Origin of the sequence: Burkholderia sp. 22313, assembly GCF_052045245.1 — a bacterium.
GTDB lineage: Bacteria > Pseudomonadota > Gammaproteobacteria > Burkholderiales > Burkholderiaceae > Burkholderia.
In genome coordinates, this window is record NZ_JBQEON010000035.1 from 1 (window position 1) to 55,293 (window position 55,293).

At 63.4% G+C, this 55,293-nt stretch carries 59 protein-coding genes and 3 pseudogenes; 37 read left to right on the top strand and 25 right to left on the bottom strand.

What is annotated here, in order from left to right; translation table 11 throughout:
- Together lipA and ACTJKF_RS24865 are read left to right on the top strand one after the other, a co-directional pair.
- Positions 1-782 (top strand): lipoyl synthase (lipA, locus tag ACTJKF_RS24860; protein ID WP_440626983.1); only part of this gene is annotated, 782 nt, incomplete at its 5' end.
- A 250-nt stretch (positions 783-1,032) separates the two neighbouring features.
- Positions 1,033-2,490: an APC family permease gene (locus tag ACTJKF_RS24865; protein WP_440626985.1), complete on the top strand. Its 1,458-nt coding sequence runs from the start codon at positions 1,033-1,035 to the stop codon at positions 2,488-2,490.
- Between the two features lie 72 nt (positions 2,491-2,562).
- On the opposite strand, the gene ACTJKF_RS24870 is transcribed toward ACTJKF_RS24865, so the two are convergent.
- The gene (locus tag ACTJKF_RS24870) at positions 2,563-3,456 is read right to left on the bottom strand and encodes a LysR family transcriptional regulator (protein ID WP_440626987.1); all 894 of its coding nucleotides are present in this window, start codon (positions 3,454-3,456) and stop codon (positions 2,563-2,565) included.
- Between the two features lie 546 nt (positions 3,457-4,002).
- On the opposite strand from ACTJKF_RS24870, the gene ACTJKF_RS24875 reads away from it, so the two are divergent.
- The 17 genes from ACTJKF_RS24875 to ACTJKF_RS24955 all read left to right on the top strand — a co-directional run bounded on the left by ACTJKF_RS24875 (position 4,003) and on the right by ACTJKF_RS24955 (position 20,695).
- The gene (locus ACTJKF_RS24875) at positions 4,003-4,980 is read left to right on the top strand and encodes a thiamine pyrophosphate-dependent dehydrogenase E1 component subunit alpha (protein ID WP_440626989.1); all 978 of its coding nucleotides are present in this window, start codon (positions 4,003-4,005) and stop codon (positions 4,978-4,980) included.
- Between the two features lie 12 nt (positions 4,981-4,992).
- The gene (locus ACTJKF_RS24880) at positions 4,993-6,000 is read left to right on the top strand and encodes an alpha-ketoacid dehydrogenase subunit beta (protein WP_124472669.1); all 1,008 of its coding nucleotides are present in this window, start codon (positions 4,993-4,995) and stop codon (positions 5,998-6,000) included.
- 6 nt (positions 6,001-6,006) lie between these two features.
- Positions 6,007-7,128 carry an acetoin dehydrogenase dihydrolipoyllysine-residue acetyltransferase subunit gene (locus ACTJKF_RS24885; RefSeq protein WP_440626991.1) on the top strand — a complete coding sequence of 374 codons (1,122 nt, stop codon included), beginning with the start codon at positions 6,007-6,009 and terminating at the stop codon, positions 7,126-7,128.
- Between the two features lie 77 nt (positions 7,129-7,205).
- The gene (locus tag ACTJKF_RS24890; protein ID WP_440626993.1) at positions 7,206-7,961 is read left to right on the top strand and encodes an SDR family NAD(P)-dependent oxidoreductase; all 756 of its coding nucleotides are present in this window, start codon (positions 7,206-7,208) and stop codon (positions 7,959-7,961) included.
- A gap of 27 nt (positions 7,962-7,988) precedes the next feature.
- Positions 7,989-8,402 carry a GlcG/HbpS family heme-binding protein gene (locus ACTJKF_RS24895; RefSeq protein ID WP_440626995.1) on the top strand — a complete coding sequence of 138 codons (414 nt, stop codon included), beginning with the start codon at positions 7,989-7,991 and terminating at the stop codon, positions 8,400-8,402.
- 25 nt (positions 8,403-8,427) lie between these two features.
- Positions 8,428-9,222, top strand: a complete 795-nt coding sequence (locus ACTJKF_RS24900; RefSeq protein ID WP_440626997.1) for a putative hydro-lyase — start codon at positions 8,428-8,430, stop codon at positions 9,220-9,222.
- Positions 9,223-9,238: 16 nt separating this feature from the next.
- Complete coding sequence (locus tag ACTJKF_RS24905; RefSeq protein ID WP_440626999.1) at positions 9,239-9,556, top strand: hypothetical protein; 318 nt, start codon at positions 9,239-9,241, stop codon at positions 9,554-9,556.
- Positions 9,557-9,629: 73 nt separating this feature from the next.
- Positions 9,630-10,079 carry an OsmC family protein gene (locus ACTJKF_RS24910; protein WP_440627001.1) on the top strand — a complete coding sequence of 150 codons (450 nt, stop codon included), beginning with the start codon at positions 9,630-9,632 and terminating at the stop codon, positions 10,077-10,079.
- A gap of 54 nt (positions 10,080-10,133) precedes the next feature.
- Positions 10,134-10,430 (top strand): putative quinol monooxygenase, encoded by a 297-nt coding sequence (locus ACTJKF_RS24915; protein ID WP_440627003.1) that lies wholly within the window; start codon positions 10,134-10,136, stop codon positions 10,428-10,430.
- A gap of 65 nt (positions 10,431-10,495) precedes the next feature.
- A complete protein-coding gene (locus tag ACTJKF_RS24920; protein ID WP_440627004.1) occupies positions 10,496-11,281 on the top strand; it encodes a LamB/YcsF family protein in 786 nt (261 codons plus the stop codon).
- Positions 11,274-12,872 (top strand): 5-oxoprolinase/urea amidolyase family protein, encoded by a 1,599-nt coding sequence (locus ACTJKF_RS24925; RefSeq protein WP_440627006.1) that lies wholly within the window; start codon positions 11,274-11,276, stop codon positions 12,870-12,872. Before ACTJKF_RS24920 ends, ACTJKF_RS24925 begins: the two co-directional genes overlap by 8 nt.
- The gene (locus ACTJKF_RS24930) at positions 12,869-14,581 is read left to right on the top strand and encodes an acetyl/propionyl/methylcrotonyl-CoA carboxylase subunit alpha (RefSeq protein WP_440627008.1); all 1,713 of its coding nucleotides are present in this window, start codon (positions 12,869-12,871) and stop codon (positions 14,579-14,581) included. The genes ACTJKF_RS24925 and ACTJKF_RS24930 overlap by 4 nt, the downstream gene beginning before the upstream one ends.
- Before the next feature lie 164 nt (positions 14,582-14,745).
- Complete coding sequence (locus ACTJKF_RS24935) at positions 14,746-15,912, top strand: Gfo/Idh/MocA family protein (RefSeq protein ID WP_440627010.1); 1,167 nt, start codon at positions 14,746-14,748, stop codon at positions 15,910-15,912.
- A gap of 235 nt (positions 15,913-16,147) precedes the next feature.
- Positions 16,148-17,110 (top strand): Gfo/Idh/MocA family protein, encoded by a 963-nt coding sequence (locus ACTJKF_RS24940; RefSeq protein ID WP_440627012.1) that lies wholly within the window; start codon positions 16,148-16,150, stop codon positions 17,108-17,110.
- A 45-nt stretch (positions 17,111-17,155) separates the two neighbouring features.
- Entirely contained in the window at positions 17,156-18,229 is a 1,074-nt protein-coding gene (locus tag ACTJKF_RS24945) for a Gfo/Idh/MocA family protein (protein ID WP_440627013.1), read from the top strand.
- 593 nt (positions 18,230-18,822) lie between these two features.
- Complete coding sequence (locus tag ACTJKF_RS24950) at positions 18,823-19,755, top strand: LysR family transcriptional regulator (protein WP_440627015.1); 933 nt, start codon at positions 18,823-18,825, stop codon at positions 19,753-19,755.
- Between the two features lie 235 nt (positions 19,756-19,990).
- Positions 19,991-20,695: a response regulator transcription factor gene (locus ACTJKF_RS24955; RefSeq protein WP_440627017.1), complete on the top strand. Its 705-nt coding sequence runs from the start codon at positions 19,991-19,993 to the stop codon at positions 20,693-20,695.
- Between the two features lie 45 nt (positions 20,696-20,740).
- On the opposite strand, the gene ACTJKF_RS24960 is transcribed toward ACTJKF_RS24955, so the two are convergent.
- Entirely contained in the window at positions 20,741-20,893 is a 153-nt protein-coding gene (locus ACTJKF_RS24960; RefSeq protein WP_440627019.1) for a hypothetical protein, read from the bottom strand.
- A 312-nt stretch (positions 20,894-21,205) separates the two neighbouring features.
- On the opposite strand from ACTJKF_RS24960, the gene ACTJKF_RS24965 reads away from it, so the two are divergent.
- From ACTJKF_RS24965 to ACTJKF_RS24985, 5 genes and pseudogenes are all read left to right on the top strand, one after another.
- Positions 21,206-21,979 carry an SDR family NAD(P)-dependent oxidoreductase gene (locus ACTJKF_RS24965; RefSeq protein WP_440627021.1) on the top strand — a complete coding sequence of 258 codons (774 nt, stop codon included), beginning with the start codon at positions 21,206-21,208 and terminating at the stop codon, positions 21,977-21,979.
- An 84-nt stretch (positions 21,980-22,063) separates the two neighbouring features.
- Positions 22,064-22,948 (top strand): alpha/beta fold hydrolase, encoded by an 885-nt coding sequence (locus ACTJKF_RS24970; RefSeq protein WP_440627023.1) that lies wholly within the window; start codon positions 22,064-22,066, stop codon positions 22,946-22,948.
- A 265-nt stretch (positions 22,949-23,213) separates the two neighbouring features.
- Positions 23,214-24,338, top strand: a complete 1,125-nt coding sequence (locus ACTJKF_RS24975; protein ID WP_440627025.1) for a porin — start codon at positions 23,214-23,216, stop codon at positions 24,336-24,338.
- A 102-nt stretch (positions 24,339-24,440) separates the two neighbouring features.
- On the top strand, positions 24,441-25,769 hold the full coding sequence (locus tag ACTJKF_RS24980) for a purine-cytosine permease family protein (RefSeq protein ID WP_440627026.1): 1,329 nt from the start codon (positions 24,441-24,443) through the stop codon (positions 25,767-25,769).
- A gap of 84 nt (positions 25,770-25,853) precedes the next feature.
- Positions 25,854-26,078: pseudogene (locus ACTJKF_RS24985) on the top strand (transposase); the annotation flags it as partial.
- A gap of 705 nt (positions 26,079-26,783) precedes the next feature.
- Here the strand turns inward: ACTJKF_RS24985 and ACTJKF_RS24990 are convergent.
- Positions 26,784-27,731: an aldo/keto reductase gene (locus tag ACTJKF_RS24990; protein WP_440627028.1), complete on the bottom strand. Its 948-nt coding sequence runs from the start codon at positions 27,729-27,731 to the stop codon at positions 26,784-26,786.
- 138 nt (positions 27,732-27,869) lie between these two features.
- Here ACTJKF_RS24990 and ACTJKF_RS24995 point away from each other — a divergent pair, with 138 nt between their 5' ends.
- The gene (locus ACTJKF_RS24995) at positions 27,870-28,076 is read left to right on the top strand and encodes a hypothetical protein (RefSeq protein WP_440627030.1); all 207 of its coding nucleotides are present in this window, start codon (positions 27,870-27,872) and stop codon (positions 28,074-28,076) included.
- A 9-nt stretch (positions 28,077-28,085) separates the two neighbouring features.
- Here the strand turns inward: ACTJKF_RS24995 and ACTJKF_RS25000 are convergent, their stop codons facing one another.
- Positions 28,086-28,706: a LysE/ArgO family amino acid transporter gene (locus ACTJKF_RS25000; RefSeq protein WP_440627031.1), complete on the bottom strand. Its 621-nt coding sequence runs from the start codon at positions 28,704-28,706 to the stop codon at positions 28,086-28,088.
- A gap of 105 nt (positions 28,707-28,811) precedes the next feature.
- Between ACTJKF_RS25000 and ACTJKF_RS25005 the strand changes: the two genes are divergently transcribed.
- Positions 28,812-29,705, top strand: coding sequence for a LysR family transcriptional regulator ArgP (locus tag ACTJKF_RS25005; protein WP_440627033.1), 894 nt, complete (start codon positions 28,812-28,814; stop codon positions 29,703-29,705).
- Between the two features lie 52 nt (positions 29,706-29,757).
- Here the strand turns inward: ACTJKF_RS25005 and fnr are convergent, their stop codons facing one another.
- The 3 genes from fnr to ACTJKF_RS25020 form a co-directional block, all read right to left on the bottom strand.
- Complete coding sequence (fnr, locus tag ACTJKF_RS25010; protein ID WP_440627035.1) at positions 29,758-30,504, bottom strand: fumarate/nitrate reduction transcriptional regulator Fnr; 747 nt, start codon at positions 30,502-30,504, stop codon at positions 29,758-29,760.
- A 166-nt stretch (positions 30,505-30,670) separates the two neighbouring features.
- Positions 30,671-31,144, bottom strand: coding sequence for a universal stress protein (locus ACTJKF_RS25015; RefSeq protein WP_440627037.1), 474 nt, complete (start codon positions 31,142-31,144; stop codon positions 30,671-30,673).
- 435 nt (positions 31,145-31,579) lie between these two features.
- Positions 31,580-31,990: a DUF3005 domain-containing protein gene (locus ACTJKF_RS25020; protein ID WP_440627038.1), complete on the bottom strand. Its 411-nt coding sequence runs from the start codon at positions 31,988-31,990 to the stop codon at positions 31,580-31,582.
- Positions 31,991-32,269: 279 nt separating this feature from the next.
- Between ACTJKF_RS25020 and ACTJKF_RS25025 the strand changes: the two genes are divergently transcribed.
- Entirely contained in the window at positions 32,270-32,503 is a 234-nt protein-coding gene (locus ACTJKF_RS25025) for a hypothetical protein (protein WP_440627039.1), read from the top strand.
- Between the two features lie 143 nt (positions 32,504-32,646).
- Positions 32,647-33,567 (top strand): serine O-acetyltransferase EpsC, encoded by a 921-nt coding sequence (gene epsC, locus ACTJKF_RS25030; RefSeq protein WP_440627041.1) that lies wholly within the window; start codon positions 32,647-32,649, stop codon positions 33,565-33,567.
- Between the two features lie 33 nt (positions 33,568-33,600).
- On the opposite strand, the gene ACTJKF_RS25035 is transcribed toward epsC, so the two are convergent.
- The 3 genes from ACTJKF_RS25035 to ACTJKF_RS25045 form a co-directional block, all read right to left on the bottom strand.
- Positions 33,601-34,404 carry an SDR family oxidoreductase gene (locus tag ACTJKF_RS25035; RefSeq protein ID WP_440627043.1) on the bottom strand — a complete coding sequence of 268 codons (804 nt, stop codon included), beginning with the start codon at positions 34,402-34,404 and terminating at the stop codon, positions 33,601-33,603.
- A complete protein-coding gene (folE, locus tag ACTJKF_RS25040) occupies positions 34,404-35,039 on the bottom strand; it encodes a GTP cyclohydrolase I FolE (RefSeq protein ID WP_440627045.1) in 636 nt (211 codons plus the stop codon). Before folE ends, ACTJKF_RS25035 begins: the two co-directional genes overlap by 1 nt.
- 112 nt (positions 35,040-35,151) lie before the next feature.
- The gene (locus ACTJKF_RS25045) at positions 35,152-36,078 is read right to left on the bottom strand and encodes a LysR family transcriptional regulator (RefSeq protein ID WP_440627046.1); all 927 of its coding nucleotides are present in this window, start codon (positions 36,076-36,078) and stop codon (positions 35,152-35,154) included.
- A gap of 116 nt (positions 36,079-36,194) precedes the next feature.
- Between ACTJKF_RS25045 and pobA the strand changes: the two genes are divergently transcribed.
- The 7 genes from pobA (at position 36,195) to ACTJKF_RS25080 (ending at position 43,150) form a co-directional block, all read left to right on the top strand.
- Positions 36,195-37,427 carry a 4-hydroxybenzoate 3-monooxygenase gene (gene pobA, locus ACTJKF_RS25050; RefSeq protein ID WP_440627048.1) on the top strand — a complete coding sequence of 411 codons (1,233 nt, stop codon included), beginning with the start codon at positions 36,195-36,197 and terminating at the stop codon, positions 37,425-37,427.
- Between the two features lie 145 nt (positions 37,428-37,572).
- Positions 37,573-38,289: a 3-oxoacid CoA-transferase subunit A gene (locus tag ACTJKF_RS25055; RefSeq protein WP_440627050.1), complete on the top strand. Its 717-nt coding sequence runs from the start codon at positions 37,573-37,575 to the stop codon at positions 38,287-38,289.
- Positions 38,290-38,307: 18 nt separating this feature from the next.
- Positions 38,308-38,964, top strand: coding sequence for a CoA transferase subunit B (locus ACTJKF_RS25060; protein ID WP_440627052.1), 657 nt, complete (start codon positions 38,308-38,310; stop codon positions 38,962-38,964).
- A 74-nt stretch (positions 38,965-39,038) separates the two neighbouring features.
- The gene (locus ACTJKF_RS25065) at positions 39,039-40,397 is read left to right on the top strand and encodes a 3-carboxy-cis,cis-muconate cycloisomerase (RefSeq protein ID WP_440627054.1); all 1,359 of its coding nucleotides are present in this window, start codon (positions 39,039-39,041) and stop codon (positions 40,395-40,397) included.
- 16 nt (positions 40,398-40,413) lie between these two features.
- The gene (gene pcaD / locus ACTJKF_RS25070; protein WP_440627056.1) at positions 40,414-41,199 is read left to right on the top strand and encodes a 3-oxoadipate enol-lactonase; all 786 of its coding nucleotides are present in this window, start codon (positions 40,414-40,416) and stop codon (positions 41,197-41,199) included.
- A 10-nt stretch (positions 41,200-41,209) separates the two neighbouring features.
- Positions 41,210-41,596, top strand: coding sequence for a 4-carboxymuconolactone decarboxylase (gene pcaC, locus ACTJKF_RS25075; RefSeq protein WP_440627058.1), 387 nt, complete (start codon positions 41,210-41,212; stop codon positions 41,594-41,596).
- Positions 41,597-41,791: 195 nt separating this feature from the next.
- A complete protein-coding gene (locus ACTJKF_RS25080) occupies positions 41,792-43,150 on the top strand; it encodes an MFS transporter (protein WP_440627059.1) in 1,359 nt (452 codons plus the stop codon).
- A gap of 140 nt (positions 43,151-43,290) precedes the next feature.
- Here the strand turns inward: ACTJKF_RS25080 and ACTJKF_RS25085 are convergent, their stop codons facing one another.
- Together ACTJKF_RS25085 and ACTJKF_RS25090 are read right to left on the bottom strand one after the other, a co-directional pair.
- Positions 43,291-43,539, bottom strand: coding sequence for a hypothetical protein (locus ACTJKF_RS25085; RefSeq protein WP_440627061.1), 249 nt, complete (start codon positions 43,537-43,539; stop codon positions 43,291-43,293).
- 108 nt (positions 43,540-43,647) lie between these two features.
- A complete protein-coding gene (locus tag ACTJKF_RS25090) occupies positions 43,648-44,265 on the bottom strand; it encodes a LysE family translocator (protein WP_440627063.1) in 618 nt (205 codons plus the stop codon).
- Between the two features lie 670 nt (positions 44,266-44,935).
- Between ACTJKF_RS25090 and ACTJKF_RS25095 the strand changes: the two are divergent.
- Positions 44,936-45,058: pseudogene (locus tag ACTJKF_RS25095) on the top strand (integrase core domain-containing protein); the annotation flags it as partial.
- A 33-nt stretch (positions 45,059-45,091) separates the two neighbouring features.
- Here the strand turns inward: ACTJKF_RS25095 and ACTJKF_RS25100 are convergent.
- The 8 genes from ACTJKF_RS25100 to ACTJKF_RS25135 all read right to left on the bottom strand — a co-directional run bounded on the left by ACTJKF_RS25100 (position 45,092) and on the right by ACTJKF_RS25135 (position 52,322).
- A complete protein-coding gene (locus ACTJKF_RS25100) occupies positions 45,092-46,093 on the bottom strand; it encodes an NADP-dependent oxidoreductase (protein WP_440627092.1) in 1,002 nt (333 codons plus the stop codon).
- 145 nt (positions 46,094-46,238) lie between these two features.
- Positions 46,239-47,102, bottom strand: a complete 864-nt coding sequence (locus tag ACTJKF_RS25105; RefSeq protein ID WP_440627065.1) for an alpha/beta fold hydrolase — start codon at positions 47,100-47,102, stop codon at positions 46,239-46,241.
- Between the two features lie 69 nt (positions 47,103-47,171).
- Complete coding sequence (locus ACTJKF_RS25110) at positions 47,172-47,753, bottom strand: TetR/AcrR family transcriptional regulator (RefSeq protein ID WP_440627067.1); 582 nt, start codon at positions 47,751-47,753, stop codon at positions 47,172-47,174.
- A 45-nt stretch (positions 47,754-47,798) separates the two neighbouring features.
- Positions 47,799-49,049 carry an NADH:flavin oxidoreductase/NADH oxidase family protein gene (locus ACTJKF_RS25115; RefSeq protein WP_440627069.1) on the bottom strand — a complete coding sequence of 417 codons (1,251 nt, stop codon included), beginning with the start codon at positions 49,047-49,049 and terminating at the stop codon, positions 47,799-47,801.
- A 6-nt stretch (positions 49,050-49,055) separates the two neighbouring features.
- On the bottom strand, positions 49,056-49,454 hold the full coding sequence (locus ACTJKF_RS25120) for a helicase (RefSeq protein WP_440627071.1): 399 nt from the start codon (positions 49,452-49,454) through the stop codon (positions 49,056-49,058).
- Between the two features lie 55 nt (positions 49,455-49,509).
- Positions 49,510-50,355, bottom strand: coding sequence for an alpha/beta fold hydrolase (locus ACTJKF_RS25125; protein WP_440627073.1), 846 nt, complete (start codon positions 50,353-50,355; stop codon positions 49,510-49,512).
- 39 nt (positions 50,356-50,394) lie between these two features.
- Positions 50,395-51,183, bottom strand: coding sequence for an SDR family NAD(P)-dependent oxidoreductase (locus ACTJKF_RS25130; RefSeq protein ID WP_440627075.1), 789 nt, complete (start codon positions 51,181-51,183; stop codon positions 50,395-50,397).
- A gap of 56 nt (positions 51,184-51,239) precedes the next feature.
- The gene (locus tag ACTJKF_RS25135; protein WP_440627093.1) at positions 51,240-52,322 is read right to left on the bottom strand and encodes an alkene reductase; all 1,083 of its coding nucleotides are present in this window, start codon (positions 52,320-52,322) and stop codon (positions 51,240-51,242) included.
- A 129-nt stretch (positions 52,323-52,451) separates the two neighbouring features.
- On the opposite strand from ACTJKF_RS25135, the gene ACTJKF_RS25140 reads away from it, so the two are divergent.
- On the top strand, positions 52,452-53,081 hold the full coding sequence (locus tag ACTJKF_RS25140) for a TetR/AcrR family transcriptional regulator (protein WP_440627077.1): 630 nt from the start codon (positions 52,452-52,454) through the stop codon (positions 53,079-53,081).
- A gap of 5 nt (positions 53,082-53,086) precedes the next feature.
- Here the strand turns inward: ACTJKF_RS25140 and ACTJKF_RS25145 are convergent.
- From ACTJKF_RS25145 to ACTJKF_RS25165, 5 genes and pseudogenes are all read right to left on the bottom strand, one after another.
- Positions 53,087-53,462, bottom strand: a pseudogene (locus ACTJKF_RS25145) (alpha/beta fold hydrolase); the annotation flags it as partial.
- 138 nt (positions 53,463-53,600) lie between these two features.
- Positions 53,601-53,885 carry a hypothetical protein gene (locus ACTJKF_RS25150; protein ID WP_071333473.1) on the bottom strand — a complete coding sequence of 95 codons (285 nt, stop codon included), beginning with the start codon at positions 53,883-53,885 and terminating at the stop codon, positions 53,601-53,603.
- Positions 53,886-53,962: 77 nt separating this feature from the next.
- Complete coding sequence (locus tag ACTJKF_RS25155; protein WP_412529227.1) at positions 53,963-54,250, bottom strand: hypothetical protein; 288 nt, start codon at positions 54,248-54,250, stop codon at positions 53,963-53,965.
- Between the two features lie 48 nt (positions 54,251-54,298).
- Positions 54,299-54,571, bottom strand: a complete 273-nt coding sequence (locus ACTJKF_RS25160) for a hypothetical protein (RefSeq protein WP_046548872.1) — start codon at positions 54,569-54,571, stop codon at positions 54,299-54,301.
- A 63-nt stretch (positions 54,572-54,634) separates the two neighbouring features.
- The gene (locus ACTJKF_RS25165; RefSeq protein WP_419762367.1) at positions 54,635-54,859 is read right to left on the bottom strand and encodes a hypothetical protein; all 225 of its coding nucleotides are present in this window, start codon (positions 54,857-54,859) and stop codon (positions 54,635-54,637) included.
- Positions 54,860-55,293 lie beyond the last annotated feature (434 nt).

The window sequence follows — 55,293 nt, forward strand, 5'->3', positions numbered from 1 at the left end:
ACAACCTGCATACCGTGTGCGAGGAAGCGAGCTGCCCGAACATCGGCGAATGCTTCGGCAAGGGCACCGCGACGTTCATGATCATGGGCGACAAGTGCACGCGCCGCTGCCCGTTCTGCGACGTCGGCCACGGCCGTCCCGATCCGCTCGATGCGGATGAACCGAAGAACCTCGCACGCACGATCGCCGCGCTGAAGCTCAAGTACGTGGTGATCACGAGCGTCGACCGCGACGACCTGCGCGACGGTGGCGCCGCGCACTTCGTCGAGTGCATCCGCGAAGTGCGCGAGCAGTCGCCGGAAACGCGCATCGAGATCCTGACGCCGGACTTCCGCGGCCGTCTCGACCGCGCGATCTCGATCCTGAACGCGGCGCCGCCGGACGTGATGAACCACAACCTCGAAACGGTGCCGCGCCTGTACAAGGAAGCGCGCCCGGGTTCGGACTATGCGCATTCGCTGAAGCTGCTGAAGGACTTCAAGGCGCAGCATCCGGACGTCGCGACGAAGTCGGGCCTGATGGTCGGCCTCGGCGAGACCGAAGAGGAAATCCTGCAGGTGATGCGCGACCTGCGCGCGCACGACGTCGACATGCTGACGATCGGCCAGTACCTGCAGCCGTCCGAGCACCACCTGCCGGTGCGTGCGTACGTGCATCCGGATACGTTCAAGATGTACGAGGAAGAGGCGTACAAGATGGGCTTCACGCACGCGGCCGTCGGCGCGATGGTGCGCTCGAGCTATCACGCCGATCTGCAGGCGCACGGCGCGGGCATTGCGTGAACGGATCCGAGGCGCGTGATAAAGAGCGGTTATCGAAAAACATCGTCAACGGCAATTGGACCTGATCAATTTGGCGGCAGACGATGGCTTCACTAAACGAATGGACCTGACGGTCGTATCGGTTCGCAGTCGATGAGCGACCGCCATGGGTGAGTGCCTGGAAGCATGCACGATCGAGGCGCAACGCAGCACAAGTTCGACAATGCTGGTGATCTGTTGGAGGCGTAAGGAGATGGAGATGGAGATGGAGATGAAACTGAATCTGGAAGACGTCCAAATAGAGACGTCTCCGCAGAAGAAGCTGTCGGGCAACATGGGGGCAGTCGGCCTGGCGCTCACCGTGCTGGCGTTCTCGGCCCCGTTGACGACCGTATCGGGTTACATCCCGTTCGCGCTGATGTTCGGCGGAGTCGGCAGCCCCGTGATTTTCGTGCTGACGACGCTCGTATTGCTGCTGTTTTCCGTCGGCTATGTGACGCTCAACAATATCGTGAAGCGCCCCGGCGACTTCTATGCGTTCATCAGCTATGGAATCGGAAAGTCGACGGGCCTTGGTTCCGGCATCCTCGCGGCGGTATCGTACTTTCTGCTGCTTGCCGGGGTGACGTCGTTCTTCGGCGTATCGTGTTCGGATCTCGTGCATGACATGACCGGCGCGTCGATTCAATGGTACTGGCCGACGCTTGCCTGCTGGCTGGTGGTTTCCATGCTGGGATACCTTCATGTCGAGCTGTCCGCGAAGGTGCTCACGTGGGTGATGATTCTCGAGATCGTCGTCTGCCTCGCGTTTTCGTTCGGCGTGCTGGAAAAAGGCGGCGTGCCGGGTGTTGCGGCATCCGCTCCCTTCATGCCGAGCCAGTTGGCAAACAGCACCAACGTGCCGTTCTGCATGCTGTTCACCGTGTCGTTCTTCATGGGATTCGAGGCAACCGCATTGTTTCGCGACGAAGTGAAAATGCCGGACCGGACCATTCCGCGTGCGACGTATGGCGCGGTCATCTTTATTGGCGTGATCTACACGCTGTGTGCGTACGCAATGATCATGGCCTACGGGCCGCCGGTTCAATCGATCGCGGCCAAGACGCCCGCGGCGATGTTCCCTGACGCCTTCGCGAAATTCGTGAGCCCCAGCCTGCACCTGATCGTTTCGATGCTGGTGATGACGTCGGCGTTCGCGGCGAGCTTGTCGACGCAGAACGTGCTCTCGCGCTATATGCACAACCTGGGCACGGACGGCGCGCTTCCGCGCTTCCTCGGGAAGGTGCACGCGAAGCACGAGTCGCCGTATCTCGCTTCGATGACGGTCTCGGCCATGGTGCTGTGCGTGCTGTTGCCATTCATTCTGATGGGCTCCAAGCCCGACCTGCTTTATGGACAACTCTCCGGAATGGGAACGTCGGGCATCATCATTCTGATGACCATCGTCAACATCTCGTCGTTGGTCTGGTACGTGCGTCGAGGCAGGCAACAGGGCGTGAGTTTCGCCAAGTCGTTTCTGGCACCGGCGATTTCATCGGTATTCTTCATCGCGCTGGTCTATCTCGTGGCGGCACACTTCGACGTGCTCGCGGGCGGTGACCCCGGGCAGTACGTGTGGATGTTCTACTGCCTGATCGGTGTGCTGGTTGCGGGCATGGCACTTGCCCAATACTTCAAGCACTGGCGCCCCGAAGTCTTCGAATGTCTGGGGCGCAGCCAGAACGGTTGACGATCGCGACGAGCCAGGACTCACCTAGCCCTGGCTTTTTCGTGCTTGCGCAAGGCAAGCGCGTCTTGTCGTCTATCGGCCTTCGTAATGCGCGGCGACTTTCTGCGCGAGCCCGGCCACGATCGAACTCAGCGGCATGTCGACGCGACGAACGAAGCTGGCGGTGAACGGCATCACCGGCATCTCGTGGCCAGTGTCGATCCGGCGCAGTCGACCGCTTGCCAGATGCTCCGCCACGACGTGGTGCGGAATCGCCGCGATGCCGATGCCGTCAAGCGTCATCCTGACGATCGACGACAGCGACGAGTTGCCGAATATCCTCACGTGATGAAGATGTGACCGGTCGAACATCTCTTTCAACTGCATGTACGGACGCGTTGATCTGGAGAACGTGATGATCGGATGCCGTGCGAGATCGTTCAACGTGAGGTTTGCCGAATCGCATTCGAAATCGGACGAGACGATCCAGCTGATCGGGTAGCTGCACAACGGCAGATTCTCTGCATTGCTCGCGTTGACGGGGCCCATCAACAGTGCGACGTCGATCGTGCCGTCGGCGAGTCCGGCAGTCAGATTCGGCGTGGCGTCGACATTGACCTCGAGCGTGATCTCCGGGTATTCGTCGCTGAGTCGCTTGAGAAGCGTGGACAGCCACGTGTGGACGATCGTATCCGATGCGCCGAGCTGGACCGTTCCGCTGAGGGCCGTGCGGCCTGCGACGGCCTCCACCATTTCCGCGCTCAGCGAGATCATCTGTTCGGCGTAGACGAGCAGCTGCCTGCCCTTGATGGTCAGGAAGCAACCCCGCTTGTCCCGCTCGAACAGGCGCCCTTTCAGTTGCTGTTCCAGTTGCGCGATGCGCGCGGAGACGGCCGGCTGTGTCGTATGCAGTCTTTCCGCGGCGCGGTGGAATCCCCCCAGCTGGGCAACGGCGTAAAAGGTCTCCAGGTTTCGAAGATCGATCATGTGACGAACTCCATCAGCATGGGGAAAAGCGATTCGATCGCCGGTATCCGAATCCCGGGTAACGGCCAGGCGACGCGCTGAATGTCCCCGCTACGGGGATAGTCGAATTGATCATAGCGACGAAGGTTTCAGCGCTCAACACAGAACGCGTGAAACCCGGAAAAGCAGGCACGCGGCACATTCTTTCTCCACCTTTAGGTTGACGAACCTCATTCGGCGCGTCACTAGAATTTCAACAACGCTGAAACGAATCGTGCACTCGTGGCGGTTGAAGCGAGCGGTTGGTGGTCGATTGCGGTCGCACGAATCGGGTATCGATTTGAACTCAGGGTCGGGGCGAACTCGCGCTCACGCACTGATAAGAATCGGTGATCGCGCGAAATCGCCAATCACAATTGGACCGAGTGAAATTGACCGGTGACGATTGAAATGACGTGTCGGCACTGCTGTCGCGATATTCGTCGGGCGAACCGGATTTGCAAGAGGGTTCAGTGTGCCGCGTCGAAGCGCACTGCGACGCACACCATTTAAATAAAGGAGATTGGAATGTCCGCCTTGAAGTTTCCCAGTGAGCGGCTCGTGGACGCTTATCGCGCCATGCGAACGATTCGCCGCTTCGAGGAGCGCGTGATGGACGAGATGGCGACCGGCGACATTCCGGGCAATACCCATCTTTGTGCAGGGCAGGAGGCCAGCGCCGTCGGCGTGTGTCTGCACCTGACAGACAAGGACTACATTTCGTCGACCCATCGCGGCCATGGTCACAGCATTGCCAAGGGGTGCGATATCGACGCGATGATGGCCGAGCTGTTCGGACGTGCGACGGGAACGTGCGGCGGTAAGGGTGGCTCGCAACACATCGCCGATCTGCGCAAGGGAATGCTGGGTGCGAACGGCATCGTGGCCGGTGGGGCGCCGATCACGTGCGGCGCCGCACTCACCGCGAAGTTGCTCGGCACCGGTGGCGTGGCGGTTGCGTTCGCGGGCGACGGTGCGATGAATGAAGGCGTGATGTCGGAGAGCTTCAACCTCGCGAAGATCTGGATGCTGCCGATCGTCTTCGTGATCGAGGACAACGGCTTCGGCGAGGCGACCGCGAATGAGTTCGTCTCGGCCGGCAGCTTCACGCGTCGTGCGCAGAGCTACGACATTCCCGCCGCGGAAGTCGACGGAACCGATTTCTTCGCGGTCTACGAGGCCGCCGGCCAGGCGATCGATCGTGCACGCAGCGGAGGCGGCCCCAGCCTTCTGCAAATCCACGTGCCGCGCTACTACGGTCACTACAGCGGGGACCCCGACAACTATCGCACCCCGGAAGAAAAGAAGGCCATGCGCCAGGAACGCGACTGCCTTGCCAATTTCCGCAGGCAAGTGCAGGAAGTGTCGCAAGTGGCGGGCGGCGAGCTGGACGTGATCGACGGGGAGATCGAGGTCGCGATCGACGCCGCCGTAAGTGCTGCGCGGGCAGCACCGTTCCCGCCGCTTTCGGCACTGACCGCCGACGTTTACGTGAAGTATCTGTAAGGACCCACAGCAATGGCAAAGAAATCGTTCCGTCAAGCGCTGAATGACGCGCTGCACTCGGAGATGGCGCGGGATCCGCGCGTGATCATGATGGGTGAGGACTTGACCGGCGGCGCAGGCGCCAACGGCGTCAAGGATGCGTGGGGCGGTGCATTCGGGGTGACGCGCGGGCTGCTCGACGCATACGGCCCCGAGCGTATTCGCGATACGCCGATCAGCGAGGCCGCATTCGTTGGCGCGGCTGCCGGCGCGGCCCTCACGGGTTTGCGTCCGATCGCCGAACTGATGTTCGTCGACTTCGCCGGCGTGTGTCTGGACCAGATCATGAATCAGATCGCGAAGTTCCGGTACATGTTCGGCGGCCACGCCAAGACGCCGCTCGTGATCCGCGCGACGTACGGGGCCGGCACGCGCTCGGCCGCCCAGCACACGCAGGCGTTCTATCCGATCTTCACGCACATCCCCGGGCTCAAGGTCGTGATCCCGTCGAATCCGTACGACGCGAAGGGCCTGCTGCTTCAGGCGATTCGCGACGACGATCCGGTGATCTTCCTCGAAAACAAGATGCTGTACGACACGACGGGCGAAGTGCCCGATGGGGCGTACACGATCCCGTTCGGCGAAGCGCGGGTGGTGCGCGACGGCAAAGATGTGCTGATCGTCGCGCTCGGTCGCATGGTCGGAGTGGCCGAGGCGGCCGCTCGCACCCTCGCGGCAGACGGGGTGTCGGCGTGCATCATCGATCCGCGCACGACGTCTCCGCTCGACGAGGACACGCTGATCGAATACACCGAGGACATCGGTCGGGTCGTGATCGTCGACGAGGCGAATCCGCGCTGCAGCGTGGCCACCGATATCTCGGCGCTGCTGGCCGACAAGTGCTTCGACTCGTTGAAGGCGCCGATCCGGCGCGTGACGGCACCGCACACGCCGGTGCCGTATGCCCCGAACCTTGAAGACGCGTACGTACCGTCGCCGGAAGCCGTCGTGAACGCAGTCAAGTCGATTCTGAAGAGGTAATCAATCATGTCGTTCATTGAAGCCGTCACGATCCCCAAGTGGGGGATGACGATGACCGAAGGCACCGTGCTCGAATGGCATGCGAAGGAAGGAGACAAGGTCGAACGCGGCCAGGAACTCCTCGAGGTCGAATCCACGAAGGTCAACAACGTGGTGGAAGCGACCGTGTCCGGAATTCTGCGGCGCATCGTCATCAACGAGGGTGAAATCGCGCCGGTCGGTGCACTGATCGGCGTCATCGCCGATGAGGCGGCGACGGAAGAGGAAATCGACGCGCTCATCGCAAGTTACGCGCATCGCCTGAACGCGGGCGACGGTGACGCAGGTGGCGCCATTGCGCCGAAGTCGGTTCCGGTTTCCGGTGGCAGCGTGAACGTGCTGGAGACCGGCCCGGAAAGCAACGAAACCGTGTTGTTCATTCACGGTTTTGGCGGCGACCTGTCGACCTGGCTGTTCAACCAGGGCACGCTCGCCGAGCACTTCCGGACGATCGCGGTGGATCTTCCCGGCCACGGCGCGTCGACGCCGATCACCGACGGCGACGTGATCGGAAAGATCACGAAGGCCATCGAGGAAGCCGCGGATGCCGTGACGCCCGGGAAGCTGCACCTTGTCGGCCACTCGTTCGGCGGTGCGATTGCCGCCGCCTTCGCGGCCGACCAGCCGTCGCGCGTCGCGTCGGTGACGCTCATTGCGCCGATCGGCCTTGGCAAGGAGATCAATCGGTCGTTCGTGACTGAATTCGTCGCGGCGGAGCGCCGGCGTCCGCTTCAGGCTGCGCTGGAGAAGCTGTTTGCCGATCCGTCGAAGATCACGAGCGAGATGGTCGAGGGCACGCTGCAGTTCAAGCGTCTGGAAGGTGTCCAGGAGGCGCTGTCCGCCATCGCCGACACCATCGCCGACGAAAACGGCCAGGTCCAGACGATTGGCGCGACGCTGGCGGGGCTGACATGTCCCGTGATGCTGCTCTGGGGCGAGCGCGACGGCATCATCCCGGTCCCGCCGGCCGACGGTCTGCCGTCCACGGTGCAGCTGCGCGTGATTCCGGACGTCGGCCACATGCCGCAAATGGAGGCAGCGTCGGTTGTGAACGACGCGCTGCTGGAGAACATCCGTCGCGCCCGATAACCGCCGCTGCCGAGCGGCGGGGTGCCGATTCGGTGGCGTGGCGCGGTTATCGGCGCGGTGATCTTGAGGAAACTGTTATGTCAGCACGTTTGACGGGCAAGCGGGTACTTCTGACCGGCGGCGTTGCCAATATCGGTCTCGCGATTCTGGAATCGTTTGTTGCCGAAGGGGCAACCGTGTCGGTCGCCGATATCGACGAGGCCAAGGGGCGCGCGCTCGAATCGCGGTTTGGAGACAAGGTGCGGTTTTTCCGAACCGACATCTCGAGCGAAGACGAGATCAAGGGCGTCATCGAAAAGTCGTCTGAATGGATGCACGGAATCGACACGTTGTGCCTGAATGCCGGCGTCCAGCTCTCGGGGCGGGTCGAGCACTTCAGCACCGAGAACTGGGACAAGGTCTTCAGGATCAACGTGCGGGCCAACTTCATTTTCGCGCGCGAGTCGCTCCGTCACCTGAGAGCCGCGAAGAAGTCGTCGATCGTGATGATGTCGTCCCTCGCCGGCAAGCGCGGCGGCACCGGGCTCGCATGTTATTCGGCGTCCAAGGCGGCCATCATCGGGCTGACCACCACGCTTGCGATCGAGCTCGCGCCGGATGGTGTGCGCGTCAATGCCGTGTGTCCCGGCTGGATCGATACGCCGTTCAATCAGCCGGTGATCGATTTCATGGGTGGGCGCGACAAGCAGGCGTCGGTGGTTCAGACGGCTATCCCCCTGGGCCGACAGGCGACACCGGACGAAGTCGCGCCGCTGTTTGTCTTCCTTGCATCGGACGAGTCGTCTTATGTCACGGCGCAGGCAATCAATGTCGATGGCGGCGCGTACAACTGACCGCCGGACAGGACCAGGACGAAATCCATGAGCAAGCAGATCACGTATGAAGCCGCCCGGCGGGCGATCGAAGCAGGCGTCGCCAAGGCGAACGAACTGGCGCAGCGCTCGTCGCTGTCGATCGTGGATGCGGGTGGGCATCTCGTGGCGTTCACGCGCGTGAACGACGCCGCGTTCGGCACGATCGAAATTGCGCACAACAAGGCGTATACCGCGGCCGCACTGCGGCTCCCGACCGATTACTGGATGAAACTCGTCCAACCCGGGGCCGAGCTGTACGGGCTCGAGCGCGCGGCGTCACGCCCGTTGGTCGTGTTCGGCGGCGGCCTGCCGGTGACGCGCGGCGACGACGTTATCGGCGGCGTCGGCGTGTCGGGCGGGCCGGAGGAGGCGGACGTGGCGATCGCGCGTGCGATGGTTGCCGCGCTCGGCGAGAACTGAACATCTTCCGGCAAGGGTACTTTCAATGGAATCGACTGCAGGTACGCGGACGATGTCGGCCGGCCAGGTCCGGCTGCTGATTCGCGACGGCAAGCTGCGTGCGCCGACGACGGGATACGCCGATGGCTTCATGCAGGCAAATCTGGCAATTCTGCCGAAGAGGTACGCAGATGATTTTCGCGAGTTTTGCCGAATCAACCCCAAGAGCTGTCCGCTGGTGGGCGTCGGGCAGCCGGGAAACCCGGGGCTGGACGGACTGGGCGCGATCGATATTCGAACCGACGTGCCCCGTTACCGGGTGTATCGGGACGGGGTTCACACCGATACGGTCGACGATCTGGTGGAATTGTGGCGTGACGATCTCGTGACGTTCGCGCTCGGTTGCTCGTTTTCGTTCGAGAGCGCGATTCTCCAGGCGGGGATCGACATTCGCCACATCAGTGCGAACCGGAACGTACCGATGTACGTGACGAATATCCAGACGGCGGCCGCGGGGCCGTTTCATGGCCCGATGGTCGTGTCGATGCGTGCGTTCAAGCCCGCCGATGCGATCCAGGCGATCGTGCTGTCGGAGCGGTTTCCCCTCGCGCATGGCGCACCGGTTCATATCGGCGACCCGGCGACGATCGGGATTCGCGACGTCACACAGCCGGAGTTTGGCGATCCGCCGGTGATCGAGGCCGGTGACATCCTCGGGTTCTGGGCTTGTGGGGTCACGCCGCAGATGGCGCTTCAGGCGGCGAAGCCGGACTTTGCGATCACGCATGAACCGGGATACATGCTCGTCACGGATTTGCCGGCGAACACCGCGGCCGTATGAGCCAGGAGTCGTTGCAATGTTCGATGCAGAAATCGCCGCGAAGCTGCTCAATCGCGGAACAGCGCAAGCGTCGGACGAATGTGGGATGCAATACCTTGACGTGTTGCGCGAAGGGTTGCTCGATTTTTATCACCGGATCGAGCGTCTGGCCGTACAGGATGCCGGTTCCGAGGTTCCTCGCGAGATCGAGTGGCTGATATTCCGCGACGGCTCCCGTGCGTTGCGCATTCGTACCGATGACGCACATACGTGCTGGAGCGAATGGGTTTCGATTGCGAAATCCGGTGTCGTCGAATCGATCCAGCGTGCGAATAAGTATATCGAGACGGAATGAAGCGGCAAGGCCGTCGCAACCTGTCCGCAATGGAAATTGACTGATTGGCGAGGAAGCTCGCCGGGAGACACCGATGTCCGAGCATGGCGTCCGACTGGAATGGACGGTCGACAAGCACCACGAGCGAGAAGGGACCTATAGCCGGGACCACCGGGCGATCATCAGCCCGACGGTGACGATCCCGGTATCCGCGGCGCCCGATTATCTCGGGAACGAAAGCCTGGCCGACCCGGAGCAGTTGCTCGTCAACGCGCTCGCGAGCTGCCACATGCTGTACTTCCTCGCACTCTGCGAGGCAAGCGGGTATGCGGTCGAATCGTACTCCGACAACGCAGTCGGGAAAGTCGAGAAAAGTGCTGACGGATTTCACTGGGTATCCGAGATCGTGCTCAGGCCGCGCGTGACGTTCAAGTCCGAAAAGCAGCCGAACCCGGCGCAACTCGAGCGGCTGCATCACCGCGCACACAAGGGGTGCTTCATCGCCAATTCGATCAAGTCGAAAGTGGACATTGAACTCTGCTGAGTTCTGACAGGGAAGTGCCGGCAGCAAACCAACAACCGCAAACAGGAGAGTGAGATGAAGAAGGAAGGTCTGGTCGTGGTCGCAACCGTCGTGGCTCGAGCCGGTAACGAAGACGTGCTGCGCGAAGCATTGAAGGAGCTGGTGCCGTATGCGAAGACGGAGCCGGGGTTCATTCAATACGACCTCCACGAATCGACCGAGACGCCGGGGCAGTTCGTTTTCTACGAAGTCTGGGAAGACGAAGCCGCCCTCGAAACCCATTCGAATACCGAGTTCGCGAAGGCGTTCGGCGCCCGGGCGGGGCAATGGATTGAATCCGTCTCGCTCGGCAAGTTCCGGAAAATCGCGTGAACCTCGTGCGAACACCCGAGCAGCATCGCGTGTTCGCGCACTGAAGGAATCCTGTAGGCAGCGTCATGTTAAGCATTGATTTGAACTGCGATCTCGGCGAGAGCTTCGGCGCGTGGCGCATGGGCGACGATACGGCGATGCTCGACATCGTGACGAGCGCGAATGTTGCCTGCGGTTTTCACGCCGGTGATCCGGCGGGGATCTATACCGTGCTGCATGAAGCTGCACGGCGCGGCGTCGCCGTCGGCGCGCATGTCGGTTATCGCGACCTGGTGGGCTTCGGGCGTCGCAACATGCAGCCGTCCCAGGCAGAACTGACGGGCGACGTGATCTACCAGATCGGTGCGCTGCAGGGGCTTGCAAAGGCCGCAGGCACGTCGATTCGCTACGTGAAGCCTCACGGCGCGCTGTACAACACGATCGCGCACGATACCTACCAGGCGGCGGCTGTCATCGACGCGATTCTGGCGATCGATCCGACGCTCGTGCTGATGGTGCTCGCCGGCGCGCCTGTTGCGGGTCAGGCGCGTGAAGCCGGCCTTGCCGTCGTCGGCGAGGCATTTGCCGACCGCGCGTACAACGTGGATGGAAGCCTCGTGAATCGCCGCGCGGAAGGGGCCGTCATTCACGATCCGGACACCGTGGCGCGTCGCATGCTGCGGTTCGTGCAGGAGGGTGTCGTGACGGCGATCGACGGCACGGACATCAGGATCGACGCACAATCGATCTGCATCCACGGAGACAACCCGTCGGCCGTTACAACTGCTCGCTTGCTGCAAACGCAACTCGCCGCGCGCGGCGTTGCGCTTCGGCCGTTTGCCGGTGCGTGCAAGGGAGAGAACCGTGCCTGAGCAGATGCGCATCCTTTCGGCGGGCTCTACCGGCGTCCTGGTCGAGCTTGGAAGTCTCGAGACGACGCTGGCGCTCCTCGACCGGCTTCTCGCAAGCGAAGTGGACGGTGTCGACGAGGTCGTTCCGGGCGCGCGTACCGTGCTGGTTCGCTTCGACCCGGCTGTCGTCGATCGCGCGGCGCTGATCGAGCGGCTCGGGCAGCTGGACGTGTCCGTTCGTCGGGAGCGCGGCGGGAGCATGTTCGACATCCCGGTTTCCTACGACGGGGCGGATCTGGGCGAGGTCGCCGAACTGCTGGGATGGTCCGTGGCGGAACTCGTCCAGCGACATCTGGATGCCGTCCACTCGGTCGCGTTTACCGGATTCGCACCGGGGTTTGCATATATGACCACCGACGATCCGGGATTCGATGTCCCCCGACGCAGAACCCCCCGTGTGCGTATCCCGGCGGGTTCGGTCGCGATCGCGGGGAAATTCAGCGGGATCTATCCGTCCGACAGCCCTGGAGGCTGGCAGCTTCTCGGCACGACGCAAGTACCCATGTGGGACGCGACGCGCCCGCGTGCGGCATTGCTCGCGCCCGGTGATCGGGTCCGCTTCCGCGATGCGAGTAAAGGTGCGGTCGTTCCGGTATCGGCACGACTGGAGCCGACGCGGGTGCGCCGGGTGTCGGGCTGCGGCATCGCGGTGACGCGTGCGGATCGCCCCGTGCTGTATCAAGATCTCGGTCGACCCCGTCAGGCTGACCAGGGTGTCTCCGTGTGTGGTGCCGTCGACCGCGCCGCGCTACGAATCGCGAACGCCTGTGTTGGCAATCCCCAGCGTAGCGCCGTGCTCGAAGTGACGTTCGGCGGTCTTTCGCTGGTGCCTGATCGTCCGGTGACCCTGGCTGTGACAGGGGCGCCGTGCCCGATTTCGATTCACGACGCAAATGGCCGCGTGACGGTTGTCCCCCACTCGCGTCCGTTTGCCGTCGATGCGGGCGAGGAAGTCACGCTCGGCATTCCCGGCCGCGGCATGCGGAGCTACGTCGCACTGCGTGGCGGGTTTGTCGTGGAGCGCACGTTGGGGTCCGCGTCGACCGATACGCTTTCGAGGATCGGCCCGATGCCGATCGCCCGCGGCGATGTTCTGGTCCCGGCCAACGAGGCGGCCACGTTCGTCGAGCCGGAACCGCTGGTTGGACGGATGCTCCCGCGTGCTGGCGACGTCATCGATGTCGACGTCGTCCCGGGGCCTCGCACCGACTGGTTGACCGACGATAGCGTCGCACGGTTTTTCTCGCAGGAATGGCGCGTCACACCCGAGTCGAGCCGGGTCGGCATGCGACTGTCGGGTGACCTGGCGCTGGCGCGGCGCGACGACGCCGAGTTGCAGTCGGAAGGCACCTTGTGCGGATCGATCCAGGTGCCGCACAGCGGCCAGCCGGTGCTGTTTCTGACGGATCACCCCGTCACCGGTGGGTATCCGGTGATTGCCGTGGTCGCGGCTCATCATCTCGACATGCTCGGGCAGATTCCGATTGGCGCCCGCATTCGTTTCAACCCGATATCCGCATTCGATCCGCACGTGAAGGAACTCGTTCGATGAAGAAGCTGCTCATCGCCAATCGTGGCGAAATCGCCATTCGCGTCATTCGCGCCGCGCGCGACTACAACGTGACGTCGGTCGCAATTTACTCGGATGCGGACGCCGGCTCGCTGCATGCCGAACTGGCCGACGAAGCGTACGGGTTGGGAGCGGGGCGCCCCGCGGACACCTATCTCGACATCTCGAAGATCCTGGCGATCGCACGTCGCGCCGGAGCCGATGCGATTCACCCCGGCTACGGCTTTTTGTCCGAGCGCGCGGAATTTGCCCAGGCCGTCATCGATGCCGGGTTGATTTGGGTCGGCCCGTCGCCGGAGGTCATTACCGCACTCGGCGACAAGGTGCAGGCCCGGCGCATCGCATCGCAGGTCGGCGCGCCGCTGGTCAGGGGATCCGACGGGCCGTTGAACAGTGCGTCCGACGCGGTGGCCTTTGCGCGGGAAGTTGGCCTGCCGCTGGCGATCAAGGCGGCGTTCGGGGGCGGCGGCCGCGGCATGAAGATCGTCCGACGCATCGAAGACGTCGCGGAAATGTTCGATTCGGCCGTCCGCGAGGCGACGGAGGCGTTCGGTCGGGGTGACTGTTACGCCGAGCAATTTCTCGACCGGCCACGCCATATCGAGGCGCAGATCATTGCCGATCATCACGGCAATACCGTCGTTCTCGGCACGCGCGACTGTTCGCTCCAACGCCGAAACCAGAAGCTCGTGGAGGAGGCCCCGGCACCGTTCATCAGCGACGAGCAGCGCTCGCGCATTCACGAGGCGGCGCGGCGGATATGTGCGGAGGCCGGCTATACGGGGGCGGGCACGGTCGAGTTTCTGCTTTCTCGGGACGGGGTCATCTCGTTTCTCGAGGTGAACACGCGGTTGCAGGTCGAGCATCCGGTCACGGAGGAAACCACCGGTGTCGACATCGTGATCGAACAACTGCGCATCGCGGATGGCCTTCCGGTCTCACTAACGGCAACGCCGGAGCCCCGCGGTCATGCGATCGAATTCCGTATCAATGCGGAAGATCCGGGCCGTGGTTTCTTGCCGACACCGGGCGCGATCACGCGCTTTCGTCCGCCCGCAGGCCCCGGTGTGCGACTCGACTCCGGTGTCGAATCCGGCTCGCAGATTCCGGGGCTGTACGACTCGCTGATGGCCAAGCTGGTCATTACCGGCGATACGCGCCGACAAGCGCTCGCTCGCGCCCGTCGTGCGCTCGCCGAATTCGATATCGAGGGCGTGGCGTCGGTGCTGCCATTCCATCGGGCGGTGCTCGAGGACCCGTGCTTCACCGGCGAAGATGGATTCCGGGTCCATACCAACTGGATCGAAACGGAGTTCGGCGGGGTCGAGCCTTCCGGACGCGTCGCCCCGGCTGACGCGGGGCTGCAGAAAAGCTTCATCGAGATCGATGGAAAGCGTCACACGATCGGTCTGCCTGCGTCGCTGTTTGCGAATGTCGGCGCCCCGCGAGCATTCGACGATTCGGCGAAGGCGGAAGCGGGCGCCGACGTCGTGACGGCGCCGGTTCCTGGAACGCTGCAGAAGTGGCTCGTGGAAGAGGGTGCGACGGTGGCGGAGGGCGATGCCGTCGCCATCATGGAAGCGATGAAGATGGAAATGCGGGTCGTCGCACCGAAAGGTGGGCGAATCCGGATTCATGGGGAAGCCGGGCGTCCGGTCGCGGCAGGCGAAACGATCGCGGTTATCGAGTAAGGAGCGAAGGAGACGTTGAATCGAATTTGAGTTGTCGAGATGTGGAAGAGATACGCCATGTAATTCGGAATCCTGAGTGACTGGCGAACAATCAAATTGATGTCGGAAGAGTCAAGGAATCGGCCGAGTGCGTCACGAGCACGACAGCCTTAATGGAGGATACCGTGAAAAAACTGAATGTCGCCCTGGTGGGCACCGGCTTCATGGGCAAGGCCCATTCCATCGCTACGGCCGTGGTGCCGATCCTGTTCGGTTCGCCGGTGGAAATCGAGCGCAAGGTCGTGGTCGACATCGACGACGAACTCGCCCGCAATGCGGCTGTGCAATACGGATTCGCCGAGCATGCGACGGACTGGCGCGAAGTCGTGTCGCGCCCGGATATCGACATCGTCGACATCTGCACGCCGAACGACACGCACGCGGCCATTGCGATCGCTGCCGCGAAGGCGGGCAAGCATGTGATGTGCGAGAAGCCGATGGCCATGACGGTGGCCGACGCCGAAGCCATGTATGCCGCCGCGAAGGAAACGGGCGTGGTCACGATGATCTCGTACAACTATCGCCACACGCCGGCACTGCAGATGGCCAAGCGCCTGATCGACGAAGGGCGTATCGGCGAGATCCTGACGTTCCGTGGCTACTACCTGCAGGATTGGGGCGCTGATCCGAGCACGCCGCTGTCGTGGCGTTTCAACAAGGAAAAGGCCGGCTCGGGCACGCTCGGCGATATCGGCACGCACGTCATCGATGCCGCGCGCCTGCTCGTCGGCGAGTTCGAATCGGTGAACTCGATCGTCAAGACCTTCATCGCCGAGCGGCCGCTGCCGGCCGGTCGCTTCTTCGGCCCGGCAGGTCAGGCGTCGTCGGAAAAGGGCAAGGTCGACGTCGACGACATGGCCATGACGATGATCAAGTTCACCAACGGCGTGTGCGGGACGATCGAAGTGACGCGCAATGCGTGGGGCCACCACAACCAGCTCGGCTTCGAAATCCACGGTACGCGTGGCTCGATTGCGTTCGATTATCAGCGCCTGAACGAACTGCGCGTGGCATTCGCGGACGATCCTTCGGACGCGTTCGGCTTCCGCACGATCTACTCGGGCCCGCATCAACCGTTCGGCGACAAGCTGTGGCCGGTTGCCGGGATGGGGCAGGGCTACATCGATATCAAGTCGATCGAGTGGTACAACTTCCTGCAGGCAATCGCCGGAAACCAGCCTGCCGCACCGAACTTCGAGGACGGCGTCCAGATCGAGCGCATCGCAGACGCGATCCTCGTGTCGGGACAAAGCGGCGTGTGGGAACACATCCAGCAGCCGGCTCGCGGATAACACGGCTGCCGCCTGAAGTCGTGCGGAGACGGTGAGCTTCCGCGGTGAGTGGCAAATCGGTCACGCGGCTCGCCGGTAAGGATCCGGCGAGCGCCTCCTCATCCGCGGCCAACGTCGAAGCATCACCGTCGCCGGCGGCGAACTGCGATAGATCCGGATGCGGCCTCCACTACGGCCGCGTTCGAACGATAGCGTGTCAATAGATCGGAGGCAGGGGATGGCCTTGGCAATCGGGGTGATCGGCGTCGGCGTAATGGGATCGGAGCACGCGCGCATTCTGCGTGAAGAGACGTCGGGTGCGGAGTTGGTCGCGGTCTGCGACGCGGATGAAGGGCGCGCGCGGACCGTGGCGGGCAGCGCGAGAGTCTATACGGACCCGCTGGAGCTGATTCGCGCCGGGCATGTCGACGCCGTTCTCGTTGCCGCGCCGGACACGCTGCACGGCGACCTCGTACTGCGGTGCATCGAGGCCGACAAGCCGGTTCTGTGCGAGAAGCCGCTGGCCGGTACGGCAGCCGAGGCGCTCAAGGTCGTCGACGCGGAAATGGCGAAAGGCCGAAGGCTGGTCCAGGTCGGTTATATGCGCCGCTTCGACCCACCGTACATCGAGATGAAGCGTGCCGTCCGCGACGGCGAGATCGGTGCGCCGGTTGTCGTGCACAACGTCCACCGCAACCCCGTCGCACCGGACTGGTTCAACGGCCCGATGTCGATCACCAATGCGTTCGTTCACGAAATCGATGCAAGCCGCTGGTTGCTCGATTCCGAACCTGTTGGCGCACGTGTCTACCGCGCTGGCAACGGCGATCCGCTGGTCGTCGTGATGGAAATGGCCGGCGACGTGATCGTGTCGTCGGAGGTGTTCATGAATTGCCGGTATGGCTATCACGTGCACGTACAGGTCGTCGGGCGAAACGGAACGATCGAGACTGCTCCGCCCGGATGTGTTGGCAGGAATGCCGGCGGCTACGGCATGACGGCCTATGCAGGTAACTGGATCGACCGATTCAGGTCGGCCTATGTGAAGCAACTCAACGCGTGGGTCCGCTCGATCGGAGCCGGCACGCCAAGCGGCGGCGCGAATGCTTGGGACGGCTATGTCACGACGTCGGTTGCAGAGCAGATCGTCGCTGCGATGGGGCGCGAAACATCCGTGACGTTCGCGGCGGAGCGCGACCGTCCGACGATGTACGCGTAGTCGTGCCGATCGTCTACGGTCCCTGAGCAACGCATAGAGGCAAACATGATCAGATACGCTGTGGTAGGCGCTGGATGGATATCGCAAGCGGCGTTCATGCCGGCTGTTGCCCAGACAGGAAATTCGACGATCGGCGCGTTGGTTTCCGGAAATCCTGACGGGGCGCGGAAGCTCGCGAGATTCCATGGGGTCGACACGATCGTCGGGTACGACGACTACGACCGGATGCTGAACAGCGATGTCGTCGACGCGGTCTATATCGCCGTACCCAACCCGTTGCACGCCGATTATGCGATTCGCGCGGCGCGCGCCGGAAAGCACGTATTGGTCGAGAAACCGATGGCGACCAACGTCGCGGATGCCGAGGCGATGATTGGGGCGGCAGCCGAGGCCGGCGTGTTGTTGAGCACCTGTTACCGCCTGCATCACGAGGCCGGGACGATCGCGGCACTGGAAGCGATCCGGGAAGGCCGCATCGGTGATCCGAAGTACTTCAGCGGGGTGTTCGGATTTCAGTCCGCGACGGGCAACCACCGGCTGGACAGCAAGAACTGGGGCGGCCCGCTTCAAGACATCGGGATTTACTGCGTCAATGCGGCGCGGCATGTCTTTTCCGACGAACCCATCGATGCGTCGGCGATCACGACGCGCCGACCGGGAGATCCCCGCTTCTCGGACATCGACGACGCCATTGCGGTCACGTTGCGCTTCCCCGGCGATCGAATCGCGCAGTTCTATTGCAGTTTTGGCACGGCGTCGATCGATATGTACAGGGTGCTGGGGACCGAGGGGGACCTGACCATGGAGCCCGGCTTCAGGTTCGAGACGCCGACACGGATGGTACTGAACACGAAGGACGTTTCGGAGACGATGCATTTCCGGCACTGCGACCACTTCGGCGGGATGATCCAGCAATTCTCCGAATGCATTCAGAAACGCAGCAAGCCTGCGTCGAGTGTCGAAGAGGGCCTGGCTGATCTGAGGGCCTTGCTGGCGATCGAGGTGTCTGCTCGCACGGGAACGGTGGTTTCGGTGGAACCGACACGTTTCAGCCGCCGGAACCTGACACTCAATGATGTGCGCGCCGTACCGAGAACGGAAAGGCGTCTGCTGCTGTAGGCGGTCGAGTCAGGAGCGCTTGAGCAACGCACTGCGCGAGGCTCGCTCGACGAGCCTCGAATGCCTGTCACGGATCCGGGTCCATGGCGCGAGAGTCAGTTGTAGCCGAGGATCGATACCGACCTGAGATCGGGCCGATCGGGAACATTCGCCGCGATGGAAGACATGGGTTCGCGCAGAAGGGCGGTGTACGGGGAGGCGCTTCGCTGGCCTGTGGCGGGTACGTTTCGATGGTTCGCGCGGTTTGCCGGGGCCGCGTCGCGAAGCGCGGTGCCGAGAACTTTCCGTGATGTCATGGGGAGAGGGTCCAGAGATATCCGTCGTTTCGAGATTCACGGTTTGCCGATTGGTTTTCCGCGTTCTACGCCGTAAAAGAAGGAATGCGAATAAATAATAGGATCGGAAAATATCTTGAGCCAACGAGAAATTCCGCACACGGCTGTCAACATTTTCCTGACAGGCAATGACGAACGTCTCGATGTTCGACACAGATGCGCCGCCTTCGTCGTGTCGACCCGAGCGGGTCGACGGACGCAGGCAGGTGTTCCATGCCGGATGACGGGACGGAAACCGGCCTCCTCGATGGTGGGGTAATGAATACACGCTTCCTGGAGACGTTCGTGACGCTCGCGCAACAAGGCAGCTTCCGGGCTACGGCGCGTCTTCTTCATACTTCGCCTGCGACGGTATCGACACGTATCAAGGCTTTGGAAGACGAGTTGAGGACCGAGCTCGTCGATCGAGCCGCGGCGGATTTTCGTCTCACCCTATCGGGGCAGAGCTTGCTGACGCTGGCGATGAACGTGGTGGAGGCGACCCGTGCGCTCAAGCAGGCAGCCGGCCTCGAACTCGCGTTACGCGGGCCAATACGATTCGGCGTTATCGACACGATCGTTCATAGCTGGCTTTCCTTGTATGTAACGCAGTTGAAGGAACGCCTCCCGGGCCTGGTGGTCGAGCTGACCGTCGATTCGAGCCCGGCGCTGAACAAGAAAATCCTGCATGGCGAGCTCGACATGGCTGTCTGCGCAGAAGTCGTTGGTAGCGACAAGGTCAGGTCGAGCAGGATTGCAAGCTATCCGGTTCGATGGATTGTCAGCCGGGAACTGCTGTCCGGTCCTGACGTGGATCCGGTTCGCCTCGCGCTGGCGCGGCCGGTGCTGACATTCGGAAGGGGCACGAGGTCGCACCTGGCGGTGGAGCGCATCGTCCGAACACTGGCCGGTGGAGCCGGCATCCCGGATGAGGCGATACGCATCACCTGTGCCTCTTCTGTTGCCGCGATCGTGCAATTGGTGCGTGATGGATATGGTGTCGGAGCGGTCCCGTATCTTTTCGTGCATGACGAACTGAAGAACGGGCGCATCGCCGAGCTGGCGCTGGAGCCGCAGCCACCGTCGATCGACGTGTCGTTGTGCATGTCGGTCAATGCGTCACCTGCCGTCGTAGCGGCAGCCGATGCGGCGAAGGACGTGTGTGCCGCATACTGCGGTGAAAGGCCGGAGACCCTGATCCGGGCCGCGTGACCGATCATCCCGATCGACTTTCGGAATAGGGCCGCCGGTGGATATATGACTTCCCTAATATGATCCGGCGTTGCGTTGCGCTAGTCTGTCGCATTAGGTATCAGATGTTAGTCTGGTGCGAATTTCATGCTCCAAGCTCGCGCGGCTTTCGGTTCCGGTGCTGACGCGCCGGTCGGGTCGCTGATTTCGGGCGATCGGCGTGCGCGCTCGTCCCTACCGGCAAAGAGAATTGGCGATGTTAGTCGAAATCAGCAAATTCAGGGAATCCCAGGAGTTCGCGCTTCAGACCGTTAACTTTGCACGGTCGATGCTCAATTGTTCGGCAGCCGTGTTCACATGGCTCGATTCGCACGACCAGCTATTGCCGCACACCCAGATGGGGTGGCCGGAAGAGACCATCAAGGACTATTACACGGTATTCGCCTCGGCCGATCCGCTGAACGTCTATCGTCTGATCAAACAGCGTGCGACCGTCGTGACCCTCAAGGGGGCAAAGCGCGACGACCAGCACTCCAGTTGGTCGGATTACCAGAGGAAGTACGGGCTCGTGGACGAAGTCGGGTTCCTGTTCTGGGCGGGAGATACCCCGCTAGCGTGCCTCTCCGTCATCAAGAAGCAAGGCGACAACCCGTTCTCGACTCCCGAGCCCTTCGAACAGATGTACGACTATATGCAGCACAGCTTCTCGATGCTTGCATCCGTCAAGAAGGTGCAGGCAGACCACGTGCTGCGAAACGAGTATTTCCTGACGGAGCGGGAACTCGGTGTTGCGTCCCTCATGACCGCAGGCCTGTCCAACAAGGACATAGCGGAGACGCTGGGTATCGAGCTTGCCACCGTCAAGTCGCACGTCATTCGAATCCTGGGCAAGCTGGGAATCGAGAGCCGCACCCAGCTCGCGGCGTTTTCCGCCGACCTGGGCACGCCGACAACGAAATAGCCTGAGTGCACCGGGGCGGTGCGTTCGTCCTCGCCGCCGGTTGCATCAATGGAAATTTTTCTCATCCTTTGGATGGACGAACGGCGCCTTGGCCATACATACAATGGTTTCAAGGCCGCCGGACACTATCCAGACGGTCGGGACGCTCACATGGGGCCACGCCTGTTGCGTGACCTGACCGCTCACTTCATCGATCACGATCTTCAACCTTGAACATGGCGTGCGTTGCACGTGGCCTGATCGAATTCCGGATATCAATTCGCATCACGAATTAAATTCCGGCGCGTGACGAATGTTTGCCGAACACCGATTGATCGCGGACCGTGTTCGGTCCGGCTCGCCGAGTTGATAGAAATTCGTGATCTGTACACATCGAGAATCACAATTGGACCTCGTCTAATTGGCGCAAGACGATGCATGGACGCGAATCCTGGAAACAGAAAGCGCACGATTCGCCGGCTCAGTGGGCAGCGCGCGTGCTGGTCAAAGTGAAGTCAAGGAGACGTTTCAGTGAATGATTATTCCGGGCGTGTGGTTGTCGTAACCGGTGCCGGCTCAGGCATGGGGCGAGCAATGGTTCGCGAGTTCGTTTCGAGAGGGGCGAACGTCGCCGCACTCGATATCAATCTCAAGAACGCCGTTGCCACTGTCGAAGCATTGGCGGACCCGTCGAAAGCATATGCGTATCAAACGGATGTCAGCGACCCGCGTAGCGTCGAGGTTGCGGTCGCCGCGGTGATCGAGCGCTGGGGACATATCGATCTTCTGTGCAACAACGCAGGCATTCTGGACGGACACGCGACCGCCCACGAGGTGAGCGTCGAAGAGTGGAATCGTGTCATCGCGGTCAATCTCACAGGACCGTTCCTGATGGCTCGGGCGGTCATTCCACAGATGCTGAAGCAAGGAAAAGGGGCGATCGTGAACACGTCGTCGACCTCGGGATTCAGCGCGGCGGGCGGCGGCACTGCGTACACGGCGTCCAAGCACGGCGTGATCGGCCTGACTCGACAGCTCACCTTCGAATATGGTGCGCGCGGCATTCGCGTCAATACGATTTGCCCGGGCGCAACGGCGACCCCGCTGGCGATGTCGGAACAAACGACGGCGAATTCGCCCGATATGGAAGCGGCCCTTCAGAAATTCCCGGCTCGCCGCTGGTGTCAACCGGAAGAAATCGCCAAGCTCGCCGCGTATCTGGGTGGCGACGATGCCGACTTCGTGCATGGCAGCGAGTACGTGATGGACGGCGGCTGGCTTGCCGCTGCCCGGGATCCTTTCTAAGCGGGCGTTTGGCTACATGCGGGGCGCGGCGCTGGCGCTCGCGCTCGCGCCTGCACATGTCGGTGGAACAACAGGAGCTTGTGAATGTTTTCGAATCGTGAATGGCCGGAGACCGGCATCGAAGGTTTCAAGCGGGGCTTTCAGACGGTTGATGGCGTGCGGATGCATTATGTGAGCGGCGGCAAGCCGGACGGCGACGTGCTGGTTCTGATTTGCGGTTTCCCTCAAAGCTGGTATGCGTGGCGCAAGGTTTTGCCTCTGCTTGGGCATCGGTACCGCGTTATTGCTCCGGATCTTCCCGGGCAAGGTGATTCGGATCGCCCCGCGGGTACGCTCGACACGGTCAAGGCCGCGACGCTCCTTCGTGGCCTGGTCGAGAAACTCGATGTCGATCGACATGCGCTTGTCGTACACGACATCGGCGGATGGGTCGGCTATCCCTATGCGGCGATGAATGGCGACAAGGTTAGCGGCCTCGCGATCCTCGACACGGGCATCCCGGGCATCAGTCTTCCGGATACGCTGCCGTGGGCGTCCGACGTTGCATGGCGGACGTGGCACGTCGCATTCCACAACATCCCGGATCTTCCGGAAGCGCTCTTGGCCGGCCGCGAGCACATCTATCTCGAGTGGTATTTGCAACGGAAGGCGGCGAACCCGAAGGTGTTCTCCCAGGCGGACTTCGACGAATACCATCGCGTGTTCCTGACGAATGGCCTGAAAGGCGGTCTTGCTTACTACCGCGCGATCTCGGTGTCTGCCGAGCAGAATCGCGAATTGAGCGCGAAGGGCAAGCTCAAGATGCCGGTTCTGGCAGTCCGGGCCGATCAGGGATCGATGCCCGACCTGGTCCCGCAGCTGCAGCAGGTCGCCGCGGACGTGCGCGGCACGATGGTCGCTTCCGGGCACTACATCCCGGAAGAGGCGCCCGAGGCGCTTGCAAAGGAACTCGAGAATTTCTTCGGCTAATACCGTTTGACGCAAATACGCCGATTCGATCGATCGGAGCGCTGAGCACGTCGATCGAATTCCGACGCCTGAATTTCCCCCGTCATGGTCGGGAAGGCGTCGGATTCGGAATTCGGGCTGAGGATCGGTATCGGCGTACAGCTTGGCAGGCTGGCATTTGATGGTTTTGTCGCCTGTATGGAAGTGAGGTTTGGTATCGACGCATCAGTTTTCAATTTAATAAGTATTCCTGGTGAAATCTGTGTAACAGGGTTTGGGGAGACATATGAAAAGGAAAATCATCGCGGTAGCCGCATTGAGCATCGTCGCGTTCTCGCAGGCCAAGGCTCAAAGTTCCGTGACGCTGTACGGGATCATCGACACCGGTGTGGCCTACGTTCACAACAGCGGCGGACAGAGCTCGCAAGTGAGAATGCTGCCCAGCAATCTTTCGGCTTCCCTGTGGGGGTTGAAGGGATCGGAGGACCTGGGTGGCGGGCTCTCGGCCATCTTTACCGTGGAGAGCGGCTTTGACGGCACGAACGGTGCGCTCGCGACGCCGGGCCGGCTGTTCAGCCGGCAAGCGTTCGTCGGTATCGCCAGCCCGTATGGCACCCTGACGCTCGGCCGCCAGTACGATCCGCTGACCGATCTCGAACAGCAACTGACGGCGGACGTGTACAGCGGCTGGTTCGCGACACCGGGGGACGTCGACAACTACGACTCGAGTGCTCGCTTCAACAACGCGGTGAAATGGGTGAGTCCGACGTGGGGCGGCGTTTCGACCGAGGTGATGTATGCGCCCGGCGGTGTCGCCGGATCCACCGGGTCGGGGCAGACGTGGAGTGCAGCAGTCGGCTATCAGAGCACGTCGTTCAACGTCGGCGGCGGCATTCTCCATATCGACAACGGCAACGCGACGCTGGGCAATCGCGGCACGTCGTCGTCGGACTCGTTGTTCAATTCACCGGTGAATGCGGCCTATGCATCGGCCCGTTCGATCAACATCGCGCGGATCGGTGCCAACTACGTCGCGGGCCCGGTCACGGTCGGGGCGGCGTACGGCTACGCCCAGTATTCGGCGGACGCTGCGTCGACGTTCACCGGCTCGGAGAAGTATCACAGCGGTTCGATCTTCGCGCAGTATCAGGCGACGCCTGCTCTGCTGCTGATTGCCGGCTACAACTACACGCGCGCGCTGGGCGATTCGTCCGCCAAGTACCACCAGGTGAACATCGGCACGGATTACAGCTTGAGCAAGCGCACGGACGTCTATGCGCTCGCGGGGTATCAGCACGCGAGCGGACAAAACGGACAAGGCGCCGCGGAGGCGTCGATCGGCTCGTACGGGATCGCGGCGGGGAAACGCACCCAGGAAGTGCTGGCCGTCGGGCTGCGGCACAAGTTCTGAGTGCAATCAGCGGGGCGCTGCGGACCGATACGAGGATACCTTCTTCGTGAGGTCCGCAGGAACCTGCTCCTTTTTCTCACACGAGCGTTTCGGGATTTCCGTATGCCTGCATCAACCCACTCCGATGACGATTACGCGTCCAGCCCGGTTCCCGAGGAGGCAAGGACCAGTTGGGGCGCCATATTCTTCGCCACGCTGGGTATCGCGACAGCGCTTTTCTTTGCCCAGATCGCGTCGATCATTACCGTGAAGTTTGGCGTAGTTGCAGCGCTGATCGGATTGGCCTACGGATACGGTGTCTCGACGTTTGTCGGCGTGCTGCTCGTCCGCCGATCCATCGAGACGGGGTTTGGCATCAACATCTGGGCCAGAACCGTGCTCGGGTACCGCGGAGCGGGGTTGTTCAGCCTGGCTTACGGCCTGGCGTGCCTGACCTACTTTGTCGCGGAGGCCAGCATCATGGGGGCTTCGCTGCAGGCCCTCTTTCCTGATGTTCCCCATGCGTTGATCTATGTCTGCCTGGTCTTCGTCATGTTGCCGCTCGTGTGGTCGGGCATGAAGGTTCTGGCGAAATTCCAGGCGATAAGTCTCGTGCTCTTCGTTGTATTTGTCGTGTGGGCGATGAGGAATGCAGCCGCGCTGCCTGCGTCGGGCGTCCCGCTCCCCGCGATTCAGGTTGGCGTGGGTTCGTTCAAGGATCTGCTGGAAGTGCTGGGTATCGTCAACGGCCTGGCCTTCATCATCGGCCTGGTAACGGCCGACTACGCACGATTCGTGCGCAAGCGCGAGTTGCGTGCAGGGACGGTGTTCGTGGGCGCGTTGTTTCCCGCGTTTTGCTACGGCATTACCGGAATCCTGGGGATCTGGTTCGCGGTCAGGATGCGGGAAAGCAATCCTGGCATCTACTTCGTTTCGTTGCTGGGTGCGGGCGGGATTGTTTTCGCCTGCACGACTCAGCTCAGAATCAATCTGGGGAACATCTACTCGGGAACCGTTGCCTTCGTCAACGCAGTTGAGCATCTCCTTGGCGTTGCGGTCAGCAGAAGAGTCGTCATCGTCGTGTTCTGCGCGATTGCCGCGACCGTGTTGATTTCAGATGGCACGCACTTGCTCGCGAGTGCCCTGAACTATATCGGCATGTCCATGGCTTGCTTCGTCACGTTGCTCCTCGTCGATCAGTTCTGGGTCAGACGTTCCCGGGATGTATCCGATGCCACGCTACAGGCGGTCGAAAACTGGCGATGGACCGGATTGAGCACTTGCCTGATCGCAACGCTCGGTGGCGTGTGTGTCGGTAACGCGTCGATTTTTCCGTCGTTGTATCAATGGGCAACACCGTTCGCCGTGATTGTTCAGGCCACCCTTTATCTCGTCGTCGAATCGTACGCCAGTCGACAAAGGGAAATTTCGTCACGTGCTGCCTCGAGTTAGAGGACGCAAGCGGGAGATCGAAATGTTCTCTGGCGCGCGAACCACCGGATGCCGGCGAAGTTCGGTTTCGAGGAACGGGGCGAGATGAAGAAGCGCTTTACCGAAGAGCAAATCATGGGGTTCCTGAGAGAAGCCGAGGCCGGTGTGATGGTCCGGGATCTGTGCAGGACACACGGGTTCAGCGATACCTCCTTCTACGCCTGGCGGGCGAAATTTGGTGTCGGGGAAGGGACTGAATCACGAAGGCTGAAAGACCTTCAAGCCGAGAACGATCGACTGAGGAAACTATTGGCTCAAGCGTTGGCCGAGTTGCGGAGGGTAGGCATTGCGATGGAAGGAGTGTAGGCCGGTAGCTGCATTCGAATCTTCGTTGTTCGGGGATCACCTGGATTGGCTTCGAGTGATCCGTCGTTGAGCGAATGTCGATCGCAGCAATCTCAACGTTTTGATGCAGGGTGCGGCACGTAGGGAAAAAGTGATGCGGCTGAATATTGCTTGAGCCATGCGAAAGATATTTCTACGATTGCTGAGCAGACGATCCTCAATCGCTTTGACGGGAGACTCGTCCGGCCAGATGGATTTCGATCACCGAATCAGTGTGGATGAGTCGGATCGAAGCCGGCAGGTCGCGTATTACAGTCTCGGACAAGTCGTAGCGCGCCTGCGCTTGGACACGGGAAGCGAGGGCGAGTCCGAACGCCCGTAGCGGACCTGCTTCCTTCGCCATCAGGATGTCGCACGCATTTGTTCTGCGACGGCGAGATCCACAGCGGCGCGTCGCCGATGGCGCTGCGCAGCGCTGGTTGATACAGCGGAATGGGGGGCGAGGCGGCGCGTGGTTCATGCGCCGTTTTCGTTTTCATCGTGCCTTCATCGCGGCGCGGGCGGGTGGCCCGGCACGATGCTCGGCACCACCGATGCGCCGCCGAGTCGCAATCCATCGAACCATCGAACCATCGATCCGTTGCACCGCGAACCTCCGCGGCTCAGGCCGGCGACGCGCCGTGGACGCCCTCAGACCGCGCTGGCCGCGTCGATCTTGCGGATGTCGTCGTCGTCGAGCCGAACGCGGATCGCTTCGCCGAGCAAGGCAAGCTGCGCGAGCGACGTCGCGCTCGCGATCGGTGCGGTGATCGTCGGCCGCGCGATCTGCCATGCCAGCGCGATCGCGGCCGGTTGCGTGCCGTGCTTCGCCGACACGTCGTCGAGCGCCGCGAGAATGCGCAGGCCGCGCGCATCGAGATAGCCGGCGACGCGATCGCCGCGCACGCTCTTCTTCAGGTCGGCCTCGCTGCGGTACTTGCCCGACAGGAAGCCGCTCGCGAGCGCGTAGTAGTTGACGACGCCGAGCTTCAGGTCGCGCACGACCGGCTCGAGGTCGCGTTCATAGTCGGCGCGGTCGATCAGGTTGTATTCCGGCTGGATCACCTGGTAGGCGGGCAGGCCGTCGCGCCGGCTGATGTCGGCGGCTTCGCGCAGGCGCGCGCCGCTGTAGTTCGACGCGCCGATGATGCGCACCTTGCCCGCGTCGATCAGCGTCTGGTACGCGCCGAGCGTTGCTTCGAGCGGGGCCGTGTCGGCGAGATCGCGGTGCGAGAAATACAGGTCGATGTAGTCGGTCTGCAGGCGGCGCAGCGAATCGTCGACGGCCTTCAGGATGTTGTCCCTGGTCAGGCCGGCGCGTGCCTCGAGCAGGCCGACCTTGGTCGCGATCACGACCTGGTCGCGCTTGCCGGAGCGCTTGAGCCACTTGCCGATGATCGTTTCCGATTCGCCGCCGTGGTTGCCGGGCGCCCAGGCCGAGTAGACGTCGGCCGTGTCGATGAAGTTGATGCCGGTGTCGGCGAGCGCGTCGAGCAGCGCAAACGATGCGTTCTCGTCGACGGTCCAGCCGAAGACGTTGCCGCCGAAGGCGAGCGGTGAAACCTGGATGTCCGACGTGCCGAGGGTGCGTAGTGTCATGTTGCTCTCCGATATCTGCGAGATGAAGGGATCGAACGACAGGATGGGCCGGAATGAATGCGACGGGACGGCGGACGGGCGAAGCACGTGCGCCGTTGTCGCGGGACGCTGAAACATTCTCGCCCATCGGCTGGAATCGTGCAGCGGGCACACAGCCGCGAATGCGGCGAAATGGCGGCGGATAGCGGATGCATCGTCCGTTATCGAATGATTCGTGCTGTCGGATTGGATGCGGAGCCGAATTTTGCGATGCCGGTGCGCGAGGGGACGCGAATGGAAGCGCCGGCGATTCCGGCGCCGGAACGAAAAACGGGCGGCATGCTGCCGCCCGTGATCGATCGGTGACGCAACGCGTTATCGCAACTGCACGGCCGCCAGAAACAGCACCATGCTGCCGATCGCGCCATCCAGCACGCGCCACGCAACGGCCTTGCGGAACCACGGCGCGAGCAGTCGCGCACCGTATCCGAGCCCGAGGAACCACACGACGCTGACCGACATCGCGCCGATCGCGAACGCGACGCGTGTGCCTTCCGGCTCGCGTGCGCCGGCCGTGCCGATCAGCAGGAACGTATCGAGATACACGTGCGGGTTGAGCCACGTGAACGCGAGCGTCATCAGCACGATCGCGGCCGCACTTTGCGGCGGCGGTGCGACCGTGTCGCCACGCACGTCGAGCGTGTCGTGCCCCGGCTTGAACGCGCGGCGCAGCGCATTGATGCCGAACCATGCGAGATACGCGAGGCCGACGTACAGCACCACGTGGACGAAGGTCGGATAGCGCTCGACGAGTACCGATGCGCCGCCGACGCCGGCGCCGATCAGGATCATGTCGGACAGCGCGCACAGCAGCACGATCTTGCCGACATGCGCGCGCATGATGCCTTGCCGGAGCACGAACGCGTTCTGCGCGCCGATGGTGACGATGAGCGATCCGCACAGGGCGGCGCCGTGGGAAAAAGCGATCCAGTTCATGATGGGAGACGAGAAGCAGTAGACGGGTGAATCGGTTAGCGCTAGTCTGCGGGCAGCCATGACATAAGAGAAGCTAATTCACCTAATGCGGATTAAGGAAATCTAATGCTCGACTACGCGTTGCTCGACGCCCTCGCAGCCGTGATCCGGCACGGCTCGTTCGAACGGGCGGCCAAGGAGCTGAACGTCACGCCGTCGGCGGTATCGCAACGCGTGAAGCTGCTGGAGGAGCGCGTCGGCAGTGTGCTCGTCAAGCGCGGCCAGCCGTGCGTCGCGACGACGTCGGGCGCGCTGCTGTGCCGCCATACGGAGCGCGTGCAGCTGCTCGAGGCCGAGCTGGGCGGCCGGATGCCCGCATTGCCGGGCCAGATCGCGAGTGCGTGGCCGACGTTGCGCGTGGCCGTCAACGATGACAGCGTCGCGACCTGGTTCATCGACGCGGTCGGGCCGTTCTGCACCGAGCGCGAGACCCTGCTCGACCTCGTGATCGACGACCAGGACTACACGGCCGCGCGCATTCGCGACGGCAGCGTGCAGGGCGCGGTGACCGCGCAGGCCGAGCCGATCCAGGGATGCCGGTCGACGCGGCTCGGGCGCATCCGCTATCGCGCGGTGTGTTCGCCGGCGTTTTACGCGCGCTATTTCAGCGCGGGCATCACGCGCGATGCGCTGCGCCGCGCGCCGTGCGTCATGTTCAACCCGAAGGACGGTTTGCAGGCGCGTTTCATCCGGCGCGTGACGCGCGCGGATCTCGATCCGCCGCAACACTGGATCCCGCACGTCGCGGGCTATCTGCGCGCATGCGAAACGGGGCTGGGATGGGGGATGTGCCCGGACCGGATGGTCGATCGCCAACTGGCGGCGGGCGAGCTCGTCGACATGTCGCGCGGGCGGACCGTCGACATCGAGCTTTACTGGCAGAGCTGGCGCCTGTCGATCGGCTGGCTCGACGATTTCAGCGTGGCGCTCAAGGCGCGCGCGGCGCTGTTCCTCGACTGATCGGGGCGGAAGGCGCCGTAGAGGCGGGCGTGGCGGGTGGCGGCGCGCGGGGTCAGACGTGGTGCAGGCCGTCGAAGTCGACGATCTGCACGAGGCGGCCCTGCATTTCGATCAGGCCGCGCTTCTGGAACTTCGACAACGTGCGGCTGACCGTTTCGAGCGTCATGCCGAGATAGCTGCCGATGTCTTCGCGCGTCATCCGCAGGTTGAATTCCGACGGCGAGTAGCCGCGCTTCAGGTAACGCGACGACACGTCGAGCAGGAATGCGGCGACCCGTTCTTCCGCGTTCAGCGAACCGAGCAGCATGGTTTGCGACGTTTCGCGCACGATCTGCTCGCTCATCAGCTTGTGCATGCGCAGCTGCATCGTGCCGGCCTCCGAACACAGCGACTTGAGCGCGCTGTACGGAATCACGCAGACGGAGCTGTCTTCCAGCGCGACCGCGGTGCGCGGGTGCGTGTCGTCGCAGATGCCGTCGAGGCCGAGCGCTTCGCCCGCGAGGTGGAGGCCCGTGACCTGCTCGCGGCCGTCGTGGCGCGTGGCGACGGTTTTCAGCGAACCCGAGCGCACCGCGTACAGGTTGTCGAACATGTCGCCTTCGCGGAACAGCGCTTCGCCGCGCTTGACCGGGCGCGCCGCGCAGATGACCGATTCGAGGCGGCTGAGTGCTTCGGGCGCGAGGCCCTGCGGCATGCACAGGTGCCGCATGGCGCACGACGAGCAGTGCGGGGCCTGGCGGGAGGCCCAGCTGCCTGCATGGGGCTGGGCGGCGGGACGTGTGGCGACGGGCGTCAGCATGATCGTTTACTCCGGCGTTGAATCGACGAAATCATTGTCCCACCGCAAGTTGCGGCTGTCGGGTGACAAAACGTCGCGACCGTGCGCGCATGCCGCGTGGCGTCGCAGCGGCAGGCGTGCATGCGCGCAGTTTGCCTGCGCGGCTGCAACGCGCGCGCCGGCCCGCTCAGCCTTCCTGCTCGTCTTCGTCCGTGTGCGCGGCGGCCGGGATCAGCAGCACCGGCAGCGTCGCATGCCGCACGCACTGTTCGGCGATGCTGCCGAGCACGAGGCGGCGGAACCCGCGACGGCCGTGCGTGCCGAGCACCAGCAGATCGGCGCCGAACGCCTTCGCGCCGTCGAGGATCAGCGTCGATACGTCGTTGAGCGACGACGCCTCGTTCATCTGCGTTTCGCCCTTCACGCCGGCAGCCTGCATCCGCTTCGTGAAATCCGCCGCGAGCGCGGTGCCCTGCGCGATGAGCTGGTCGCGCAGCACGGACGGATCGTAGCCCGGCACGTTGTAATAGATCGCGGCGTTCTCGACGACGTAGAACGGTTGCAGTTCGGCACCGTGCTGCTTCGCGAGCGCGAGTGCGGCATCGAACGCGTGGCGGGACGTGTCGCTGCCGTCGATGGCAACCAGAATGCGCTTGTACATAGTGTCTCCGAGTGGCGGGTTGAGCGGAAGTCGGCGCAATGGCCGAACGGGCCGTGCGTTGCTGCGAGGCAGGGTAAACCAACGGCCGGGACTTTGCAGCGACGTCGCGGTCATCGCGATCGTCGCGCCGCGGCGGCGGGGCCGGCGTACCGCGATGGCGGCCCATGCGCGCGCCGCATGCTGCACTGCGTGATGCGCGCGGCGAAGCGCGAAGCGCATCGTGACCGCAGCCGCCGCGCGGACGATGAATCGCGACGCCTGCTCGCGCGAAGACAGCACGTGAGCGCCGTGCGGACACGCCATCGTCACTGAATACGGTTGCGCGGGCATCGTGTGACGGCAAGCCGCGAAAGGCCGGCACCTCGATCCGCCACCGTCGATCGCCGGTCGCGCTTCGATTCGCCAATCGAACGATCGATTCAAACGGCGCGCACGCTACCTCGGCACCGCCGTCAGTTCGATCACCCGTTCCGGCCGGCGTCCGTGACCGGGCCAGTACGTGCTGCCGTACATGCGATGAACGGGGCCGAACGCGGCGTCGGCGGCCTGCGACGGCGCGGCGAAGCCCTTCTCGATCACCGCGTAGCCAGCCCGCAGCGCGAAGGCCGGATGGTTGCCGCCCGGCCGGCTGTCGAACCCGGCGAAGCCGTCGCCGGCTTCCGGCATCGCGTTGACGAGCGATGCGTTGCTGCGCGTGATCTGGTCGGGCGAGAAGGCGCGGCCGCTCGCGAGACGTGCCGCCTCGCGATGCTTGCCGTCGGTGTCGACGGTGCTGTCGAGCGTGTCGTCGTTGTCGAGTTCGACGCTGCGCGGATGCGCGATGTGTGCTTGAGCGGACGTTTCCATCACGGCTCTCCTGGCGGCGAGGCGCTCCGGATCGAAGCAAATCCCGTTCCGGGCACGACGGGAAAACGGCGCGCGGGCGATCGCCGGGCTCGCATGGCGCGCGCTGATTTGTCCTGATTTATTTCAGCTAGAACACCCGTTTTCTACAGAGTATGATTCTTTTCCTGCGAAGCGGCGACAGGGGATGCAGTCTCGCCGCCTCTGCCCGCACCGGGGGCCACGTAGCACCCTTAAAGACGGGTAGTGAACAACAAACAAGGGACTAGAGGTGGCGGATTCATGCAAGCGAATACTGCGTTCACGCACCGCGGCTATCTGTTGAATTGCGCGCCCGCGCGCGCCAGTGACGGTTCGTTCAAACCTTACGTCGTGATCTCCCGATCGAGCGACGGGGAACTCGTCGCGAACCGTTTCTTTCCGATCGAGCTCCAGTTCAACGACGAAGGCGCCGCGATCGCGCATGCGCGCGACTGGGCCGTGCGCTGGATCGACGCGAGCAGCATCACGATCTGACCCGGTCGCGCGTCAGCAGCGTCGGCCGCCCGGCCGCCCCCCCCCCCCCGGCATGCCGCTGCCGGACGAAAACGCGGTAATCTTGTGGAACCCGTCACTTTATTAGCGGCCGTGCGTTCCAGCGCGGCTGCCTGCATTGTCATATGTCGACATCACCCGCCCGTCAGTGGGGCCTCGAAGAAATCGTTGCCGGCTTGCGCGAATCGCGCGAGGAACGCCATCGCACGCGCCATCCGCGCGGCATCCGTGAACTGCCGTCGCGCGACGCGATCTGCAAGATCGTCACGGGCCTGCGCGCGTCGATGTTTCCGACGCACTATGGCGCGCCGGATCTGACCGACGAAAGCGTCGATTACTACGTCGGCCACACGCTCGAAAGCACGTTGCGGATCCTGTCCGAACAGATTCGCCGCGCGCTGCCGTTCCTGCCCGAGCATGCGGACACGCCGTTCGCGGAGCTCGACGAACGCGCGTTCGAGATCGCGCGCGAGTTCGGCCGGCAGTTGCCGTCGGTTCGCGCGCTGCTGGTCAGCGACATCCAGGCCGCGTATGCGGGCGATCCGGCCGCGCAGCACATCACCGAGATCCTGCTGTGCTATCCCGGCGTGCTCGCGATGATGCACCATCGGCTCGCGCATGCCTTGCACCGGCTCGGCGTGCCGCTGCTCGCGCGCTTCATCAATGAAATCGCGCACTCGGCCACCGGCATCGACATCCACCCGGGCGCGCAGATCGGCCCGAGCTTCTTCATCGACCACGGCACCGGTGTCGTGATCGGCGAAACCGCGATCATCGGCGAGCGCGTGCGCGTGTACCAGGCCGTGACGCTCGGCGCGAAGAGCTTCCCGGCCGACGGCGAAGGCGCGCTGGTCAAGGGCAATGCGCGGCATCCGATCGTCGAGGACGACGTGGTGATCTACGCGGGCGCGACGATTCTCGGCCGCGTGACGATCGGGCGCGGCTCGGTGATTGGCGGCAACGTGTGGCTCACGCACAGCGTGCCGGCCGGCACGAGCGTCGCGCAGGGCAAGGTCCGCGAAGGCGGCAGCGCCGAGAAGCCGTAACGGCGGCGCGCGAACGGCGCCGGCGCGCTGAAGTCAGTGCTTGGCGCCTGGCGACCGATGCTTGTACAGCACGTCCTGGTCGACACGAATCAGGTTCTGCCCCGCATCGACGACGAAATCCACGCCGTTGTAGGCACTCCCCGTCAGCAGCAGGATTGCGCTCGCGACATCGCCGGGGCCGGCGATGCGCGCGAGCGGCGTCGATGCGCGGCTCGCGTGCTCGAAGTCGGCCTGCGTCTGGTCGTCGCTCGGCAGCATCAGCCCAGGGAACACCGCATTCACGCGCAGCACGGGCGACGACGACAGCGCGAGCATCTGCGTGAGATTGCCGAGCGCGGCTTTCGCGACCGTGTAGCTGAAATGGTCGCGGTGGAAGTTTTCCTTGATCTTCTGGTCGACTACGTTGACGACGACGCCCTGCGCGCCGGCCGCGCGGGCCCGTTCGTGGAACGCGCGCGTGAGCAGGATCGGCGCACGGCAGTTGACGGCCCAGGCCTGGTCGAACGCCGCGAGGTCGAAGCTCGGGAAGTGGTCCTGCCAGAACACCGACGCGTTGTTGACCAGCACGTCGAGGCGGCCGAAGTGCGCATACACCTGGTCGATCAGCGCGGTGATTTGCGCGGCATCCGACAGGTCGGCCTGCAGCGCGACCGAATCGTGCCCGCGTTCGGCGATCGTGCGGGCCGCCGCCTGTGCGGCATCGGCCGAGCGGTCGTAGTGGACCGCGGTGCGATAGCCGTGCGCGGCGAAATACTCGGCGAACGCGCGCCCGGCCCGGCGCGCGGCGCCGGTCACGAGCACGACCGGCGCGTTCGCCGCTTGCTTCGTAGACTGCATTACGTATTCGTCAGGTTGACTGAAGAAGGATTCGCGACGATCGACAGGAATTCGCGCCGCGTCGACGGATCGGTGCGGAACGTGCCGAGCATGCGCGACGTGACCATCTCGACGCCCGGCTTGTGCACGCCGCGCGTCGAGATGCACTGGTGCGCGGCTTCGAGGATCACGCCGACGCCTTTCGGCTGCAACACGTCGAACAGCGTGTCGGCGATCTGCACGGTCATCTTTTCCTGGATCTGCAGGCGCTTCGCGAATGCGTCGACGAGACGCGCGAGCTTCGAGATGCCGACGACGCGATGGTTCGGCAGATACGCGACGTGCGCGCGGCCGATGATCGGCACCATGTGATGCTCGCAGTAGCTCTCGAAGCGGATGTCCTTCAGCACGATCATTTCGTCGTAGCCGTCGACTTCGCTGAACGTGCGCGCGAGGATGTCGCGCGGGTCCAGCGCATAGCCGGCGAAGAACTGTTCGTATGCGCGCACGACGCGTGCGGGCGTGTCGAGCAGGCCTTCGCGGGCGGGATCGTCGCCGGCCCAGCGCAGCAGCACGCGAACGGCATCCTCGGCTTCTTCCCGGCTCGGCCGGGTGGCGGCCGGCTCGGGCGCTGCGGTTTTCTTACCCTTACCCATCTAGTGGCTCCATCGAATGCGGCCGCCTGCGGCGGCGCGGATATCCGGCCATTGTTTCATGCTTTCGCGGGTCGTGCGTGCGGCGCGCCGCTCACCGGCCGCGCGCCTTTCGTCACTTCGGCCATTCGTCCTGCTCGTCGTTGAACAGCGACGCGACGATGCCGCGCAGCCACGCGGTGCGCGGATCGTTGTGGAACTTGCGATGCCAGTGCTGCTTCAGGTCGAAGCGCGGCAGCGCGAGCGGCGGCTCGACCGGCACGATGAACGCGTGCTCGGCCGCATACGCATAGCCGATCGCATGCGGCACCGTCGCGATCAGGTCGGTGCGGCTCAGGATGAACGGCAGGCTCATGAAGTGCGGCGTCTCGAGCACCGCGCGACGCTGCATGCGCTGCTTCGCGAGGTATTTCTCGAGCACCTCCTGGCTGCGCCCTTCGGCGCGCACCACCGCGTGCCCGCACCCGAGGAACTGCTCGACCGTGAACGGCGGTGCCTGCTCGAACGGATGGCCGCGCCGCATCAGGCAGACGAACCGATGCGTAAACAGCCGCTGCTGGAAGAAGTTGTTGCCGTCGAGATCGGGGAAGTAGCCGACCGCGAGATCGATCGAGCCGGCTTCGAGGCCGCGGCCGACTTCGTCATGCGCGAGCGAGACCGAGCGCAGGTTCGCATGCGGTGCGCACGTCGTGAAGGCCTGCAGCAGTTTCGGCAGGAACACGATCTCGCCGACGTCCGACAGCGCGATCGAGAACGTATGCGTGCTCGCCGCCGGATCGAAGTCGTGCGGCGCGACGAGGCCGCGCTCGATCTGCGCGAGCGCGTCGCGGGCGGCCGGCAGCAGCGCGAGCGCGCGCGGCGTCGGCTCCATCCCGCGCGACGTGCGCACGAACAGCGGATCGCCGAAATAGTCGCGCAGGCGGCCGAGCGCCGTGCTCACGCGCGGCTGGCTCACGCCGAGCAGGGTGCCGGCACGGCTGACGTTGCGCGCGTCGTCGAGCGCGACGAGGTAGGGAATCAGGTTCAGATCGAGCGCGTCCATCGTCAGGACAGTATCTTCAAAACGTATACAACTTATCTCCTGAATCGCGTTGCCGCATAGTCGGGAAAGCGCTCAAATGGGTTCCATTACTCGAACCAAAGTTCTGGAGACGAACAATGCGCACCCAAGTCGCGATCATCGGCGCCGGCCCGTCCGGCCTTTTGCTGTCCCATCTGCTGCGCCTGCAAGGCGTCGATGCCGTCCTCGTCGAAGCACGTTCGCGCGAATACTGCGAGAACCGCATCCGCGCCGGCGTGCTGGAACAGGGGACGGTCGACACGCTGAACGAAGCCGGCCTCGGCGACCGGATGCGCCGCGAAGGGCTCGAGCATCACGGCATCGAGCTGCTGTTCTCCGGCCAACGCCATCGCATCGACCTGAGCGCGCTCACCGGCGGGCGGGCGATCACCGTCTACAGCCAGCATGAAGTCGTGCGCGACCTGATCGCGGCCGGCGACGCACATGGCCACCCCATGCACTTCGACGTCACCGACGTCGCGCTGCACGATGTCGAAAGCGAGCACCCGTTCGTCACGTTCAAGCATGCGGACGGCCGCGCGGACCGCATCGACTGCGACTACGTCGCCGGCTGCGACGGCTTCCACGGCATCGCGCGCCAGACGATTCCCGCCGAGCGGCGGAATACGTTCGAGCGCGTCTATCCGTTCGCGTGGCTCGGCATCCTGGCCGACGCGGCGCCGTCGCTCGACGAGCTCGTCTACGCGCACCATGACAACGGCTTCGCGCTGTTCTCGATGCGCTCGCCGACGGTCACGCGCCTCTATCTGCAGTGCAAGCCCGACGAAAACCTCGCCGAATGGTCCGACGCGCGGATCTGGGACGAACTGCACACGCGCTTCTCGAACGACACCGGCTGGACGCCGACCGAGGGTCGGATCACGCAGAAGAGCGTGACGCCGATGCGCAGCTTCGTGTCGGAGACGATGCAGCACGGCCGCCTGTTCCTGGCCGGCGACGCCGCGCACATCGTGCCGCCGACCGGCGCGAAAGGGATGAACCTTGCGGTGGCCGACGTCCGCGCGCTGTCCCGCGCACTGGGCGCGCGCTACCGCACCGGCGACGCGACGCCGCTCGAGCGCTATTCGGCGACCTGTCTCGAACGCGTGTGGCGCGCCGAGCATTTCTCGTACTTCATGACGAACATGCTGCATGCGTCGCCGGACGATTCGCCGTTCGTCAATCGCCTGAAGTTTGCCGAGCTGAAGTACGTGACGCGCTCGCGGGCCGCCGCGCAGTCGCTGGCCGAAAACTACGTCGGCCTGCCGTTCGACGATCAGGTCTCCCCCGAGGGATCCCGCCTTGACAACGCGCTGTGCGCGACTCTATGATCGGCCCATCGTTCGCTAATCGAATCTAGGTTCGAATAGCGAACAAATGCCGAGGGTCGACGATGGCCTCCGGCGCGGCACGCGACACGCGCGTGTCCCCTCGACAGGCCGCGCATCGTGCCGCGGGTTCGTATCAGGAAGAGACATGGTCAACAAGATTTTCGAATCGCTTCAATCGGCGGTCGCGGACGTCCACGACGGCGCGACCATCATGATCGGCGGCTTCGGCACGGCAGGCATGCCGTCCGAACTGATCGACGCGCTGATCGAGCAGGGCGCGCGCGGCCTGACGATCGTCAACAACAACGCGGGCAACGGCGAAACCGGTCTCGCGGCGCTGCTCAAGGCGAAGCGGGTGCGCAAGATCATCTGCTCGTTCCCGCGCCAGAGCGACTCGCAGGTGTTCGATGCGCTGTACCGCGCGGGCGAGATCGAGCTGGAACTCGTGCCGCAGGGCAACCTCGCGGAGCGGATCCGCGCGGCGGGCGCCGGCATCGGCGGCTTCTTCACGCCGACGGGCTTCGGCACGAAGCTCGCGGAAGGCAAGGAAACGCGCGTGATCGACGGCAAGTCGTATGTGTTCGAGACGCCGATCCACGCCGATTTCGCGCTGGTGAAGGCGTACAAGGGCGATCGCTGGGGCAACCTGGTCTATCGCAAGACCGCGCGCAACTTCGGGCCGATCATGGCCAGCGCCGCGAAGGTCGCGATCGTGCAGGTGTCGGAAATCGTGCCGCTCGGCGGGCTGAACCCGGAACACATCGTGACGCCCGGCATTTTCGTGCAGCGCGTCGTCGAAGTGCCGCAGGCCGCGCATGCGGCCGAGCTGGCCGCCGAACGTGCCGCGTCGCAAGCCGCCTGACTGCCCTAGGAGACCGACATGAAACGACTGACCCGCGATGAAATGGCCAAGCGCGTCGCCCAGGACATCCCTGAAGGCGCGTACGTGAACCTCGGCATCGGCGTGCCGACGCTGGTGGCGAACCACCTCGATCCCGCCAAGGAAATCTTCCTGCACAGCGAGAACGGCCTGCTCGGCATGGGCCCGGCGCCCGCGCCCGGCGAGGAAGACGACGAGCTGATCAACGCCGGCAAGCAGCACGTGACGCTGCTCACCGGCGGCGCGTATTTCCACCACTCGGATTCGTTCGCGATGATGCGCGGCGGCCACCTCGACTACTGCGTGCTCGGCGCCTTCCAGGTGTCGGCGAACGGCGACCTCGCGAACTGGCATACGGGCGCGCCCGATGCGATTCCGGCCGTCGGCGGCGCGATGGACCTCGCGATCGGCGCGAAGCAGGTGTTCGTGATGATGGAGCACCTGACGAAGCAGGGCGAGAGCAAGATCGTCGCGCAGTGCTCGTATCCGGTGACCGGCGTGCAGTGCGTGAGCCGCATCTATACCGATCTCGCCGTGCTCGACGTGACGGCCGACGGCCTCGCGGTGAGCGAGATCTTCACCGACCTGTCGTTCGACGAACTGCAGACGCTGACCGGCGTGCCGCTGATCGACGCGACGCGCAAGGCCGCGGCCTGAACGGCAAGCGTGCCNNTGCACGCCGGCACGCTTGGGTAGACAATAGGCGCACGCCGTTTCCCCTCTCTGATGCCATGCTCGAAGACAGCGCCCGCCTGACCTCCCTCATCTGCGGCATCGAGCCGCTCAACCGGATCTGGTCGCCCCGCGCGACGATCCAGCGGATGCTCGACGTCGAGGCCGCGCTCGCGCGTGCGCTCGCCGCGCAGCAGGTGATTCCCGCCACCGCGGTCGCGCCGATCGAACGCGCGTGCCGCGCCGATCGGCTCGACGCCGATGCGCTCGCGCACGGCGCGGCGCTCGGCGGCAATCTCGCGATTCCGCTCGTCAAGCAGCTCACCGCCCAAGTGAAGGCCGACGACCCCGAGGCCGCGAAGTTCGTGCACTGGGGCGCGACGAGCCAGGACATCATCGATACCGCAACCGTGCTGCAGCTGCGCGACACGCTCGACGTGCTCGAGCCGCTGCTCGACGAAGCGTGCGCGTCGCTCGCGACGCTCGCGCGCGCGCATCGTGCGACGCCGATGATCGGCCGCACGTGGTTGCAGCAGGCGCTGCCCATCACGCTCGGCCTCAAGTTCGCGCAATGGCTCGATGCACTGCTGCGTCATCGCGCGCGTTTCGCCGAGTTGCGCGCGCGCGCGCTGGTGCTGCAGTTCGGCGGTGCCGCCGGCACGCTGGCGAGCCTGCGCGAGCAGGCGTCCGGCGTGAGCGCCGCGCTCGCGGCCGACCTGAAGCTCGCGCTGCCGGCCGTGCCGTGGCATACGCAGCGCGACCGCATCGCCGAAGCCGCCTCGTGCTTCGGGATGCTGACCGGCACGCTCGGCAAGATCGCGCGTGACGTGTCGCTGCAGATGCAGACCGAAGTCGGTGAGCTCGGCGAACCGGCGGCCGCCGGCAAGGGCGGCTCGTCGACGATGCCGCACAAGCGCAACCCGGTCGGCTGCGCGGCCGTGCTGACCGCCGCGGTGCGTGCGCCGAACCTCGTCGCGACCGTGTTCGCGGGGATGGTCCAGGAGCACGAGCGCGCGCTCGGCGGCTGGCAGGCCGAATGGGACGCGCTGCCCGATCTGGCCCGCCTGACCGGCGGCGCGCTTGCGCAGATCGCACAGATCGTCGCGGGCCTCGACGTCAACACCGAACGCCTCGCCGCGAACCTCGGCCTGACGCACGGGCTGATCCTCGGCGAAGCCGTGATGCTTGCGCTCGGCGACCGGATCGGCCGGCTCGATGCACATCACGTCGTCGAGCATGCGTCGAAGGAAGCCGTGCGCACCGGCGCGACGCTGTTCGACGTGCTTGCCGCGGATGCGACCGTATCCGCCCATCTTTCGCGCGACGCGCTTGCGCGGCTGCTCGATCCCGCACATTACGTCGGCGAGGCGCAGGCCTATGTCGACGCCGTGCTCGCGCTGCACGCGGGCGTGCAATAACCAGGAGAACATTGAGATGCCTTTCGCCACTGTCAACGGCGTGAAACTGCATTACCGGATCGACCGTGCCGCGCGCGACGACGCGCCGTGGCTCGTCTTCTCGAACTCGCTCGGCGCCGACCTGCAGATGTGGGCGCCGCAGATTCGCCCGCTCACGCAGCATTTCAATATCCTGCGCTACGACACGCGCGGCCACGGCCATTCCGATGCGCCGGCCGGTTCGTACACCGTCGACCAGCTCGCGGGCGACGTGATCGGCCTGCTCGACCACGTCGGCATCGAGCGCGCGCACTTCTGCGGGATCTCGATGGGCGGCCTGACCGGCGCCGCGCTCGCCGCGCGCTTCCCGTCGCGCATCGTGCGCGCGGTGCTGTCGAACACCGCCGCCAAGATCGGCTCGCCGGAAGTGTGGGCGCCGCGTGCGCAGAAGGCGCGCGCCGAAGGGATGGCCGCGCTCGCCGACGCCGTGCTGCCGCGCTGGTTCACCGACACGTTCGTCGAACGCGAGCCGCGCCTGTTCGACGCGATTCGCGACACGTTCGTGCATACCGACAAGGACGGCTACGCGGCGAACTGCGACGCGCTGAATGCGGCCGACCTGCGCGAGGAAGTGAAGGGCATCGCGCTGCCGGTGCTCGTCGTGACCGGCGCGAAGGACATGTCGACGCCGCCCGACCAGGGTCGTGCGCTGGCGGCCGCGATTCCCGGCGCGCGTCACGTCGAATTCGACGCCGCGCATATTTCGAACATCGAGTGCACCGACGGCTTCAACCGTGCGCTGCTCGACTTCCTGACCGCGTGAGGCACCGACGATGGACGACCAGCAACGTTACGAAGCAGGGATGAAGGTGCGCCGCGCGGTGCTCGGCGACGCGCACGTCGACCGTTCGATCGAGAACCGTACCGAGGTGACCGACGAATTCCAGAATCTCATCACGCGCTACGCGTGGGGCGAGATCTGGACCCGCGACGGCCTGCCGCGTCATACGCGCAGCCTGCTGACCATCGCGATGATGGTCGCGCTGAACCGCGGCGAGGAACTCGCGCTGCATCTGCGCGCCGCGCGCAACAACGGCGTGACGCGCGACGAGATCAAGGAAGTGCTGCTGCAGACCGCGATCTATTGCGGCGTGCCGGCTGCGAATTCCGCGTTCCATCTCGCGGACAAGATCTTCAAGGAACAGGATGCGGCCGGCTGAGCACCGGAAGTGACCCGATCGCGCGGCCCGCTGATGTTCGCGGACCGTTGACGATCGACGAACGCGCCGGCGGCGAATCGGTGCGTGAACGAAGGAAAGGCGCGGCCACGAGGCCGCGCTTCTTGCCTATATCAATGTTGGATGGGACCGGAGCAAGCGCTGACGCGCCAACTTCGGCCGACAAGGAGACTCGCGATGAATCGCACACCCGTGGTCGATGTCCAGACCTTCATCAACGAGCAGCCGTTCGGCGGCTTCCAGTGGCTCGTGTTCCTGATGTGTTTCGTGATCGTGCTGCTCGACGGCTTCGATACGGCCGCGATCGGCTTTATCGCACCGTCGCTGCTCGGCGAATGGAACCTCACCAAACCCGATCTCGCGCCGGTGCTCAGCGCCGCGCTGTTCGGCCTCGCGTGCGGCGCGCTCGTATCGGGCCCGCTGTCGGATCGCCTCGGCCGCCGTTCGCTGCTGCTCGGCTCGGTGTTCCTGTTCGGCGTCGCGTGCTTCGCGTCCGCGTTCTCGAACACGATCGGCCACCTGACGATCCTGCGTTTCGTCACCGGTGTCGGCCTGGGTGCCGCGATGCCGAACGCCGTCACGATGATGGGCGAGTTCTGCCCGGACAAGCGTCGTGCGACCGTGATCAACCTGATGTTCTGCGGCTTCCCGCTCGGCGCCGCGTTCGGCGGTTTTCTCGCCGCGTGGATGATTCCGCATTTCGGCTGGCGCAGCGTGCTGATGCTCGGCGGCGTGACGCCGCTGCTGCTCGGCGTGCTGTTGCTGTTGAAGATGCCTGAATCGGTGCGCTTCATGGTCGCGCATGGCCGGAGTGTCGACCGGATTCGCGCGACGCTCGCGCGCATCTCGCGCGCCGCGCTGAACGCCGGCTCGTTCGCGATGACCGAAACGGCACCGCAGACGGGCAGCAAGGGGCTCGGCGTCGTGCTGTCGCGCTCGTATATCGTCGGTTCCGTGATGCTGTGGATCGCGTACTTCATGGGCCTCGTGATCTTCTACGCGTCGATCAACTGGATGCCGATCCTGCTGAAGGACGCCGGCCTGACGCCGAAAAGCGCGACGCTGATCTCCGCGCTGTTCCCGCTCGGCGGCGTTGGCGCCGTGCTGTGCGGCGTGCTGATGGACCGCTTCAACGCGAACCGCGTGATCGCCGTGTGCTATGCGCTGACCGCGATCAGCGTATACGCGATCGGGCAGGCCGCGGGGAATGTGGGGATGCTCGTGCTGACCGTGTTCATCGCGGGCGTGCTGATGAACACCGCGCAATCGTCGATGCCGGCGCTCGCCGCCGCGTTCTATCCGACCGAGGGTCGCGGCACAGGCGTGGCGTGGATGCTGGGTGTCGGGCGTTTCGGCGGGATTGCCGGGTCGTTCCTCGTCGCCGAACTGACGCGCCGGCACTTCTCGTTCGCCGGTGTGTTCGCGACGATCGCGGTCGCGGGCCTGCTCGCCTGCGTCGCGTTGGCGATCAAGCAGATGGCGCGACCGCACGGCGTCGCGCAACCGGCCGGCAAGATCGAGTCGCTCGGACATTGAGCGGAATCGGGGCCGGGGCGACGCGCCGGCCCTGCGTGTGGTGCGGTTGCCGTTGCCGCTGCTGCTGATCGCAAGGCGGCCGACACGCAACGACAGACGGGCCGCTTCGGCGGCCCTTCACCATTGCGGCCGTCGCGCCGCTATTCCTCCGCGTCGTGTTCCTTCACGAAGTGGCGCAGATACGCGCGCAGCGCGGCCTCCTGGCTGCGATGATCGTCGTGGTTCGCGGCGCCCAGCGCTTGCTCGTCGCCGAACAGCGTGGGCGGCGCGCAGTACGTACCCACTTCGATGTTTTCGCGCAGCACGCGGATCTCGTGCGTGAGCGGGTGGTACTCGGCGATCCAGTGCATGCCTTCAATGTGTTCGCCGGTTTTCAGCATTGGCTTCATCGGCTCTCTCCATGCAGCTGCGGTGCAACCGCCGAAGCGGTCGTACGCGCCCGTACCAAAAGGGTACGCCTGCGGGGCGTGAAGCTCAACGGGGGCGCTGGTGAGCGCTTACTGCGGCAACAGATGTGCGATGAGCGGATACAGCGACAGGATCAGCAGCACGGCCATGGTCACGTTGAAGATGCGCAGCGCGCGGCGGTTCGACAGGAAGCGGCGCAGGCCGAGGCCGAACGCGGCCCACAGGCTGATGCACGGGAAGCCGATCAGGATGAACACGACGGCCATCCACGCGGCATTCATCCCGTAGTCGGCGGACAGGCGGATCGTCGTCGCGGCGGTCAGCACCATCATCCACGCCTTCGGATTGACCCACTGGAACGCGGCGGCTTCGATGAACGTCATCGGCCGCGGCTTGGCGCCTTGCGCCTTCACTTCGCCGGACGTGCCGATGCGCCAGGCGAGGTACAGCAGATACGCGACGCTCGCCACTTCGAGGATCGTGTACAGGAGCGGCACGCGACGGAACGCTTCGCCGAGGCCGAAGCCGACGCACAGCATCAGGATCGCGACGCCGATGCTGATGCCGAACAGATGCGGCATCGTGCGGCGGAAACCGAAATTGACGCCGGACGCGAGCAGCATCGTGTTGTTCGGGCCAGGCGTGATCGACGTGACGAGCGCGAACAGCATGCCGGCAGGCAACGCGCTGAGGGTGAGGAATTCCATCGCGGATTCTCCATTCGTGTTCGAGACTGGGATGGAGTCAGTGTAGCGACGGTTTTCTGTACAGTACCGGTACAGTTTGTTTGACGATTGCCGGTACGGGGGCCGGCGGGGGTGAGCGGCTGCCGCCCCGCTCTGTGGTCTCGCAGAAAAGATGTCCGCGGTCTCAATATGTTGTCTTTGAATAAATGACTGCATTCCGTATATGAGGGACGTGACTTGCATCGACCTGCGCGAAAGGATCGGAAAATATTCGATCATGAGCGAGTCCGGTGCAATGTTCGATCGACAACGTCATCGCATCGTGGTCGCATCGAGGGCACTCATCTGCCATCTCACGGGCGAAGTTCCTGAACGCCTTGCTACGGCCGTCGAACGCCCGTAAATGCCACCACGGCCAGGTGTGAATCAACGCATGCGTCGTCAGCGGCAGCTCAGGCGGCTCTTGGCATGGCGGCAAACCCTGCAGGTTAATTTCTGCGCAGCCCCGCTTCCCTCAGCGACGCCGAGTTCGACACAGAGCACCAGCGCCCCGCCGGGAAGGCGCCTGCCCACAGCAGCATCGTCATGTGCAACCTATTTCTGAGTTTCTGAGCCTGACGTCGCTGCCGCACGCTAGATCAGAAGGCTCTGTGTCGTTGTGCCACCGGAGCAGTCATCTGGCAGTCCGTAGCAAGATGGGTTCGTCGAAAGCTTCAACGGCAAACTGCGCGACGAATTTCCGAACCATGAATGGTTCCGAAGCTGCGCCGAGGGCAAGGTGCTCATCGAACGCTGGCGGCAATTCTACAACGAGCACCACACCAACCCGACAGCGTACATCGCCACCTTACTTGATTTTGACGACGACCTTACCCTTGGCGCGTCCTTGGGCCAGGTATTCAAGCGCGTCCTTTGCTTGTTCAAACGGAAATACCTTGTCAATCACAGGATGGATACGTTCGGACGTAAGCAGTTTGCCAATCTCGGCAAGTTGAGCACCGTCGGGGCATACGAAGAGAAATGAATAGGTGACGTCCCGCTTTCTCGCAAGACGCATGATCTTGCGGCTCATTAGGCCGAACACAAACTTCAGGACGAAGTTCAGCCCGCGAGCGCGGGCGAACGCTGCGTCCAGCGGCCCGATAAGAGAGACGATCTTCCCTCCCGGCCTCAGGATTCCTACCGATTTTTCAACCGCGTCACCCCTGATCGTGCCAAGCACCACATCGTAGTCACGCAGTACCTTCTCGAATGCTTGCTTCTTGTAGTCGATTACTTCGTCCGCGCCCAGGCTTGCCACCAACGGGATATTACCCGTGCTGGTATTGGTTCCCACCTTGGCGCCAAAATATTTGGCCAGTTGGATCGCAAATGTTCCAATACCGCCCGACCCCGCAGGAATGAACACTTTCTGACCCGGCTGAAGACCGGCACGCTCCTTCAGTGCTTGCCATGAAGTGAGCCCGACCATTGGGACCGAGGCGGCCTGCACGAAGTCCAGATTAACCGGTTTCGGGGCTGCAGCGCTCTCCGGTACCACTGCAAATTCGGCGATAGATCCTCTTCCAAGGTCGAACAGACTTGCAAAGATGGCGTCGCCTTTCTTGAAGCGGGTTACGCGGCTGCCAACATCGATCACAATGCCAGCCAGATCGCTACCCATGGTTGCGGGTAGTTGGAGCTTCAAGACGGGTTTGAACATTCCCGTTGGTATCATGTTGTCGATCGGGTTTACCCCCGCGGCGTGAACCTCAACCAGCAGCTCGTCGGGCTTTAGCGTGGGGCGCGGAACTTCGGCGAACCCAATCTCGGGTGATTTGCCATAGCGTTGGAATGTGAGTGCTTTCATGTTGCTCTTGCTCCGATGTTGCGTTGTATTGTGAAGGCGCTGAACTGAGCCGCGCTCACGCCCACGCGACGAATATTGGTCGAGAATCATGCGTGCTCTGCTGGGGTCCGCGAGAAACTTCAAACGCCGCCGGTCCACAAAGTATTTATTGCGATAGGAACTTCAGTGCCGTGGGTACGAAGTTGGTGTAATGCTGGAAGATTCCACCGTGGCCAGCGTCCGGATAAATGACGAGTTGCGCCCCGGGGATGCGGCGGGCCATATCGTGGCTGAGCGCGGTGGGTACCATAATGTCGTTATCCCCATTCGCGATCAGGACAGGCATGGTCAGACTGGCGAGGTCCTGTGGCGCCTGCTGGCCCCAAGCCTTGATCGCCTTGAGTTGACGAAGGAAGGCGCGAGGTGTCGGCCCCTTGTCGCGGCCAGCCTTACGTTCCTTCAACCGTTTCAAGAAGGCGCTTGCCGCCCGCCGGCCATTGGTTGTGGAGGTGAAGAACAGATACGCCTTCGGATCGCGTAGCGTGAGCAGGCCTTTGAGCATGAGTGGCCAGGACACGGCACCCACACGATCGATACCGTGACCGCCGGCGGGACCCGTGCCAGTGAGGATGAGCTTGCGCACCAGGCCTGGCGCCTTGAGAGTCACGTCCTGCGCCACGAAGCCGCCAAGCGAGAAGCCAAGCAGATCGACTTGATCGAAACCCATTGCGCGAATCAGTGCGATGGTGTCGCGCGCCATTTCGTCCACGGTCACCGGCGCGACGCCACCGGATAAGCCAATTCCTCGATAGTCGATGGCGATAACGCGATGCTTGTGAGCCAAGCCATCGACGATGCGCGGGTCGAAGTTGTCCAGCACGGCTCCCCAATGATTTAGCAAAACTAAAGGAATTCCGCCGTGCGGACCCAGTTCACGGTAGACGAAGGTGGTTCCAGCCGCCTTGACGAACTTGTTCGGTGCTTGAGCAAACGACGTTGCCGATTGGGTGTCCGGGTTGATGCTCTTCATCATCGACTCCTTGGGTGCTACTTTCATATGTCGAGCATCATGCTGACGGGTAAAAAAAGCGGTCGGACTTCAATCCGCGCAGCAAGCAAGATGCTCGAGTGCTGCTTCAAGCATCGATTCGGACAACGGCTCTTCGTCGACTGCGCGCGCCAGGATCACGGCCCCAATCATCGTCGCTGCGGTCGCCAGGGCACGCTTGTGCGCATCGGGCTCGCCCCAGTCGGCCGATTGGCGAGAGACGACTTCGATCATTTCTTTGATGCGGCGCGTAATTGCGCGTCGTACCGCCGGCGCCTGACGCGGCATTTCCGTTCCCAGAGCGGCGATTGGGCAACCGGCCTCCGGGTTTTTCACGTGCTCCTTGGACAGATAAGCTCGCAGGAGCGCCCGCAGGGAATGCTCGGCGGGCACGGCTGCTGCACAGCGCAAAAAGGTGGCGATGGCATCGGCACCGGCTCGATCCGCCAACTCGACCAGCATTGCCTCTCGCGAGGCGAAATGCCCATAAAACCCGCCGTGGGTGAGGCCCGCGTGCTTCATGATGTCGGCAATGGCGACGCCGTCATACCCACTGCGGCGGATCACGCGCGCGCCAGCGTCGACGATGCGCTCGTGCGTGGCTTCCTTGGATCGGGTGGTGGATCGTTTCATATGACGTTCATCAGCGATGAGTTTCTGATCGCGAGCCCTCGGCACTCAATTGCGCGCCCGCAGACGCCGCGTGCGAAACGTTCCCCAGCCGCTGCTGAAAGCAGACTTCAAGAATGCTGCAAGCCCACCCTCGTCGGGGCGCGGTTTTCTACCCCTCGCAATGCGCTTGATCTGGCGCGTGTACCACAGCACCTCCATGATTCCGAGGCGATCGACAGCCTTGAGGCCGGTACTGATTGGGTGCACCTGATGCAGGCTATCGCGCCCTTGAAGCAAGGCGGCGGGGGCATCGGGATCGATCGCGAGCAGCCGCGCCAAGCCCACCACATCCAGCGCGCTGGAGTGCAGCGCCGCGTTCATGCCGGCAGCGGTGCGAAAACCACCGGTCACCATGAGTGGCACTTTGACTGCTGCGCGCACCTTCTGGGCAAATTCCAGGAAGTAGGCCTCCCGCGCCGCGGTAGATTCCTTCTTCGGCTCTTGCATCGCCCCGCTCATGGCAGGCGTCTCATAGGTACCGCCAGAAATCTCGATCAGGTCGATCCCCGCATCGCTCAACGCGTGGATTGTCTCGATCGATTCTTCTTCCGTAAACCCACCGCGCTGGAAGTCGGCCGAATTGAGCTTGATTCCCACTGGGAAGTCCGGGCCGACCTGCCGGCGGATTTCCGCATAGACGGCCAATACGAAGCGGCGTCGCTTCTCGGGACTGCCGCCCCATTCGTCGCTGCGGCGGTTGTGGTGCGGAGAAAGAAATTGGCTGATCAGATAGCCATGTGCTCCATGAATCTCTACGCCACTGAACCCGGCCTTCTTGCAAATGGCCGCACTGCGCCCGAAGCGTTCGACGATGTCTTGAATCTCGGACGTGGTCGCTTCGCGCGGTGTCTCGAAGAATGCCGCCATGTCCTCGCGGAAAGGAACCGCAGAGGGCGCCAGGTTGAAGGCGTTCAAACCCTTGGTCGATTGCTTTCCGGGATGGTTAAGCTGCACCCAGATCGACGCCCCCTGCGCGGTGGCAGCCTCCGCCCACTGGCGTAGCACGGGCAAGTCTGCCTCGTCTTCGATCACGACATTCCCGGGCTCGCCCAACGCGCGGCGGTCGATCATCACGTTCCCTGTCATGATCAGTCCGAGCCCCGACGCAGCCCAACGTCGGTACAACTGCACCAGGTCCAGCGTTGGGCGATTATCGTAGGTGCCCAGGGTCTCGCTCATGGCGGCCTTGGCGAGTCGGTTACGCAGTGCGCTGCCATTGGGCAGGTGCAGTGGCTGGTTCAACAGATCTGTTTTCATGGCAACTCAGAAGACGGTGCGGTCGTAAGGCAAGACGATTTTCGGAGGCTGCAGGAACGCCGTAAGGCCCTGGAACCACAACACTTCCCGGAAGTCGCCACTGATGGTCAGATCTTTACTGCCCACCCCCCTGAGGAAAGCCGCTTGCGCATCCTTCGCCGACAGAATCTCGAAGCCTTTGGCGGCACTCGTAAAGGTGAGCGTGAATCGAGGAGTCTCTGCCAGTCCCGAAAACGATCGGACGGTGCCATCTTTGACAACAAAGTAGCGTCCGGCACCCGAAACCGTACGAATTTGGAATACCAGGCTCGTGGACGCAACATAGCGCGCGGCGTCGGCATCGCTCCTGACCTTGCGTCTCAGCATTTGGGCGAATGCCCACAACAGGAATTTGAACTTAAGCATTTCGGGCATCCTTTTGACTTGAGAAAAGTGCGTTCGGACTATGACGACCGTCGCGTCACTCGCTCAGGAACTGAACTGCGTGACCCAGGAAGCGTTGCGGGTACTGGAACTGCGCGGCGTGGCCGGCGTCCGGGTAAATGAACAACTGGGCATTTGGCAGGTTGCGAGCCATGTAGAAGGAGTTAACCGTCGGGACCATCACGTCGTTCACGCCATTGAGGATGAATGTAGGCTGTCGGATGCCGCGCAGATACGCGAAAGGATCGTCTTCCGAGAGCCTCGGCATGTACAGCATGTTGGCCTCGATCTGTGCCATCAAGACCTCCGGCGAGGATGGCGGATCTTGGTCGGCTCGCACATGACGCCGTTCCCAGAACTCCCTTGCTGCCTGCTCGGCCTCTGCTGATCGGCCGAAGAACAGGTAGAGGAAGTCCTCGAACGACGGGACCGGATTGACCGCTGTGGTCAATACGCGCGGCTCCATTTCCGGATTGCCCCCGCGCGGTCCGGTGCCGAGCAGCATCAGCTTGCGCACGAGCTCGGGATGGCGCCAGGTCAGGTCCAGCGCCTGAAACCCTCCCAACGAAAAGCCCAGAACGTCGATTTGCTGCAAGCCGAGTGCGCGAACGAAGGCCGCTGCGTCATCGGCCATGTCCTCGATGCGAGTTCGTGGTTGCCCGCCGGAGGAAGCGACGCCGCGGCCGTTATAGAGAATGACTTCGCGGCTTTGGGCAAGCCCATCCGTCATGAGTGGATCCCAGTTGTCCATTCCACCGCGGAAGTGCTGCAGGAACAGTAACGGCGGCTGCGAAGAGTCTGCCTTACCCCAGCGGCGGTAGGCGAATCGAGTACCTTCGACATCCACGAAGCGCGTGGGCGTAGTGATATGGTTGTCGGTCATCGTGGTATCCGTCGTTCCGCCGTTTGCAGCAATGAATAGTCAGGCGCGGAGCTGATAACGCTCGGCCGCGTGTGCTTGTCGAATGTCCGATATCAGTCCCTGTCGAGCGCCGTCCAGCGCGTCCCACCGCCCAGCTACGTGCAGCGGCGGGATCGTGACCAGTTCGCGACGGTCGAACCCAATCAGTGCCGCGTCGACCAACTCTCCCACTTCCATCACCTCGTGCAGCGTGTTCACGTCGATCCCGGCGCGCTCCCAGATCTCCGTGCGTGTCGCCGCCGGCAGGACGGCTTGCACGTAAACGCCCTTGGGCGACAACTCGAGGTTCAGGCCCTGCGACAGGAACAGCACGAATGCCTTGGTCGCGCCGTAGATCGACATGCCGAACTCGGGCGCAAAACCCACCACCGAGCCAATGTTGACGATCGAGCCATTACCGGACTGCACAAAGCGTGGCGCGACCGCGGCTGCAAGCCTCGTCAGCGCCGTCGTGTTGAGCGTGATCAGGCGTTCGATGCTTTCAGGGGTTTGCTGCAGGAAGCCGCCCGACTGAGCCACGCCGGCATTGTTGATCAGAATTCCTATTCGATTGTCATCGCGCAGACGCGCCTCGAGCGCGGACAGATCGGTGGACTGGGTCAGGTCGGACTGCAGCACTTCTACGGCCACACCGCTTTCCTCACGCAGGCGCGCTGCCAAGGCATCGAGCCGCGCCTTGTCACGCGCGACAAGGACGAGGTCATGGCCACGCCGAGCGAAGCGCTCGGCGTAGGTGGCACCGATGCCGCTGGAGGCGCCGGTGATGAGGACAGTCGGAAGCGTGGTCACGGGTACTTTCCTTTGCAAGGGTTCTTCTGGCGGAGGCTCGATCAAGGGCACGCGCCTTAGCCGGAAATCGTCGGGTAATCGATGTAGCCCACCGCGCCGCCGCCATAGAGCGTCGCCGGGTTGAGTTGCGTCAGGGGTGCGCCGTGCTTCAGGCGTTCGACCAGGTCCGGGTTGCTGATAAACGGACGGCCGAACGCGAACAAGTCGGCTCTGCCCTCATTGAGTTGAGTGGTGGCGAATTCCAGGTCGTAGCCGTTGTTGGCCAGATAGGTCTGCTTGAACCGGCGGCGCAGCGCGTCATAGTCGAACGCCGCCACATCGCGTGGGCCGCCAGTCGCGCCTTCGACCACGTGCAGACAGACGATGCCCTGCGCGCTGAGCTGTTCGGCGATGTAGTCGTACTGCGCTTGCGGATCGCTGCAGGAAATGCCGTTTGCCGGCGAAACCGGCGAGATGCGCACGCCGGTGCGCTCTGCGCCGATTTCCTTGACCACTGCGGCGACGACTTCCAGCAGCAGCCGCGCACGGTTCTCGATCGAGCCGCCGTAGTCGTCGGTGCGCTGGTTGGCCCCGTCCTTGGTGAACTGCTCCAGCAGATATCCGTTGGCGCCGTGGATTTCCACGCCGTCGAAACCGGCGGCAATAGCGTTGGCCGCAGCCTGTCGAAAGTCGTTCACGATGCCCGGCAGCTCGGCGAGTTCCAGGGCGCGCGGCTCGGACACGTCGACAAATCCGTTGTTGACGAAGGTCTTCGTCTCGGCGCGGATGGCGGAAGGCGCGACCGGCGCCGTTCCGCCAGGTTGCAAGTCAGTGTGCGAGACGCGGCCCACATGCCAGAGCTGCACGAAGATGCGTCCGCCCTTCGCATGTACGGCGTCCGTGACCTTACGCCAGCCAGCGATCTGCTCGGACGTGTACAGGCCGGGCGTGTCCTGGTAGCCCTGGGCCTGGGCCGAAACCTGGGTGGCCTCGGTGATGATCAGGCCGGCCGAGGCGCGCTGGGCGTAGTAGGTCGCGGCAAGCGCGCTGGGCACCAGCCCGGCGCCGGCACGGTTGCGGGTCAGCGGTGCCATGACGATGCGATTGGCGAGCGTCAGGCCACCGAGGGCGTACGGCTCGAAAAGCGTTTTCTCTGACATGTCGTTCCAGCGTTTGGTGGTGGGAATGGCGTAATGATGACGATCATAATCTAACGTGTCAATACTTTGATGATGATCAACATCAATGTATAGTCTGGCCATCAGACAGGAACGCGTACGGAGAGGAAAGTGAAAGTCACCAAGGCACAGGCACAGGCCAACCGGGCCCACGTTGTCGAAACAGCGTCGACGCTATTCAGGGAGCGCGGTTTTGATGGGGTCGGAGTGGCGGATCTGATGGGTGCAGCTGGGTTCACCCACGGCGGCTTCTACAAACACTTCAGCTCAAAGGCCGATCTGATGGCGGAATCGGCGGCCTGCGGCATGGCGCAGACTGTTGCGCTGTCGGCCGAGGTGGACGCATCGGAGTTCGTGCGACTGTATCTCTCGCGCGAGCACCGCGACTCGCGCGCAACCGGCTGCACGATGGCTGCGCTGGGTGGGGATGCCGCGCGTCAACCCGAAGCGGTCCGGGCCACATTCGCGGACGGTATCGAAAGGCTGCTGGCGGCGCTAAGCCAAGAACGTGGTTCGTCAGACGGTGCAGCCTCGGCGGAGGCGCGAGCCAACTGCCTAGACATCATGGCGCATGCGGTCGGCGCCATTGTGTTGTCGCGCGCGTGCCCGGATGATTCTCCGCTCGCAGACGAAATCCTGACGGTATGCCGCGACAAGATTCTCGCCACCCTGGGCCCATCGGCGACAGCGCGCGAACCGGGCCGCAATCATGGTAACGACAGCTCCGCTAAGTCAAATTGACACCGGGCTTCGACACCGTTTGGCGTACGAGCGAAGAACAGATATTGCTTCGGATCCTGGCCGGTGAGGAAACCTCGAAGCATGTCGCAAAAGGGAACGCTGGTCACGGTACTGATGCCTTCCCCACCGGCAGGACCCGTTCCCGCGAGAATAATCTTGCGGACGAGTTGCGGCTGCTTCAGCATGACTCCCTGGGCAACCATGCCGCCCATCGAAAAGCCAAAAAGATCGACCTTCGTGAACCCCATGGCCTTGATGAAGTTGATGGCATCGTCTGCCATCTGCTCAATCGAATTCGATGGTGCGCCACTGGAAGCTCCGACACCACGATTGTCGAATCGTGACCACGTGATGCTCCGCCGCGAGGCCGTCCACCACTCGGGTTGATCGATCGGAGATGTGCGCGCGTCCAGTCACGCCGCCATCGACGATTTTTCGGACTGGATGCCTTCGCAAACAGACCTCGTTTCGAATAGGCTGCTGAGCTCGCCGTCCGCAAGGAATGCGCACGTTGGTGAGTCAGAGAGCAGCCAGTAACCGGAGTTGATGTTCGCTTTCGGCCCCGCGAACCAGTGCATAGGCCCGCATCTCCATGCGCTCAAAGAGCGAAATGGATTCCGAGCCGGAAAAGACGCTCCATGCGTCGTCCGCGATCGAGGTCGGCGCGCCACGGGCTCTCGCGAACGCGCGCAGGAGAGGGCTTGCCTCGCGGCGCAGCACGCGGCGGTCAGCGTTCAGAACATACGGTGGACAGTCAGTCCGTAAGACGAGGTAGTACGGAATCGCATTGCGATCACTTAGCATGGTGGCGATACCGGTGAGGAAGAATGCGTGCGTTCAGCTTCTCGCGTCGTCGTGGCCGACCGCTGCGTTTGACCGAACTACATGTCGATGACCGAAGCTCCACCCACCTTTCCGTCGATGATGTCCTTTCCCTGCTGCCGGGCGGCACGCCTTGCCATACCAAAGTCGGAGTATGCATGCGGTTGGTCCAGCCTGAAAATACGGCTCGCGGCGGAGGTTGCTATCGCGCCCGGGCGGCATATCCGTACCGCGATGTCATACCCTTCGGCGTAACGGGAATGTCCGTCAAAGCGACTGAATGTACGCGCGAAGACGAGGGGATGAAGTTCGTACCCCTTGTAGAGAAGAAGCAGGTGTGTCGACATGTTGGCCATTCCACAGAGGGCGACTCGCAATACGCTCGAACGCGCTTTTCATTTCCGCTGCCGCAACCGGCTTAGCAGCTCAAGCGCCACCGTGTCAGCGTCGTTGTTGATCATTTCCGCTCGCAACAGCAGGCCGCCAACACGGACGGCTGCATCCCAACTATCTTCTGTCATTGCCTGATGGTTGCGTGCAAGCTGCTCGGCAAGAGCCAGGAGCGCCGCCATCCTTGCTGACTCGCCGGAAGTCCGGCGCTCCTCCCTCCCGGCAATGAGCCGGAACAGGCCCAGGACCGATTCGGCGGTAACGGAGGGGATAGTCATTCGGACTTTATACGCCCTTTCGGTCCGCCCCGCCCATATATTCACGCTGGCCCCCGAGCCTGCCTAGTACCGCCTCGCATACCCCTCGCGATACAGCGAGGCGCCGATCGACGTCAGAACTGCGATCTCATCCTTACTCAATCGACTCCATGCCTCCGCCAACCAGCCAGCGAATCCGGCACAAGCATGGTCCAGATCGGCGGCCGCCTTTCCCTCTGCGTTCATCCGCTCGAAGATCATCATCACGTCATGTGGCGTCATCGTCGGCTCCTCGTGAGCTTCCAGCATAGGCGATCGGTGGCGTCCGCCCCTACTCCTTCGCACGCTCGATGTTCGCTCTCTGGCGTGCCCGCAGCCACAAGCCGAAGCTGGCCAGTAGCGGTTCGACCTGGTGTCCTGTTCCGTTGACGTCAACATGCTACGCACATATGAATCGGTTAAGGCCTGCGTGAGCCATGTCATTGCCCGCATCGCCGATGCATCCCGTGAACCGGGTCGGTCAGTTACAGCCATGGGCCGTCGCTGGTCCGCTTCGCCCTGCATGATCATATCAATTCGCATTCCTACATGATAAGTCGGTCCTGAACGGACGGAATCTCCTTTGGCTGACGGAATCGGCCGATCGAATGTCATGGTGACGTAGGCAGCCAACGACAGCCGACGGCCAGCTGTTGCCTGCCGCAGCGACGCACGGCATTTGATTCGACGAATGAGCGCTTCGG

Bases quoted from the DNA above. Each gene is read 5' to 3' on its own strand.
- ACTJKF_RS24915 (WP_440627003.1), top strand. From the start codon at position 10,134: ATGAAGAAGGAAGGTCTGGTCGTGGTCGCAACCGTCGTGGCTCGAGCC.
- ACTJKF_RS24890 (WP_440626993.1), top strand. From the start codon at position 7,206: ATGTCAGCACGTTTGACGGGCAAGCGGGTACTTCTGACCGGCGGCGTT.
- ACTJKF_RS24950 (WP_440627015.1), top strand. From the start codon at position 18,823: ATGAATACACGCTTCCTGGAGACGTTCGTGACGCTCGCGCAACAAGGC.
- folE (WP_440627045.1), bottom strand. From the start codon at position 35,039: ATGGGTAAGGGTAAGAAAACCGCAGCGCCCGAGCCGGCCGCCACCCGG.
- ACTJKF_RS24875 (WP_440626989.1), top strand. From the start codon at position 4,003: ATGTCCGCCTTGAAGTTTCCCAGTGAGCGGCTCGTGGACGCTTATCGC.
- ACTJKF_RS24980 (WP_440627026.1), top strand. From the start codon at position 24,441: ATGCCTGCATCAACCCACTCCGATGACGATTACGCGTCCAGCCCGGTT.
- ACTJKF_RS25060 (WP_440627052.1), top strand. From the start codon at position 38,308: ATGAAACGACTGACCCGCGATGAAATGGCCAAGCGCGTCGCCCAGGAC.
- ACTJKF_RS25100 (WP_440627092.1), bottom strand. From the start codon at position 46,093: ATGAAAGCACTCACATTCCAACGCTATGGCAAATCACCCGAGATTGGG.
- ACTJKF_RS25025 (WP_440627039.1), top strand. From the start codon at position 32,270: ATGCAAGCGAATACTGCGTTCACGCACCGCGGCTATCTGTTGAATTGC.
- pcaD (WP_440627056.1), top strand. From the start codon at position 40,414: ATGCCTTTCGCCACTGTCAACGGCGTGAAACTGCATTACCGGATCGAC.
- ACTJKF_RS25135 (WP_440627093.1), bottom strand. From the start codon at position 52,322: ATGTCAGAGAAAACGCTTTTCGAGCCGTACGCCCTCGGTGGCCTGACG.
- ACTJKF_RS25155 (WP_412529227.1), bottom strand. From the start codon at position 54,250: ATGTCGACACACCTGCTTCTTCTCTACAAGGGGTACGAACTTCATCCC.
- ACTJKF_RS25000 (WP_440627031.1), bottom strand. From the start codon at position 28,706: ATGAACTGGATCGCTTTTTCCCACGGCGCCGCCCTGTGCGGATCGCTC.
- epsC (WP_440627041.1), top strand. From the start codon at position 32,647: ATGTCGACATCACCCGCCCGTCAGTGGGGCCTCGAAGAAATCGTTGCC.
- ACTJKF_RS25085 (WP_440627061.1), bottom strand. From the start codon at position 43,539: ATGAAGCCAATGCTGAAAACCGGCGAACACATTGAAGGCATGCACTGG.
- ACTJKF_RS24865 (WP_440626985.1), top strand. From the start codon at position 1,033: ATGAAACTGAATCTGGAAGACGTCCAAATAGAGACGTCTCCGCAGAAG.
- ACTJKF_RS25055 (WP_440627050.1), top strand. From the start codon at position 37,573: ATGGTCAACAAGATTTTCGAATCGCTTCAATCGGCGGTCGCGGACGTC.
- ACTJKF_RS25115 (WP_440627069.1), bottom strand. From the start codon at position 49,049: ATGAAAACAGATCTGTTGAACCAGCCACTGCACCTGCCCAATGGCAGC.
- ACTJKF_RS25020 (WP_440627038.1), bottom strand. From the start codon at position 31,990: ATGGAAACGTCCGCTCAAGCACACATCGCGCATCCGCGCAGCGTCGAA.
- ACTJKF_RS24880 (WP_124472669.1), top strand. From the start codon at position 4,993: ATGGCAAAGAAATCGTTCCGTCAAGCGCTGAATGACGCGCTGCACTCG.
- ACTJKF_RS24900 (WP_440626997.1), top strand. From the start codon at position 8,428: ATGGAATCGACTGCAGGTACGCGGACGATGTCGGCCGGCCAGGTCCGG.
- ACTJKF_RS24905 (WP_440626999.1), top strand. From the start codon at position 9,239: ATGTTCGATGCAGAAATCGCCGCGAAGCTGCTCAATCGCGGAACAGCG.
- ACTJKF_RS25015 (WP_440627037.1), bottom strand. From the start codon at position 31,144: ATGTACAAGCGCATTCTGGTTGCCATCGACGGCAGCGACACGTCCCGC.
- ACTJKF_RS25110 (WP_440627067.1), bottom strand. From the start codon at position 47,753: ATGAAACGATCCACCACCCGATCCAAGGAAGCCACGCACGAGCGCATC.
- ACTJKF_RS25125 (WP_440627073.1), bottom strand. From the start codon at position 50,355: ATGACCGACAACCATATCACTACGCCCACGCGCTTCGTGGATGTCGAA.
- ACTJKF_RS25160 (WP_046548872.1), bottom strand. From the start codon at position 54,571: ATGACTATCCCCTCCGTTACCGCCGAATCGGTCCTGGGCCTGTTCCGG.
- ACTJKF_RS24975 (WP_440627025.1), top strand. From the start codon at position 23,214: ATGAAAAGGAAAATCATCGCGGTAGCCGCATTGAGCATCGTCGCGTTC.
- ACTJKF_RS25165 (WP_419762367.1), bottom strand. From the start codon at position 54,859: ATGCTGGAAGCTCACGAGGAGCCGACGATGACGCCACATGACGTGATG.
- ACTJKF_RS25065 (WP_440627054.1), top strand. From the start codon at position 39,039: ATGCTCGAAGACAGCGCCCGCCTGACCTCCCTCATCTGCGGCATCGAG.
- ACTJKF_RS25005 (WP_440627033.1), top strand. From the start codon at position 28,812: ATGCTCGACTACGCGTTGCTCGACGCCCTCGCAGCCGTGATCCGGCAC.
- ACTJKF_RS24895 (WP_440626995.1), top strand. From the start codon at position 7,989: ATGAGCAAGCAGATCACGTATGAAGCCGCCCGGCGGGCGATCGAAGCA.
- ACTJKF_RS24920 (WP_440627004.1), top strand. From the start codon at position 10,496: ATGTTAAGCATTGATTTGAACTGCGATCTCGGCGAGAGCTTCGGCGCG.
- ACTJKF_RS24870 (WP_440626987.1), bottom strand. From the start codon at position 3,456: ATGATCGATCTTCGAAACCTGGAGACCTTTTACGCCGTTGCCCAGCTG.
- ACTJKF_RS25080 (WP_440627059.1), top strand. From the start codon at position 41,792: ATGAATCGCACACCCGTGGTCGATGTCCAGACCTTCATCAACGAGCAG.
- ACTJKF_RS24910 (WP_440627001.1), top strand. From the start codon at position 9,630: ATGTCCGAGCATGGCGTCCGACTGGAATGGACGGTCGACAAGCACCAC.
- ACTJKF_RS25090 (WP_440627063.1), bottom strand. From the start codon at position 44,265: ATGGAATTCCTCACCCTCAGCGCGTTGCCTGCCGGCATGCTGTTCGCG.
- ACTJKF_RS25035 (WP_440627043.1), bottom strand. From the start codon at position 34,404: ATGCAGTCTACGAAGCAAGCGGCGAACGCGCCGGTCGTGCTCGTGACC.
- pcaC (WP_440627058.1), top strand. From the start codon at position 41,210: ATGGACGACCAGCAACGTTACGAAGCAGGGATGAAGGTGCGCCGCGCG.
- ACTJKF_RS24885 (WP_440626991.1), top strand. From the start codon at position 6,007: ATGTCGTTCATTGAAGCCGTCACGATCCCCAAGTGGGGGATGACGATG.
- ACTJKF_RS24970 (WP_440627023.1), top strand. From the start codon at position 22,064: ATGTTTTCGAATCGTGAATGGCCGGAGACCGGCATCGAAGGTTTCAAG.
- ACTJKF_RS24945 (WP_440627013.1), top strand. From the start codon at position 17,156: ATGATCAGATACGCTGTGGTAGGCGCTGGATGGATATCGCAAGCGGCG.
- ACTJKF_RS25120 (WP_440627071.1), bottom strand. From the start codon at position 49,454: ATGCTTAAGTTCAAATTCCTGTTGTGGGCATTCGCCCAAATGCTGAGA.
- fnr (WP_440627035.1), bottom strand. From the start codon at position 30,504: ATGCTGACGCCCGTCGCCACACGTCCCGCCGCCCAGCCCCATGCAGGC.
- ACTJKF_RS25045 (WP_440627046.1), bottom strand. From the start codon at position 36,078: ATGGACGCGCTCGATCTGAACCTGATTCCCTACCTCGTCGCGCTCGAC.
- ACTJKF_RS24930 (WP_440627008.1), top strand. From the start codon at position 12,869: ATGAAGAAGCTGCTCATCGCCAATCGTGGCGAAATCGCCATTCGCGTC.
- ACTJKF_RS24990 (WP_440627028.1), bottom strand. From the start codon at position 27,731: ATGACACTACGCACCCTCGGCACGTCGGACATCCAGGTTTCACCGCTC.
- pobA (WP_440627048.1), top strand. From the start codon at position 36,195: ATGCGCACCCAAGTCGCGATCATCGGCGCCGGCCCGTCCGGCCTTTTG.
- ACTJKF_RS24955 (WP_440627017.1), top strand. From the start codon at position 19,991: ATGTTAGTCGAAATCAGCAAATTCAGGGAATCCCAGGAGTTCGCGCTT.
- ACTJKF_RS25150 (WP_071333473.1), bottom strand. From the start codon at position 53,885: ATGCTAAGTGATCGCAATGCGATTCCGTACTACCTCGTCTTACGGACT.
- ACTJKF_RS25105 (WP_440627065.1), bottom strand. From the start codon at position 47,102: ATGAAGAGCATCAACCCGGACACCCAATCGGCAACGTCGTTTGCTCAA.